Consider the following 57,671-nt stretch of genomic DNA (forward strand, 5'->3'; position numbering starts at 1 on the left):
CGTTTGGAAGCTTGCTCCTGCTCTTTCTGAGCAATTATATGTTGTTGTGTATCTAGTTGAGCTGCATAAACAGATGCCGGAAAAGTAATACCTGTCAACATCATAATAAGTAAATCTTTTGCTAAATTTTTCATACAGCTCACTCCTAAAAATATATTCTATCATTGAACAGAATTAAAATATTAATAGGATGATTTTACCACAAATTTATATTTTTGCAAAGAGTTTTAGTGTAAAATTCTAAGCATAAAACAGTATTACTGTATATATGCCTTCAGCACATCGCTCTGCTTGTCAAGGCACAGATACTTGTAGACCGGTCTGCCAACGCTGCCGCGGTGCAGATCCAGCTTCAGCAGATGCAGGGATTTCAAAAACTCCAGATATTTACGGATAGAAACGCGGGAGATTCCCACCATGCCTGCCACCTCTTCGGTAGTAAACATGCCGTCAATACCACAGATACAATCCCAAACAGTGCCTAAGGTGTTTTTATCAAGGCCCTTGGGCAAAGTTACCGCAACCTGATTTTCCTGACGCATAATAGTAGTGTCAAGGTCAGCCTGCTTAATGATGCCCTGCTCCTCAACAATCTGATAACGCTTCAGATAATTGTTCAGTGCAAGGTTAAAGCGTTCAAACTCAAAGGGCTTGATAATATAATCAACAGCGCCCAAACGCAGCGCCAGCTTAATTTTATCCTTATCGTTTGCTGCCGAAACGATGATGACATCTACATCATAACCATTCTCGCGTATTTTAGCCAAAAGCTGTAAACCATCCATAGTAGGCATAAAGACATCAAGAATGATTAAATCGTATTTGTTCTGACGCAGCAGCTTCAGTGCAGTATCTCCGTTGCCGGCAATATCACACAGCTGAAACCCCTTGATCTGGCTAAGATAGTGCTCATGTAATTGGGCAACCATCGGGTCATCTTCTACAACTAATACGTTAATCATCTTAATCCCCCTCTTTCCTGGTCGGAAGCCTTACGGTAAAGGTAGTGCCTTCACCCGGAGCAGACTCCACAGTAATGGTGCCATTAAGGTTATTGATGCTTTGCTTAACCAGATATAAGCCAAAGCCATGACCGCTTTCGCACTTGCTGCTGAAGCCACGCTGGAAGATATGCTCGCGTATCTCGTCACTCATACCGGGACCGGAATCCTCCACGACAATAACAATTTCGCGGTCAAAATCCAGAATCGAGAGATTAACGATGCGTTCACCGTCAAAATTCTTCAACGCATCAAAGGCGTTTTCAATAATATTGCCGGCAATCAGTACAATATCATGTACCGAAGGCACATCCAGCTCACTGTGCAGCTCGCTTTCCTCTGTCAGAGAGAAGTCGATATCAAGTTCACGGCTGCGGCTTATTTTACCGAGGATAAAGCCTGATAATGTAATGTCTTTCAGGCGGGTTACTACATAAGAAACCTCAGATTGTCTGTTATAGGCAATTTCCTGCGTAAAATTCTTCAGCTCGTCATATGCCTTCATATCTATCAGGCCCATAATCACATGCATTTTGTTCATAAACTCATGTGTCTGCGCTCTTAAAGCAGTAGCATAATTTTTAAAGCCTGTCAGCTGGTTAGCCATCTCTTCTACTACAGATTTTTTGCGGAAGGTAATTACGGCACCAATAATGTTCTTGTCCTCCAGTAACGGTACTGCAGTAATAATAAAGACAGTATTACCCATCTTGACACTGGCATCAACTAAAGTTTTACCTTCTTTTATAATATCATCCAACGGCACACGTTTCAAGACATCTTTAGCAGATTTTCCAAATAGTTCATGAACTCCTTCAATACCTGCTTGCTTCAAAAGCAATTGGGCCTCGGAGTTTACAAGCGTGATGCAGCCGTTGCTGTTGATATTGATAATGCCTTCACGTACAGAGTTAAGAATAACGTCGCGTTCCTGCAGCATTCTGGCGATTTCCTCCGGCTCATAGCCGAAAAGTACACGTTTAATCCTCTGCGCCAGATAAATTGCACCCCAAATGCCGACTATCAGACCAAGCAGCGTCATAGACAGCAAGAATAAAACTGCATCTATTGTAGAATTATTGACGATTTCGTCGGAATAACCGGTAACAACATAACCGATGGTTTTTTTATTGTCATCTTTAACAAAGCCAATAGCCTTATTGGGAATCGAGTAGTTTTCCTTATAGGAAATATTGTTGCGTCCCTCATATTTGTCAACCAGATTACGCGCACTATGCTCGAAGTCAGGCAGCTTGCCGGGGTTATACAACACGCGCAGATGGCGGTTCTTATCGTAAATCGCTACGCCCGCTTCATCCGAATGGTCAACATCGTTAACAAAGGCAGCCATAAAGCTGTCTACGGAATCCTCCGGCCTCTTGTTCTGCTTCTCCAGGCTCTCCCTTATTTCCGGAGAGTTACAGAGAATGTTGTTGATGCTTACGGCATTTATACTGACGCGGTCATAAATTACCCGCGCCACCTTCTGCGTCGTAAACAAAGATGTCGGCAGCAATGCGATACACACTACGAGCGTAATGAGTACTACTATTTTCTGTAAAAGTGAAAGCGTTTTTCCTGATTTGTAATTGTAATTATCTTTAGATTTTCTCCACATCAGCAGGTACCGTCAGGAACTGAATACCAGGATTTCGTTCCAGAATCCAATTCAGGGACCACTCGTTATTTACAAGAATAACAGGTCTGTCCTTTTTATCATAAACAAGCATACCGTTATCCAAGCCTTTAATGTTCTCAATCAGCTTCTTATCCTCAGCATATACCCAACGTGCAACGGAGTACGGCAGCTGGTTCATCAGCAGCTTAGAGCTGTACTCGTTAAGCAGACGGTATTCCAGAACCTCCAGCTGCAGTACGCCGACTACGCCGACGATGTAGCTTTCAAGACCTACGCCCTCCTGACGGAATACCTGAATAGCACCCTCCTGCGACAGCTGGATGATACCCTTTTCAAACTGCTTGCGTTTGAGGGAATCCTTAGGCTGTACGCGGGCAAAAATTTCCGGCGGGAATACGGGGAAGTCTTCAAATTGCAGCTTCAGGCTGCTGTCGCTCAGGGAATCACCGATACCGAAGATACCCGGATCAAAAACGCCGATAATGTCACCTGGATATGCTTTTTCCACTATTGTGCGCTCCTGAGCCAGGAACTGCTGCGGCTGTGCCAGCTTAACCATCTTACCGGATTGCTTGTGGTAAACGCTCATTCCCTTGTCAAAGACGCCGGAACAAATACGCATGAAGGAAATTCTGTCACGGTGAGCAGGATTCATATTAGCCTGGATTTTAAAAACAAAAGCAGAGAATTTTTCGTTCTCCGGTGACAATATTGTACCATCCTGCAGCATTCTTGGCTGTGGCATGGGAGACATTTCCAGAAATTTTTCCAGGAAGCTCTGTACGCCGAAGTTGGTCATAGCACTGCCGAAGAACATCGGAGTCAGCTCGCCGGTGTTAACCTTTTCCATGTCAAACTCATCGCCTGCCATGTCCAGCAGCTCAATATCGTTGCACAGGTTTTCGTACAGCTCGTCACCCAGCAGCTCTCTGATTTTGGGATCATCTAAAGAACCGGTAGTGGATTTCAGCTTTTTGGCACCATGGCTGGTGTCATCCTCGAACAGCTCAATGGTGTTTTCCAGACGGTTATATACGCCTTTATAGTGGCCGTCGATACCGATAGGCCAGTTAATCGGATATGCGCGGATGTTCAGCACCTTTTCCAGCTCGTCCATCAGGTCGAAGGGATTACGGCCGTAGCGGTCCAATTTGTTGACAAAGGTAAAGATAGGCAGACGGCGGCGGTGGCAAACCCAGAACAGCTTCTTGGTCTGCGGCTCTACGCCCTTGGCAGCGTCAATCAGCATGACAGCGCTGTCGGCAGCCATCAAAGTACGGTAGGTATCCTCGGAGAAATCCTGGTGACCGGGGGTATCCAGAATGTTTACGCGGAAACCGTCGTAATCAAATTGCAGTACGGAAGAGGTAACGGAAATACCACGCTGCTTTTCAATCTCCATCCAGTCGGATACGGCATGCTTATTGCTCTTTCTAGCCTTTACAGAGCCTGCCAGATGAATAGCTCCGCCGTAAAGCAGCAGCTTTTCGGTAAGGGTTGTTTTACCTGCGTCAGGGTGAGAAATAATAGCGAAGGTACGGCGTTTCTTAATTTTATCCATCAATTCTGTCATTATGTATATGCTCTCCTATTTCTTTAAATTTTTGGTAATTCTGGCAATTTCATCCTCATCGGAAACCAGCTCGTCTACTGCCGGATAATCGGCGTTCTGCTCCTCGTACAGCTTGTAGGCATCAAGAATTTGCATTTTGATGTAGTCGGGAACAGGGATTTCCGTCTGCAGCTCGCCGCGCATGGTTACGCGGAAGGCAACGTTCTCATAGCGTTCACCGCTGTAGGTTTCGCAGGTGAAGGAAGTACGCATAAATTCATCCTTAAAGGTGCAGTCCTTCAGGATGTGCGCCTTGCGCTCCTTATCCCAGGCTGCATAGATTTTATACAGCTCCTGCTGTGCCTCCACCGGCACGTCCTCGCCCAGGACAACGGTTTCGGTTTCATCTATCGGCGTGCAGTCCATGTTGTTGTAGACTGTGCCGTCCTCCAGCTCAAGGTCAACTGTCAGCACATAGTCAACCTCATGAAAGCTGGCTGTTTTAATCTGCCATTTCTGCTGCCAGCGGGCAATGCAGTCCGGGCAGATAAATTTGGTATCGCGAATGCTGTTATTCATGTAATTATCACGATAATACAATTTTTCTCCGGGCACAAAATGTTCGCCGCATTCGCTGCAGACGAATTCCAATGTACGAATCATCGGTCAAAACCTCCCAATATAATATGAAAAAGCCCTTACTTCGAATGCAAGGCGCTCTGCTATAACAGTAATCAATAGCCGTCATAACCGTAAGTAAGGTTATGCTCTTTAACGATGGCTTCGGCCTGATGTTTTGCAGCTTTTGCTGTCAATTACTGTTCAAATTGCTTTATTATGCTGTCAGCGGCAGTTGTATTCACCTCTGCCGCCTGACAGCTGCGCAAAATATATTTACACGTTCTATATTATAACATATCGGCTTGTTTTTCCCTAATAATTTTTCTTTAAAATGATGGTTGTTTTGAATATTCAAGCGTGTAAGTTGTAGTAAATGAAATCTGTGAGGATGAAAGCAAGCGTAAAAAAGCAGCTACCTTTTTTCGGTAACTGCTTAAAGGCCGACTTTATTATGCATGCGTTCCGCCAATTTACTTGCCTTATCTGTGAGCTTGCCTATTCTAGTTTCTTTTCGCTGAGCTCTTCTTTGCTTTTTCTCTTTCTTAAGGCGCTTTTTATACTTAGCATAATCAATACATTCAAACGGACAAGGCCATTCGGTCAATTCTTTGGATTTTTCAAGCTCTTCCTGAATATCTTTTTCCAACTGTTCCGGTGTAAGTTTACGGTATTCGGGATCAATATAATCCTTTAATATATAAACCTTCACACTCATCACCTTAATTCTATACTGATACTTGAAAAAGCTTCAATCTGTAAAAGAAATGTCCTCCGGTATATTTTCTCCCATATTTTTAATTTGCCTAAGATCCGCTCTATTGAAAAAAGCCTTTACGATAAACGTAAAGGCTATAAGTCCGACATTGGTCGGAGCGGCGGGATTCGAACCCACGACCTCTTCCACCCCAAGGAAGCGCTCTACCAAGCTGAGCCACGCCCCGAATCACAAGGAGTATTATACAGGTTTATTTGGATTTTGTCAACACTATTTTATAAATTATTTTAAACTTTTTTTACACCGTCTGTATCGAGGTCAAGAATATGGTAGCAGGCATGCTCATTATTGGCTGCAAATACATCTGCCATAGCCTTGGCAATGCGCTCACAGTCTGCCTCCGGCGAAGCATAGGCCATCACCGTAGAGCCTGCACCGCTGATAATAGCGTTATAAGCGCCTGCTTCCTTGGCAGCCGCAAAAACGTCGGGCAGGCCCGGAATCAAATGCGCACGGTACGGCTGATGCAGCTTGTCCTCCAGCGCCATGCCCAGATACTCATAATTGCCGCTCAGCAGCGCACCGACCAAAAGCGAAGCTCTGGAGGTATTATACACTGCGTCCTTGTGCGGTACAGTTTTGGGAATAGCCTGACGCGCAAGCGACGTAGGCAGCTTGCTGTCGGGAACTACGGCGATGAACTTCAACGGCTTGGCAGGCAGCAGACGCAAAGAATGCGCCTTTTCCTGCTCCATATAGCTGATGGTGAAGCCGCCGTACAGCGCCGGTGCCACATTATCGGGGTGGCCCTCGATTTCCGTAGCGATACCGAGAAGCTCGTCTTTTGTATAATGGTCATCACACAAAGCGTTGGCTGCAAACAGACCGGCAACAATGGCACTGGAGCTGCTGCCCAGACCGCGGGACATAGGAATGCGGTTGAGCATCTTTACCTTCAGACCGATGCGCTCACCGCCTGTTACGGCGTTCCACACGCGCAGAAAGCTGGCGAAAGCCAAATTACGGCCAAACGGCTTCAGATAATCTGCGCCCTCGCCCTCTACCTCCAGCTGGAAGCCCTTCTTATCGGTTATTTCATAGCTTACTTCGTTATACAAGTTGCAGGCCAGGCCGAGGGTATCAAAGCCGGGGCCGCAGTTGGCTGAGGTTGCGGGAACCTGAATAAATACTTTTTTCATGCTGCCGCCTCTTTATGCCAAATGGCTGTCTTCTACACGAATCACACAGCTGATAGCCTCTACTACCGGCAGTACGCGCAAAATTTGCAGCGCCATCTGCAGATTAGCCTCCGAAACGCTGTGGGTAATTACAACAATCTCCGCCTTATTGCTCAGAACATCGTTTGTCTGCACAACATTGCGCAGGCTCACGTTCTGTGCGCCGAAGGCTGCAGCGATGGCTGCCAGTGCGCCCGGTTTATCTGCTACCTGCAGACGGATATATGCCGGTGCGGACATCTTATCAGGCGGGCAGAGGCGTTTTTCCTCAAAGCAGGTGCAGCTGATGCGTCCGGTGGACTTGTGCTGCATATTGCGGGCAATATCAATAATATCGCCGCAGACAGAGCTTGCAGTCGGCAGACGGCCAGCGCCGAGGCCCAAGAACATTGCCTCACCGATAGCGTCACCGTTGACGAATACAGCGTTATAAACGCCGTTTACGCCTGCCAGCGGATGGGAAAGCGGAATCATCGTCGGGTTAACACGCAGGCTTACACCGTTTTCGGGATCGTTCTTGGCGATTGCCAGAAGCTTTACTGCGTAACCCAGATTAGTTGCATATTTGATATCGCAGGCCTCAATGCTTTCAATGCCTTCAACCTGTACATCGTCCAGATTGAAGCGTGTATTGAAGGCAATAGATGCCAGAATAACGATTTTACGCGCAGCATCCAGACCGCCGACATCGGCAGTAGGATCGGACTCAGCATAGCCCTTGGCCTGCGCTTCCTTCAGCACCTCATCGTAATCAAGGTGTTCGTTAGCCATCTTGGACAGCATATAGTTGGTGGTGCCGTTCACAATACCCATGATAGAGGTAATCTGATTGGCTGCCATACTGGTTTTCAAAGGTCCGATGATAGGAATACCGCCGCAAACGCTGGCTTCAAACATAAAGTCACAGTTGTGCTCATGCGCCAACGGGAACAGCTCGGAGCCGAACTTGGCCAGAACGTCCTTGTTGGCAGTAACAACATGCTTGCCGTTGGCAAAGGCTCTGGCGATAAATTCCTTAGCAGGATGCTCGCGGCCCAGCAGCTCAACGATAATATCAATATCCTTATCCTCAAGCACCTCGTCAGCGTTATCGGTGAAAACATATTTATCACCGTATTCCTGTTTCAGGCGGTCTACATTACGGTCAAGCACCTTGGTAATTCTTACCGGCTTGCCTACCTCTTTGGCTATTTTCTCTGCATTTTTCTCTAAAACCTTCAGCACGCCGCCACCGACAGTGCCGGCGCCCAACAAGCCAACATTTACAAAATCCTTCATTTTATACCCCTCCAATACCTCAATCAGTAATCGGTTATACCTGGCCTAACACTTCCAGACGTTTTACGCCGTCAATCATGCGCAGCTTGTCCAGCAATGCCTCCAAATCTACCGTCAGATGCTTGGTTTCGATAGAAATGGTGGTGTTGGCAACGCCCTGCAGAGGAATGCCCTGGTTGATGGTCATGATGCTGCCGGAATCATCGGCAACAGTATTCAGAACCTTGGACAGCACGCCGGATTTGTGCTCCAGCAGTAAGGACAAGGTAATAATTTTTTCCTTGCTTGCTTCATAAAACGGGAAAACGAAATCCTTATATTTGTAATAAGCACTGCGGCTCAGGCCCATTTTTTCAACCGCTTCGTTAATAGTTTTGATTTCGCCGCGTTTGAGGATTTCTTTAACCTTTATAGTTTTTTTAATTGCCTCGGGAAGAATTTCTTCGCGAACCAAATAGAATGTGGATTTTTCAGACATACTAGTGTCCCCTTTCTTCATACAAAGTTCTTTTAATATTATACCACTGTTCTCTTAAAAAGTACACTTGTTATTTTTGTAAATTTTGAACAAATTCAGTGCACAATATAAGTACATATACATACAAAAAAAGCTGCCGCAGGCAGGTTCCGTCACCGTAAGTAACAGAACAAGCCTGCAGCAGCTGCTGCGTAATTCTTAATTTAAATTAAGCGCGGGAAATGTAGTCGCCGGTTCTGGTATCGATAGCCAGAACGTCGCCCTCGTTGATGAACAGAGGAACTTTAACAACATAGCCGGTATCCATGGTAGCGTTCTTGCTGCCGCCGGTAGCGGTATCGCCTTTGATGCCGGGTTCGGTTTCAACTACGGTCAGTTCTACAGTGTTCGGCAGGTCAACGCCCAGTACACGGTTGTCATAAATCATGATTTTAACGTCCATGTTCTCTTTCAGGAAGTTCAGTGCGCTGCCCAGAGTTTCTTTGCTCAGCTCGGTTTGTTCGTAGGTTTCATTGTCCATGAATACATACATGCCATCGGATTCATACAGATATTGCATTTCGCGACGGTCGATGTGAGCCTTCGGCAGACGCTCGCCTGCGTTGAAGGTACGCTCAACAACAGCACCGGTGCACAGGTTACGCATTTTTGCACGTACGAAAGCAGCACCCTTACCAGGTTTTACGTGTTGGAATTCAACAACCTGCCAAGCGTCGCCATCGATGGTAACAGTTACGTTGGTTTTAAATTCGTTTGTGGAAATCATTGGAAGCCCTCCTATAAATTTAAATATTAGACAATTTCAATAAGCTGCTTTTTGACACCGTTCAAGGCTCTTGCCCCATCCTCTGTCAAAACAACAGTATCTTCTATACGTACCCCGCCTTTACCGGGAATGTATATACCGGGTTCGATAGTGAAGATCATGCCTGTCTGCAGCACCGTAGCGCCACGCTTGTTGATCATCGGCATTTCGTGGATTTCCAGGCCTACACCGTGACCTGTTCCATGCACATAATAATCGCCGTAGCCGCAGGCGGTAATGCTGTCACGCACAATAGCGTCCAGTTCTCTGCCGGTCATGCCGGCTTCGGCAGCCTTCAGGCCCTTGCGCTGTGCTTCTTCAACTATAGTATAAATTTCCTGCTGCCAGGAATTTGCCAGGCCCACTACCAGAGTACGCGTCATATCGGAATGATATCCCTTATAGACAGCGCCGAAGTCAAAGGTAATAAAATCACCGACCTCGATAACCTTATCGGATGCCATGCCATGCGGCAAAGCACTGCGTACGCCGGAAGCTACAATCGTATCAAAGGAAGTCTTTTCGCTTCCCAAGGCACGCATATAGTATTCCAAGCGGCCTGCCAGACTGCGCTCGGTACAGCCGGGCTTGATATCCTCCAGCAGATGGATAAAGGCTTCGTCAGCAATGCTGGCAGCCTTCAGCAGCATATCCAGCTCTTTTTTATCCTTAATCATGCGGATATCGCTGAAATCAATGCTCTGCATATAGGTTTCGCCCAAAAGCTCGTGCAGCACAGTATAATCATCATAGCTGTAATACGCTCCGTCAAAGCCTACTACCTGCGCTTGGGCATTCTTTGCCAAATCAGCGGCGGCAGCCCAGATGCTGTGCGCACCTGTCGGAGTATACTCCAGCACCTTGAAGAACTTCATTTCGTTTCTGGCCTGCTCTGTATAACGGCCATCCGTAATCAGCACGCCCTGTTGTCTGTCCAGATACAGCAGACTGGAATCTCCTGTAAAGCCGGTCAGATAACGGATTGTGGTAACATCCTTAATAATGACACTGTCTACCTGCAGCTTGGCCATATGCTCCCAAACTCTATTGATACGCGTCATGATATTACCCTCTTTCCATAAAACTAGTGACAGCTATGAATCACCTAAATATTTTACCACTCATTGGCAAAACTTTCAACTATTATCTTTGTTAAGGCACTTTTTTTGTTAACTTTGTAGCATAACCAGCAAAAAAGCAGGCCGTTAACACCGCCCTGCAGCGTTGTCGGCCTGCCCTTTCAAAGACATACGTTAAAAATTATTTACATTCTGCAGCAGCAATGCCTTCTGCGGTTTTGATGTTCTTGCGTACATCGTCGCAGCATTTGTGGAAGTTTGCCAGCTCCTCAGCAGTCAGAGGCAGCTCCAGCACACGCTCTGCGCCGTTTTTGCCCAGCAGTACGGGAACGCCTACAAAGACATCCTTTTCGCCGTATTCGCCGTCAAGCAGCATGGAAGCAGGCATAATGCGTTGCTCGTCGTTGAAAATGCAGCGTACCATACGTGCTGCGGTAGAGCAGATGCCGTATTCGGTGCAGTGCTTGCCGCTGTAGGTTACCCAGCCGCCGCCGATAGCGCGTTTTTGCAGCTCCGGTTTGTCAAAAGCGAATTTAGGATCCTCATTCTCCAGAGAGCTTAAGGGAATGCCGTTGAAATTTACGCAGGACCATGCAGCCATTTGGGAAGCACCGTGCTCGCCAATCATGTAAGCGCTGATGGATTGCGGAGAAACGCCAGTCTGCAGAGATAAAGCAGATACCAGACGGGAGGTATCCAGACCGGTACCGGTGCCGATTACATGGCCTTTCGGCAAACCGCTTTCGCGATAAAGGATGTTGGTGATAACATCGCAAGGATTGGTGATGTTAACAATGAAGCCTTTGAAGCCGCTGGCCATAACCTTGTGGATATAACCTTTAACCTGTGCTGCAGTAAAGGTAAGCTCATCTAAGCGGTCACCGCTGGCAACCAAATCGATATCACCGATACAGTTGACGATAGCGTCGCAGTCGCCCAGATCAGCATAAGTACCGCCGTTGATTTTTACATCATGCGGGCAATACAGAATTGCGTCGCGCAGGTCCTGTACCTCGGCAGCCAGCTTGGATTCTTTCGGGTCTACCAGCACCAGCTCGGCAGCAATGCCCTGAATAGCCAGGCTGTATGCAACATGAGCACCAACGTGACCTAAACCGATAATACCAACTTTTCTTGTTTTCATAATTAAGTTCCCCCCAAATTTTTCTTTAATATTTTATTTGTCCAAAATAGGCAGCGTAGCTGACGCATGACCCATAATAGTAATATTGTAATCCTTTTTGCCCTGCTCTGCAAGCTTTTCCTGAGCCAGCTCCCAGGCCTCCTGCAAGGATGTGCAGGGAATATGACCTGTCTTGCGGACAAAGTCGAAGTTCTCCGGACGTGTTACCAGATAAGCGGTTACATCGTTGACAATGCAGCGCGCCTTGAAGGCAACAAAGGCCGGAATAGTGAAATTAGCACGGATATCCTTTTCAAACTGCTCCATATCGTTACGGCTGAAGCAGTCCGTAAAGATAGCAGGCTCCTTAATATCCGGGCAGTCCAGAGTGAAAATCATGATGCCGCCGTGCTTAACCGCAAACTGTGCGTTCATGTGGCACTTGGTTGCCTGATACAGATTCAAATCCTTGGGATAACCGCCAGCAGAAGCAATTACTACATCAGCCAGCTGCTTGATGTGTACGCCTGCCATAGCCAGCAAATCCTTGCAGCCCTTCTGCCATGCCTCGTACCAGTGACCGGCAACAACCTCGCTGATTTCTCCGTCCGGAGTAAATACGGTGTTCACCAGAAAATCAGGATTCAGCAGCTTGCAGGATTCATACATATCCTGATGAATGGGATTGCTCTCCAGCAGACTTGCGTCACAGGCCTTGTTGCAGCCTGCGCCTTCTACCGGGGACATAGTCATGCAATGGTTTTTCATAATGCTGTCATACGCTGCTACGCCCGGCATAACAGCCTTGCGTCCGCCGCCGAAGCCGGCAAAGGGATGCAGTGTTACGGCACCGGTCAGAATAACTCTGTCGGCATTGGCAACATATTTGCTGATAGCAACATCGTTACCGAAGGAGGTTTGGCCAAGCAGTACCATATCCTCGCTCTTGCGGGAGTCATGCTGAACAATTTTCAGACGGCGCACCATATCCTCACCGCATACGGTGATATCCTCTTCATGCGTATGACCGCGGTGGGTACCGGTAGCAACAATAACGGTGATGTCCTCATCCTTAACGCCCACACTGTTCAGCTCGGCAACAATTACCGGCAGAAATTCGGACGTACCGCACAGACGAGTGATATCACTGATAACGATAGCCACAGTTTCGCCTGCATGCACAATTTCGCGCAGCGGCTTGGTGCCAATCGGGTTACGGATTGCTTCGGTAGTAGCGGCAACAACGTCCTCGCAGACGCTGGATTCATTGCCGTGTATATCATATATAACGCGCTCCTCGGGGAGCACTACCTCTTCCTGTCGTTTGCCTATAGGCAGAAAGTATTTTTTCATCGACATCCCTCCATTTGAAAAAACTAACTCTATTATACATGAAATCGGCTAAATATACAAGCTGACAGTAAAACTGTAAAGAAAATTCAGCCTTTGTCTAAAATTGTGTTATAATACTACTATATGAAAGCGAGGTTCCCATTATGAAGAAAACTCTTATCGCCTATTTCACACGCACAGGCATTACCAAAAAGCTGGCCGAGGACACCGCCAAGCAAACCGGCGCCGACCTTTTTGCTATTGAGCCGGTAAAAGAATATTCCTCCTCTTATCTTATCTGCGTAGGCCAGGCCAAGATAGAAAATCTGCAGAACGCCCGTCCTGCGATGAAGGCTAAGCCGCAGAACCTGCAGGACTATGACACCATTGTGGTGATGTTCCCTATTTGGTGGTTCACCTGCCCCAATATCATTCTTACCTTCCTGGAGGAAAACGACCTGAGCGGCAAAACAGTTATCCCTGTCTGCACCTACGGCAGCAGCGGCAAGGGCAGCAGCGAAAAGGCTATGACTAAAGTTTGTAAAAACGCAGCCTTTAAGCCCTGCATCGAAGCAACCGGCCTCAAAGACAAGGCTGTTGCGACCATTGCCGCAGCTATAAAAGAAGCATAAAAAGAATTATAAGCGTAAAATTAAGGCTTCCGCAGTTTGGCAACACCTTACTGCAGAAGCCTTTTGCTTTATAATTTTTCAGGATATGCTTACGGCTTTACGCATAAAATACGTTGCGTAAGATTTGTCAGCACGTTGATAGCATTAGCCAATGCGCTGTGCTCAAAGTGCATATCACGGTCATGCAGACGCGGCTCCAGGTCGCAGCCTATGCCCAAGCTGGCAGTTTTCAGCTGCGGACGCTCCTGCTTGAAGAAGTTGAAGTCCTCCCCTACCGTAATATTGGCAGCGGGAATCAGCCCCCCCGCTCCTAGCTCTGCGGAAATTACCTCCTGCGTCAGCGCCAACAGTGACGGGTCAGCCTCCTCCGCCGGGCAGGTACCAACAATATGACAATCCGCCTCCGCGCCGTACACCTTCGCCGTATTCACGACGATTTCCTCCACCTTGCGGCGCAGCTCCAACATTTCGGCGTTCGACGTACTGCGCAGGTCAAAGCCGATGCTTACCTTGTCGCAGATAGCGTTGAGTGAGCCCGCACCGCCCATGAAGCGGGTAGCTTTGATGCTGCCGCCTAAAAGCGGGTTGCTGTGCAGCGCGTTGATTGCATTGACGATAGCGGCACCGGCATCGATAGCATTCACGCCCAGATGCGGCTGGGAGCCATGCGCTGCCAACCCGCGGATTTCGCCCTCCATCAGGGTGCAGGCCGTCCAGTTAATCTGCGCAATAATCTGACCGCTGCGTGCCATATCCTTCGGCATCACATGGTAGCCTAACGCGTACTGCATATCATCCAGCGCGCCTGCCTCCAGCATCGCCAGCGCGCCTCTGCCGATTTCCTCCGCAGGCTGGCAAAGAATCTTCACGCGGCCGCAGGCAAGCCCCTGCTCTTTCAGCAACTTGGCTACGCCCAAAGCGATAGTCATATGCGCATCATGACCGCAGGCGTGAATAGGCTCCAGTGAACCATCCTCGTTTTTAAACAGCAGGCAGTCCATATCGGTACGCACTGCTACCGTAGGTCCCGGCTTGCCGCTGTCGAGCACAGCGGTAAGTGCGGTAGTATTGCCGATGTTTTCGGTTACTTCATAACCAAGCTTACGCAAAAAATCTGCCAGAAAGGCTGCAGTCCTAACTTCCTTGAAGGCAGGCTCAGCCAGAGCATGCAGCTTGGGCCATACCTCATTAATATGTGCTTGAATATCCATAATTAAAACCACCTTTGCATAGACAAAAGGCCAACGGCAAAGCTCCCGCAGGAGTTTTGCACGTTGACCATAAGCTCATTATTTATTATCCCAGCCTAAATATACAGAACCGGGGAATTTCTTCTCGATGAATTCAGCATTTTCCTTAGATTGATATGCTTCCTGGAAAATCTTCAGACGCGGATCGTTCAGGTCCTTTTCCTGTACGGCAACGATATTTACATACAGAGAATCCTTAGTTTCACGCAGGATAGGATCCTTAGCCGGGTCCAGGCCGGCGCTGATAGCGTAGGTAGTGTTGATAGCTGCGCAGGTCAGATCATCCAGACTGCGGGGAATTGCTGCAGCCTCCAGCTCGATAATTTCGAAATGATGCGGATTTTCGGTGATATCCTTAACGCTGGTAGTAACATCCTTCGGATTCTTAACCTTAATCAGATTATTAGCAGCAAGCAGCAGGATTGCACGACCGCCATTGGTCGGATCGTTAGGAATACCGATTTTTGCACCGTCAGGAATGGTGTCGCCGGGTTTCAATTTTTTAGAGTAAATGTTAATCGGGAACAGAGCGGTGTTGAAGGCTTTAGCCAGTTTGAAGGAAGGCTCCTTCTTCATGGTTGCCTTCAGGAAGGGCTCGTGCTGGAAGCAGTTAGCCCAGATTTCACCGGAAGCCAGTGCGGAGTTAGGAGTTACGAAATCACTGAACTCTTTAACTTCAATCTTCAGGCCTTTTTTCTCGGCAATCTTCTTTACGTTATCCATAATGATAGCATGAGGACCGGGGTTTACGCCTACGATAACCGGCTTATTCATATCTACCTTGCCGTCATCCTTAGAACCGCCGCAGCCTGCAGCTACGATAGCAAACATTGTCAGTACGCCAACAAGAGCGTATTTTAAAAACTTATTCATTTTCCATTAACCTCCCCAAGCAGTTCCTAGACTGCTAAAACAAAATACATTGCTATTATATGCTTTTGCCATAGCATAGTCAAGAAAGAAAAATGTATACTATTTTACACTTTTTAAAAGTTTTGTTATGGAAAAAAGGCTACCACAATTACTTGTGATAGCCTTAAATGTTCAGTTGCAGTCCAAACTAAACGGATTATTTAATTTGAGACATAACCTCTGCAGCGAAGTCCTCTTGTTTCTTTTCGATGCCTTCGCCCAGTTGGAAACGGGAGAATGCCAGAACTTCAGCGCCTGCAGCTTTTACCAGCTTGCCAACGGTTTGGTCCGGATCTTTAACGAACTCTTGGTCAACCAGGCATACTTCTTTGTAGTATTTGTTGATACGGCCCATAACCATCTTCTCGATGATTTTTTCCGGTTTGCCTTCGTTTTTAGCTTGCTCGGACAGAACTTCTTTCTCGTGCTCCAGCTCAGCAGCCGGTACTTGAGAGCGTTCCAGGTAGCTCGGGTTAGCAGCAGCAACATGCATTGCAACGTCTTTACCCAGTTCAGCATTGCCGCCTTTTAATTCAACAACAACGCCGATTTTGCCGCCGCCATGGATGTAAGCAGCAACAACGCCTTCCGGAGCTTCGTACAGAGCGAAACGACGAACGGAAATCTTTTCGCCGATCTTAGCAACGCTAGCGGTTACCAGAGCTTCAACGGTTTGGCCGTCCAGCTCGGAAGCCAGCAGAGCTTCTACGTCAGCCGGTTTGGTAGCTACGATATGAGCAGCAATTTTTTCAACGAGTTCTTTGAAGCCGTCGGTTTTAGCAACAAAGTCGGTTTCGCAGTTAACTTCTACGATAGCACCGATCTTGCCGTCAGCGCTAACGAAAGAGCCAACAACGCCTTCAGCAGCGATGCGGCCAGCTTTTTTAGCAGCAGCAGCCAGACCTTTTTCACGCAGGAAGTCGATTGCTTTGTCCATATCGCCTTCTACAGCGGTCAGTGCTTTTTTGCAGTCCATCATGCCTGCGCCAGTACGCTCGCGCAGTTCTTTAACTAATGCAGCAGTAATTTGAGCCATCAGTTATTCCTCCTCAAAATGTAATATATTAACGTTAGGATTATTCAGCTTCTTCGGTTGCCGGAGCTTCTTCAGCAGCAGCTTCTTCGGTTTGCATACCTTGACGGCCTTCCAGAACAGCGTCAGCCATTTTAGCGGTCAGCAGTTTTACAGCGCGGATAGCGTCGTCGTTTGCAGGGATTACATGATCGATTTCGTCCGGATCGCAGTTGGTGTCAACGGTTGCAACGATAGGAATGTTCAGTTTGTGAGCTTCCAGAACAGCGATGTGCTCTTTGCGGGGGTCAACGATGAACATAGCGCCTGGCAGTTTTTTCATGTCTTTGATACCGCCCAAGTATTTGGTCAGTTTTTCCATTTCATGTTTCAGGCCGATAACTTCTTTCTTCGGCAGCAGGTCGAAGGTGCCGTCAGCTTCCATAGCTTCCAGTTTGCGCAGACGTGCAATACGGGTTTGGATGGTTTTGAAGTTGGTCAGCATGCCGCCCAGCCAACGCTCGTTAACGAAGAACATGTTGCAGCGGGTAGCTTCTTCTTTCATAGCTTCTTGAGCTTGTTTTTTGGTACCAACGAACAGAATGTTTTCGCCTGCAGCAGCAACCTCACGGATGAAGTTGTAAGCTTCGTCAACCTTTTTTACGGTTTTTTGCAGGTCGATGATGTAGATACCGTTACGCTCGGTGAAGATGTACGGAGCCATTTTAGGGTTCCAACGACGGGTTTGGTGACCAAAGTGTACACCAGCTTCAAGTAATTGTTTCATAGAGATAATAGCCATTTTTTGTTTCCTCCTGTTTTTTCCTCCGCAGGAATGGGTTATAATTCTTCTCTACGCGGCAAAACGTAGCAACAGATGAATTTTCCTGCGTGTGTTATTTTTACACCAAAATATTTTACCATAAATTCCGCAAGCAGGCAAGAGATTTTTACTGCTTGCAGAGGGTAAATGTTAAATTTTTTACATTATAATGCGGTGCTTACAGAATATACCCCAGATACGCCGCATAGCACACCAGCATCAGCGCACCTGCCCAGCGCTGCAGTCTTTGCGTACGCAATACACACAGCAGCAAAAGGACTGCCGCACCAAGCGCTACATAGGTATCAAAATTAAAAGCAGACGCAAAGGGAATGTCGATAATCAGTGCCGACAAGCCTACTACGAAAAGAATATTGAAAATGTTGCTGCCGACGATATTACCGATGGCAATATCCGCATTGCCGCGGCGTGCCGCCGCTACAGAGGTGAACAGCTCCGGCAGCGAGGTGCCCAAAGCCACAATCGTCAGGCCGATAAAGCGCTCGCTGAGTCCCGCATAGGTTGCAATAGATGTTGCTGCGCCTACGGTTACATTACTGCCCGCAATAATCAGCGCCAAGCCGCCCACTGCACCCAACAGGCAGCGTCCCAGCGGCAAACCGGGCTCCTCCAGATCACTGTCGACATTGCTCTTCATCGCCATGGTGTACAGATACATCATATATGCGGCAAACGCTACCATGAGCACGCCGCCGTCCGCCAGACTGATGCTGCCGTCGCGTCCCTGATAAAACAGCAGTGCGGTAACAGCAATCATGAAGGGGATTTCGATGCGTACGGTAGAACGCGCTACCGCAATCGGCACAATAGAAGCCGCAAGACCTAAAATGACAAGGATGTTAAGAATATTACTGCCGACAATATTGCCAATGGTAATATCAGCATTACCCTTAACAGCCGCCGCGATACTTACCGCTGCCTCCGGCGCACTGGTACCCATCGCAACGATAGTAAGACCGATTACCAGCTGCGGAATGCCGAAGCGCATGGCAATACCTGCCGCGCCCTCTACAAACCAATCCGCACCCTTACCGAGCATCACAAAGCCTAAAGCCAATAAAACAAACTGTAAAGCTATTTCCATTTTCTTCCTCCTTGATTTGCAGCCGTCCCTAAAAACAAAAAAGCGAGACATTGCTGCAATAAAATTACAACAAAGTCTCGCTACTTAGTCACAAAGCCGGATTGCAGAAGCAATCGTACTGACGACAGAGTGAACACGCCATGCGTGCAAGCTACTCCCTTTATATGCTTAGTTTAGCTAAACGCAGGGAGTTTGTCAAGTAAAATTTAACTTCTTTTGAACAGCTTGCCGAAAAGCGGTGAAAGCAGTGATAAAAGTGCTGCCATCAGGAAGAACAGGCACAGCGGTCGTTGGAAGAAAATAGCAAAGCTGCCATCACTCATAATCAGCGAGCCGACAAAGTTCTGCTCTGCCATACCGCCGAGGATAATGCCGATGATAATCGCCGACATGGAAAAGCCCAGCTTGTTCATAAAGTAACCCAGGAAACCGCTTGCCACCATCAGATAAACATCGTTCAGCGAATTATTGTAGGAATAAGTTCCCACGAAGGTCATCATTACGATAATCGGCAGCAGAATGTGTACAGGCACGTTAACAACCTTCATAAAAAGTCTGATTAACGAAAAGCCCATGATACCCATAATCACGTTAGCTAAAAGCAGACCGATGAAGATAGCGTAAACATCAGGTGCCTTCTCCACAAAAAGCAAGGGACCGGGCTGCAGACCCTGAACCATCAGCGCACCCATCATGATTGCCGTTGCGCCGTCGCCGGGAATACCCAGCGTCAGTACCGGGATGAAGGCACCGCCGGAAACAGCGTTGTTGCCTGCCTCGGAGGCTACAATGCCCTCGGGCTCACCGTTGCCGAAGTTCTTGCTATGCTTAGACCAGCGCTTCGCCTGATCATAAGATACAAAGGAAGCGATATCGCCGCCGGTACCGGGCACACAGCCGATGAAGGTACCGATGAAGGAGGAACGCAAAAGCGTGGTAAATACTCTCTTGATATCCTCAAACGAAGGCAGCAGACGGTCCAGCATCATGTGCTGCTCCTGGCGTTCATTGTGATAATAATCCTCAATACTGCTCAACACCTGCGCAAAGGCGAATACGCCAATCAGCACAGGGATAAAGGACACACCGCCCATAAAATAGTTAGTATCCAGGGTAAAGCGGATAGCACCGCTCATACCGTCAATGCCGACTGTTGCCAGGAACAGACCGATAAGACCGCCCATAATGCCCTTGATAACACTGCCGGAGGAAACACTGGTAATAATGCTGAGGCCGAAAATAGCCAGAGCAAAATATTCCGGCTTGGAAAACTGCAGTGCAACCTTCGCCAGCTGCGGTGCCAGCAAAATCAGGCAGATGGTACTGAAAATACCGCCGAAGGTGCTGGCCAATGTAGAAAGGCCGAGAGCACGTCCGGGCTGCCCCATCTTCGTCGCCATCGGATAGCCGTCCAGAGTAGTCGCTACGGAAGCAGGCGTACCTGGAGTTTTCAACAGGATTGCCGAAATACTGCCGCCGTAAATCGCACCACAGTAAATGCCCAGCAGCATCAGAATGCCGCCGATACCATGGAACGTAAAGGCCAGCGGAAACAGCAGCGCCAGGCCCATGTTAACACTCAGGCCCGGCATACAGCCGAAGGCAATGCCCACCAGCACGCCGAAGAAAAGTCCCAGCAGATTCATGGGGACGAAAATCATATTTAATGCGCTCATTATATCAACCATCAGTATGACCTCCTACTCCATGAATACAGATTGCGGCATCTGCGTATGCAGCAGCATGCCGAAAACAAGATAAATAAACAGCAGACTAAGCACCGTTGTCAGGCCGATTACCTTATAATTGCGATAATCCATAAGACGCATAACAGCCGGAATCATAAGTGCCGCTGCCGGATAAAAGCCGAGAATGCTGATGAGCACGCAGAACAAAACAACAAGTCCCATCATTAAATAAACGCGCTTGTTGCCTGTCGAAGAAAGCTGCACCTTCACGCCATGTAAATCAGTTTTATTGATAAAGGTATAAAGCAGCAGCAAAACCGAAACAGCGCCCAGCACCGCGCCCAGCGTAAAAGGCCAGAAGCCCGGGCCGGGGCCGTTCTCCGTAAACTCCAGCGGAAAGGCTGCAGCCGCCTGCATAATCAGACCGCCGATAACCGCGCCCAGCACGCCCACTATATAATTACATACTGCCATGTTATTCATATAAATCATCCTTAAACAACTCCGCCATCAAAATTGACGTCAATTCGATGCCAGACTAAATTGAGTAATTAAATTCTTACGCCTCTTTTGGGCCAACACGCTTAGCCGCTGCCATAATCGCCAGACGACCATGCTCAAAAGTCAAACCGCCTTGGAAGAAAACATTAAACGGCTCACGGCACGGACCATCAGCGCTCAGCTCAATAGAAGCGCCCTGTACAAAGGTACCAGCAGCCATAATAATCTCATCCTGATAACCCGGCAGCGGACTCGGAACCGGCTCAACATGCGCATCAACAGGAGAATTGCCCTGAATAGCAACACAGAAATCGCACAAACGCTGCTTGCTCTCCAAGGTAATAGCCTGAATAATATCGCTGCGGCGTTCCTCCGGCAGAGGCTTAACAGCATAGCCTAGGCCCTTGAAAACAGCAGCCGCAAAAATAGCAGTCTTAACAGCCTGCACCACAATATGCGGAGCCAGGAAAAGTCCCTGATAGAACTCGCGAGCAGTGTCACCCAAGGTTGCGCCCATCTCGCCGCCCAGACCGGGAGCAGTCAGACGGTAGGAAGCGTTCTCAACCAAATCGGCACGGCCGACAATATAACCGCCGGTCGGAGCCAGGCCGCCGCCCAGATTCTTAATCAGAGAGCCTGCCATCAAGTCAGCGCCAACCTCGGTAGGCTCCTGCTTCTCGATAAACTCGCCGTAGCAGTTGTCGACAAAGCAGATAACATTCGGGTTAGCTTCCTTCGCAGCACTGCAGATACGGCCGATTTCGGCAACGTCAATAGTTTTGCGTTCGCTGCTGTAGCCGCAGGAGCGTTGAATGTGAATCATCGTAGTCTTGGAGGTAACAGCCTTCTTAACAGCCTCAAGGTCAACGTGATTACCGGTCATGGGGATTTCCTTATAGGTTACGCCTAGGTCAACCAAAGAGCCGGGAGTTTTAACCGGAGAGCCGATAATAGTCTGCATAGTGTCATAAGGAGCACCGGTTACGGCAATCAGCTCATCGCCTGCGCGCAGGTTGCCCAGCAGAGCAACTGCCAGCGCATGAGTACCGCTGACGAACTGAGAACGCACCAATGCAGCCTCGGTTTTGAACAGCTCTGCGTAAATCAGATCCAGAGTATCGCGGCCCACATCATTATAGCCATAGCCTGTAGTAGGCTTCAAGTAGTAGTCGGAAACCATGTTATTACGGAAAGCCGCAATAACCTTTTCAGTATTGCACAAAGCTGCTGCTTCCAGCTCTGCGGTATGTTTAGCAACCTCAGCTAAGGCTGCCTGCTCTAATGCATTGTAATCAACCAAAATTCTCACCTGATATTTTTATATTTTTTGGCATAGCGCCAATTAATCCTAAGCCTTGGCATCTGCAGCAAGATACTTGGCAAACTGCTGCACCTGCTCCGCGTCCAGACGCACCTTCAGCAGTGTGCCCTCTGCCAGATATTCCTGCTCCAGTACCGTGCCTGCGTCATGCAAGCGTCCTACCGCAGCGGAATCGCTGTAAGGCACGAGGAAGCTCTCCTCTACCGCCTTCAGCTTCAGGTTTTCTGCAATCAGCGCCAGCAGGCCGTCAAGATTAAGACGTCCCTTTGCGGAAATACAGATGCTGTTTTCTTCCTTGCTCAAACGCTCTGCCAGACCGGAATCCGGCGGCAGCTTATCAATTTTGTTATAAACCGTGATAATCGTCTTATCCTTGGCACCCAGCTCATCCAGAACCTGATAAACGGCTGCAGCCTGCTCCTTATACAGCTCGTGGCTGACATCAATAACGTGCAGCAGCACGTCAGACTGCACAACCTCCTCCAGCGTAGACTGGAAGGCTGCAACAAGCTGATGCGGCAGGCGTTGGATAAAGCCGACGGTATCGGTTAAAATAGCCTGCTGCTTATTCGGCAGGTCTAATTGACGCGTGGTCGGGTCCAGCGTTGCAAAAAGCTGGTCCTGCGCGTAGATATCTGAATTAGTCAGCGTATTCAAAAGCGTGGATTTGCCGGCGTTGGTGTAGCCCACAAGGCTTACCGTAGGCACACTAGCCTTCGCACGTCCGGCCCTGTGCAGAGTGCGCACACTCTTAACCTTGCCGATGCATTCCTTAATATAGGCAATGCGGTCACGGATGCGACGGCGGTCAACCTCCAGCTTAGTTTCGCCGGGACCGCGTGTACCGATGCCGCCGCCAAGACGCGACAGCGCCAGGCCCTTGCCCATAATACGCGGCAACGTATATTGCAGCTGCGCCAGCTCAACCTGCAGCTTACCTTCGTTAGTATGCGCACGTTGGGCGAAAATATCAAGGATGAGCGCCGTGCGGTCAAGCACACGCACACCCATTGACTGCTCAATATTACGCTGCTGTGCCGGCGAAAGCTCATCGTCAAAAATGCACAGGTCTACGTTCTCCTGCTGCACATAAAGCGCCAGCTCCTGCACCTTGCCGCGGCCGATAAAGAACGCCGGGTCCGGTTTGGGGCGCTTCTGCAGGAATCTTGCCACAACCTCCGCACCGGCAGTATCTGCCAGCTGCTTCAGCTCCTCCAAGGAATCCTCAGCAGTCCAGCCGCTGCTGTTGGGAACACCGTATTCCATGCCCACGATAATCGCCCGCTCCGTTCCCTGCGCCAGACTGGCACTGCCCGTCTGCTTATCAAGGATGCGCTCCACCATCGCTGCCAGATTCGGGAAGAACACGCCCTCCGCCTCCTGCAGCGTCAGCGGTCCGTAGCATTCCACCTGATATTGCTCGTTATCGTCAATACCGGTAATCATGCCGAAGCTCATCTGCGACTGGCTGATATCCGGCGAGGTAACGCCGACAGCAATCATCGCATCAAAGCGGTTATTCTTCAGCGCGGAAATATCCACACCGCTGAGCAGCGGATTGCCGTTGGGATGGGTATGCACGCAGCGCACACCGCTAAGACGGCTGGCACCGCGTCTGCCCTCTACCGGAGGCAGCTCCACACTCTGATCATTACCCACCGATACGGCAAGCACCTGCCCGTTGCGCGCAACGTAAACGCTCACCTCGCGGTTAATAAAATCAGTAACATCCGCCATACGCAAAGCCAGCTCGCTTGTCAGCAGCTGACCGCCCTCCAGACGGATATCATAAAAGGTTTTTAATTCTTCAATAACGGAATTACGGATGCCCTTCAGGTTGCCGTAAATTTCATTAGCCATGGGTATTCACCTCCAATAATTGGGGATGTATGCGTCAGCGACTAGAGGAGAATGCGTCAGATGCAAGGAATGGCGACGACGGCGTACATATTCGTACTCCTCACCCTTCGGGTATTAGCACGACCAACAGTTTTTACTGCGTTTACACTTGTAAAAACTGGGTCTTAGCGTCAGGAGCCATGACGACGCAGATGACGCATTATACTCGGTCGCCCTTTTTATTATCTTCTTGCCTTCGCAGGCTCAATATTAACCTTATAACCCTTGATAAAGTTCTTGTTCATCGCACCGATAACCTTTTCGGCTACATCCTCCGGTACCTCAACAAAGGTAAACTTATCATAGATATTAATCAGACCGATATCACGTGCCGGAATATCTGCTTCGATAGCAATGGTGCTGACAATATCCTTAACCATAATCTTCTGGCTGCGGCCGATGTTGATGAACAGGCGCACCATGCCGGGACGGCCGCCGGTGTTGCGCAGGTCCTTAGACAGAATATCCTCCTGCGGAGCCTCCAGAGCCTTAATGCCTTCCTGCATCAGCTTCAGAGCTGCTGCAGCAACCTCTTCGGCGCTGTAATCATCCAGCAGGCTTTCGGCAATCGGCATATAGTCATGGTATGCGTTCAGCTCCAGCACCGTCTGCATCTTGCTGATAATCTGGTCGCGCTGACGCTCGATAACGTTAGCAGCGGTCGGCAGCTGACGGCGTTGGATTTTAGTCTTGACGGTGCGCTCAATCAGCTTCAGCTGACGGAACTCACGCGGAGTGATGAAGGTCATAGCTACGCCGGTGTTGCCTGCACGACCGGTACGGCCGATGCGGTGAACGTAGCTTTCCGGATCCTGCGGAATATCAAAGTTGATAACGTGAGTAATATTGTCAACGTCGATACCGCGGGCAGCAACGTCGGTAGCAATCAGCACATCAACAGCGCCCTCGCGGAATTTCTTCATTACGCGGTCACGCTGGTTCTGGCTCAGGTCGCCATGCAGGCCCTCAGCCATGTAGCCACGGCTGGAAAGTGCGATAGACAGGTCGTCAACACCCTTTTTGGTACGGCAGAAGATAATCAGCTTGCCGTCGATTTCTGCGTCCAGCAGACGGCACAGGCCTTCAATCTTATCCTTGGTTTCGAAATAATATTGCTCAATCAGAGGTACAGTCAGCTCTTCCTTGGAAATGGTTACATTCTTCGGCGCCTTCATGTACTTCTTGGTCAAGCTCAGAATCGGACGGGGCATGGTTGCGGAGAACAGCAGAGTCTGGCGTTCAGCCGGCAGGCTGCGCATAATTTCTTCGATATCATCAACAAAGCCCATATCCAGCATTTCGTCGGCCTCGTCCAGTACCAGGAATTTGATATGGTCCAGACGGATAGTACCGCGGTTGATATGGTCAATCAAACGGCCCGGGGTACCAATAACAATCTGCACATTGTTGCGCAGCGCGCGGATCTGGCGTTCAATCGGCTGGCCGCCGTAAACAGGCAGCGCACGCACGCGGCGGGTGCGGCCGATTTTGCCTACTTCTTCCGCAACCTGAATAGCCAACTCACGGGTCGGAGTCATAATCAGCGCCTGAATATGCTTGAAGTCGGTAATTGCCTGCACCAGAGGAATACCGAAGGCAGCGGTCTTGCCGGTACCGGTCTGTGCCTGGCCGATAACGTCGTTACCTTCGAGCACCAGGGGAATAGTAGCGGCCTGAATCGGAGAAGGCTCTTCGAAGCCCATGTCAGTCAGGGCGGTTACAATTTTTTTGTCCAGCTCTAAGTTGCCGAACATCTCTTTTTGAATGGTCATTAATGTTTATCCTCCATATTGTTTTTTTCTTCTAATAATTTATCAATAGCCATGGAAATAGCTGTCTGAGCTATTCTCAGCTTATTTTCTGTTCTTGTCGACATAAAATGGTGCTCCTGGCAATATACCACGTCGTCAGTGGCAACGGCAATATATACCAGGCCTACCGGTTTGCCTTCGCTGGCTCCCGGTCCGGCATTGCCGGTAATGCTCACACCATAATCGCTGCCCAGCTGCTTGCGCACACCCAGCGCCATTTCACAGGCGGTTTCGCGGCTGACAGCGCCGTATTTGGCCAGCGTATCTGCCTGCACATTAAGCAGCTTCTGCTTAGCCATGTTAGTGTAGCTGACGATGCTTCCCAGCAGGTATTCGCTGCTGCCCGGAACATCCGTAACCAGGCTGCTGGCCAGACCGCCACTGCAGGATTCCGCAAAGGCAATAGTTTTACCCTGCTTCAGCAGCTCCTGCCCCAGGCATGCCGCCAGAGTGGCATCATCCACACCGTATATATAATTATCAACGCTCTTGCGTACCTTGGCTTCCATAGCGTCGAGCAGCTTAACTGCCTCCTTGTCATTGGCAGCCTTCGCCGTAAGCCTGATGAGAATTTCACCGTAGCGGGCATAAAGCGCAATCGTCGGATTTGTCTGCGCCATAATCAGCTCGTCGAGCTTAGACGCCACCATGGATTCGCCTATACCGCGCAGATGCAGAGTGCGCGACATGATAATGCCGTGCTCGCTGAAGCGCTGCAGCATTCGCGGCAGCAGCTGCTTTTCGCACACATCCGTAAGCTCGCTCGGAGGTCCGGGCAGCATAATAAAGATTTTGTCCTTATATTCCAGCCACAGTCCGGGAGCGGTACCCACATCGTTCTGCAGTACCTCGGCGCCGATGGGCACATACGCCTGCTTTTCGTTATTTTGCGAGGGGCAAAGTCCCTTCTTGGCAAAATAAGCATCTATGCGTCCCCACGTATCCAAATCGAGATAGCCTTCAGTATGACAAACCTCCATCACCATCTCCTTGGTAATATCACCGCGCGTCGGCCCCAGACCGCCGCTGGTAATGATGATATCGGCGCGCTGCATGGCCTGCTCCAGCACCGCGCGCATACGCTCCGGATTATCTCCGACCGTAGTGTGATATAAAACATCAAAGCCTATATTATTCAGCTTGCGGGATAAATACTGCACATTGGTATTCAAAATTTCACCCAGCAGCAGCTCCGTCCCGGTAGTAATGATTTCAACCTTCATCTGCTGTCACCCTCTCACCGGTTATTTTGACTATTACAGGAACGCTCTTAAACCAGCTCTGCCACCATTTCATAGGTAAAACCTTGCAGAATACGCACTCTTACCATCTGGCCTACCTCCAGCTCGGCGGCATTTTCGATAAAGATGTTGCCGTCGATATCAGGTGCCTCGTGATAGGAACGTCCTACCGCAAGAGCGGGGTTTTCTTCATCAAAGCCTTCGACGATAACGTCCAGCTCCTCATCCTCGCGCTCCTGATGGATTTCTTCGGAAATACCTGCCTGCAGCGCCATCAGCTCATGATAGCGGTTTTCCTTAACCTCAGGCTCAATCTGGGTTTCCATAGCGCCGGCTACAGTGCCCTCCTCCTGGGAATACTGGAACACGCCTGCGTTTTCAAAACGCTGCTTTTCAACAAAGTCCATCAGCTCCGCAAAATCCTCGTCGGTTTCACCGGGGAAGCCCACAATAAAGGTAGTGCGGATAGTAATTCCCGGAATACGCTCACGCAGCTTGGCCAGAAGCTCCTCTACCTGCGCGCGTGTATCGTAACGGTTCATGCTTTCCAGCAGTCTGTCGCTGGCATGCTGCAGAGGAATATCAATATACTTGCACACCTTGTCGCATTCGGCAAAGGCTGCAATCAAATCGTCCGTAAAGTTATTGGGATACAGGTACATAACGCGAATCCACTTAATGCCCTCCAGCTCGTTGAGGTCACGCAGCAGCTGCGGCAAAAGCAGCTTGCCGGTGAGGTCCTCGCCGTAGCGGGTGGTGTCCTGCGCAACTACAATCAGCTCCTTAGTGCCGTGAGCAGCAAGGCTTCTTGCCTCTGCCATAACCTCATCATAAGGGCGGCTGGTGTAGGGACCGCGCAGCTGCGGAATAATGCAGTAGGAGCAGCAGTTGTCGCAGCCCTCGGCAATTTTCAGATACGCCATGTAATCAGGCGTAGTCAGCATTCTGGGCAGAGCCTGCACATTTTTGCTTTCCAGCTTCTGCAGATGCTTCACGCGCTTGCCTGCCAGCACCTGATCGATAACCCAGCCGATATCGGTGAAGCTGTCGGTGCCGACGATAGCGTCAACCTCCGGCATGCTTTCGAAAAGCTCGTCTGCATAGCGCTGGCCGAGGCATCCTGTCATAATCAGATACTTGCAGCTGCCCTCCTCCTTATATTGCGCCATTTGTAAAATTGTGCTGATGGATTCCTCCTTCGCACTTTCGATAAAACCGCAGGTATTAACAATAATCAGTTCGGCATCTGCGGGATCGTTGGTAATATCCAGCTGCTTATCCTTGATAATACCCAGCATAACTTCAGAATCTACCAGATTTTTGGGACAGCCGAGGCTGACCATACCTATTTTCATTCTTTACCTCCAAAACCTGCTGCCCTCACTCTAGCTGTCGGGACAGCAAGCAAGAGCATAAATCACAATAATCTAATCACTATTCACTGATCACTGATGACTAATCACTAATAACTAACCACTATTTACTGAAACGAACCTTACTCAGCCACTTATTCGTCAGTCCGTCCTGCTTATCAGGCTCCAGATAGCTGCTGTTGAGCCAGATTTTATCTGCATCGGCAGCAGCCTCGTCAAAGCCACGCGGAAAGATGAACATGTAGCCTGTGGCGTTTTCCTGCGCTATCGCCTGCACCTGCTCGCTTGTCAAAAGCCATTCCATAACAGCAATACCCCGCAAATCATCGGCAGTGTTCTTAAACAGGCCTACGCAGAAAAGATTTACCGGCGTGCCTTCCTTGGGATAGACAACATAAGCGGGAAATTTATTTTCCAGATATTTAAAAACGTAGCTTTGTCTTGTTATGGCCACATCCGCATCACCCACCGCCGCCATGCGCACAGGTGTAAAGGGGAACTTGGCATATTGCCCGATAAAGCGGTTGATATCGCCTAAATACTCCAGCGATTCATCCTCGCCGAAGCGGTCTGCCAGACCTGCCAGAAAGTTTTGCGTGCTGTTGCTGTCGGATAAATTTTCCAGAGCAATGCGCAGCTGCTCTTTTCCTGCCAAATCCTGCCAGCTGCAGATATTAGTCTGGCCGACAGTACGGGCGTACTGCTGGTTGACCAGAAAAACTATCGGATCATAGAAAATACCGTACCAGCTTAAATCCGCGTCACGGAACTTCTGCGGCAGTCTGTCGCCATCGGCAAAGGCCACAGGCTTCAGGCTTCCCTGACGCTTCAGTCCGGCAAGCGTGCGCTGCTCGGCCAGCACAACGTCCGGCAGCTCCCCGCCAGGCTTCAGCTCGTAAACAGCCTTCAGCTGCAGCTTAGCCTTATTATCCTTGTTAAATGCATCCACCAGATTTTCAGTAAATTTATTATCAAGCTCGGAATACAGGATAATGGTTTTTGCCCCTGCGTTCTGTACAGGAGCAGGCTGCTCACCGCAGCCTCCCGTCAATATTCCGGCCAACATCAGCACTAAAAAGATACAACGGACCATCTCATCCCTCCGTTACTATCTGCGGCGCTTATCCTCACGCCTTTTTCCACCGGTACTGCCTGAAGCGATACTGCGGTTTGCATTACGCTTCGGTCCGCGAGATGCATCACGCTTCGCGCCACGCGCTCCGCCGCGCTGCTCCTGCTCCGTATGCAGCAGGCATTTAGGCCCGCTGCCCACAAGGTCCATACGGCCTGCCTTCTGCAGTGCCTCCAGCACCAGCTTGCGGTTACGCGGAGCACGGTACTGCATCAGCGCACGCTGCATTGCCTTATCATGCGGATTGCGGGCCACAAATACGGTTTCACCGCTTTCCGGGTCGATGCCGGAATAATACATCGCCGTCGCCGCACTGCCGGGAGTAGGAATGAAGTCCTGCACCTGCTCCGGATTGTGCTTGATGTCACGCAAAAACTCTGCCAGCTCAATAGCATTGTTCAGCGTGCAGCCCGGATGGCTGGAAATAAAATACGGCACCAGATATTGCGGCAGGCCGATTTCTTTATTTTTTTGCGCATAAAGGCGCATAAACTTCAGATAAACTTCCTTGCCGGGCTTACCCATACGCGCCAGAACCTGGGGAGCGATATGCTCAGGCGCCACCTTCAGCAGACCGCTGATGTGATAGCGGCACAGCTCATCCAAGAAATCCTGCTTTTTATCCGCCAGCATATAATCATAACGGATACCGCTGCGAATAAACACCTTCTTAACGCCCGGTAAAGCGCGCAGCTTACGCAAAAGCGCTATATAATCGCTGTGGTCGGCATCAATATTGGGGCACGGCTTGGGGAACAGGCACTGTCTGTCCTTGCACACGCCGTATTTCAGCTGCTTGGCACAGGAAGGATGGCGGAAGTTGGCTGTAGGGCCACCAACGTCATGGATATAGCCCTTGAAGCCGTCCAGCTGCGTCAGAATCTTAGCTTCGCGCAGAATAGATTCATGGCTGCGAGCCTGAATGATGCGTCCCTGATGCGCATGAATAGCGCAGAAGGAACAGCTGCCGAAGCAGCCTCTGCTGCTTACCAGGCTGAACTGAACCTCTTCGAGCGCCGCAACGCCTCCCTTGACATCATAGCTCGGATGCCACTTACGCATATAAGGCAAATCATAGATAGCGTCCATCTCCTCCATCGTCAGCGGGAAGATGTTCGGATTCTGTACGATATATTTCTTCTGTCCCTTTTGGACTACGATTTTGCCATAAAACGGGTCCTGCTCCTTGCTCTGCAGCTTGAAGGCTCTGGCAAATTCCTTGCGGTCGTCCTTGATAGCCTTCCAGTCGGGAAGCTCCACATATTCGTCATCGGGCAGAGTGTCGGACATATAGGCCGTGCCGCGGATATAATGCATATCCTCGGCGCCGGCACCGCCTGCCAGATAGTCGGCAATTTCCACTACCTGCTTTTCGCCCATGCCGTAAATCAAAAGGTCCGCGCCGCTGCTCTCCAGAATAGAGGGCATCAGCTTGTTTTCCCAGTAGTCGAAATGCACAAAACGGCGCAGGCTGGCTTCAATGCCGCCGATAATTACAGGCATATCCGGCCACAGCTGCTTGACGAGCTGCGCATAAACGGCCGTAGCATGGTCGGGACGCTGTCCCACCTCGCCGCCTGCGGTATACTTGTCGACAGCACGCTCATTCTTGGCTGCCGTATAACGGCACAGCATGGAGTCAAGGTTGCCGCCGGAAATAAGCACGCCCAATCGCGGCTTGCCCAGCTCTGCCAGATATTCTGCTTTATCCCAACGCGGCTGGCACAGCATAGCTACCTTGTAGCCCTGCGCCTCCAGTACACGGCAGATTACTGCCGGACCGAAGGAGGGGTGGTCTACATAAGCATCGCCGCTGATAAACAGAAAGTCAATCTGCTCCCAGCCACGCTCGGCAATTTCTTGAGCGGAAATTGGTAAAAACTGTTTCATTAAAAACTCCTGAACAAATTATTATTTCTTCTTATCGGCCTTCGCTTCGCCGGCAGCCTGCGGCTGCTGCGGCTCAGCCTGCTTAACCTCAGCCTGCGGCTTCGGTTCTTCTGCCTTCGGCGCAGGTGCAGCTGCAGCGGGCTGCGGCGCTTCCTCTACTGCGGCAGCAGGTGCGGCCTTGGTTTCAGCTACGGGCTGCGGTGCGGCCTCCTCTGCCTTAGCTGCGGCTGCAGGCTGTGCGGGAGCGTTGCGCAGATAGGTCTTCACGGCCACGCCATGCTCGCCCTTCAGGTCAACAGCCTCGCCGTTCACCTTAATGCGTACAACACCGATATTGCCGTACTTGACAATCAGCTTATCCTTAGCCTCGAAATGCTTGCTTTCCTTAGCATGCAGAATGCCGGCAAAAAGCTCCTTGCCGTCGGCACTCGCCTCCAGCCAGCAGTCACCCTCAGCCTCCAGGTCAACGGTAACCTTATCCAGCACTGCGGGCGCTTTAGCTTCAGGCTTAACCTGCTCGGTCTGCTTGGCCTCATCCTTAGGCATATTTTTAAAATAGTTAATCGTAGCGGGAATAGCAAAATAGCCTGCCGTGAGCACCGCTACCGCTGCTAAGCCTGCCAGGCACTGCTTCATCGGCAGCTTCGGCAAACCCGGCATTTCAAAGCGGCCTGTACCGCTGCCGATATCACGCTTATCCTTCAGCTGGATGTTGAGGCGGACCTTTTCCACCTCGCGGATACCCTTGCTGCGTACAGCCTCTGCCGCCATACCGGCAGCACTTGCTTTATATTCATTAACAAGCTCCGGACCGTTCAAGCCCAGATAATTACCGTAGTTGCGGATTATTCCCTTCAGGAAAACCTCGCCCGGAGTCTTGTCATATTCATCATTTTCTACAGCCTGCAGATAACGGCTGCGGATACTGGTAGCCTTTTCGGCATCAGCAAGAGAGATACCCTTGGCCAGTCTTGCTTCTTTCAAAATTGCGCCGACAGTCTTTTCCTTATCATCCATTTCGCCTGCACCTCCGCTTATTCACGGCGCAGGAAGCGTTCCTCTGCTTCCTTACGCGACATTATAACCTCTCGTGGCTTGCTGCCTACGGATTGACCGACAATGCCCAGCTCCTCCATGGTATCTACCAGACGCGCCGCACGCGTATAGCCTATGCGGAAGCGTCGCTGCAGCATGGAGCTTGATGCCTGCCCCATGTCCAGCACAAGGCTCAGGGCATCCTCGAAAAGCTCATCCTCTGCAGGCGCATTGGAGCCTGCATCCTCGGCATTATGGCCTTTATTATCACATTCCAGCTCCTGCTCTGTTACCTCTTCGCTGTAATTTACAGGAATGGACTGCTTGATAATGAAATCTACTATTTTATTCAGCTCATCATCGCTGACGAAGGCACCCTGCACACGCACGGGCTTGTTGTAGCCCATGGGGTAAAAGAGCATATCGCCCTTGCCCAGCAGCTTTTCGGCACCGCCCATATCAATAATGGTGCGCGAATCTGTCTGCGAGGATACGGCGAAAGCAATACGTGAAGGAATATTCGCCTTGACGATGCCTGTAATAACATCTACGGACGGACGCTGGGTGGCCAGAATCAGATGGATACCGGCAGCGCGGGCCTTCTGTGCCAAACGCAGGATGGCATCCTCCACATCAACCTTGGCTACCATCATCAGGTCGGATAACTCGTCGATGATGATTACGATATAAGGCATCTTTTCGGCGGCCTGTGCGTTATAGGTTTTGATGTCACGCACACGGCTGTCGGCAAACGCCTTATAACGGCGCTCCATTTCCGCTACCGCCCAGTGCAGCGCGCTGGCTGCCTTTTTCGGCTCGGTGACAACAGGTGTCAGCAGATGCGGAATACCGTTGTAATTAGACAATTCTACGACCTTAGGGTCGACAAGAATCAGTTTAACCTCGTCCGGGGTAGCACGGTACAAAAGACCGGCGATAATCGTATTGATACACACCGATTTACCGGAGCCTGTGGAGCCTGCTACCAGAAGGTGCGGCATTTTCGCAAGGTCGGCGGAAATAATATCACCGCTGATATCCTTGCCCAAACCAATGCACAGATGCTCCTTGGCATTGCGCACACTGCCTGCCTCCACAACCTCACGGAAGCACACGGGATCGTTCTTCGTGTTCGGCGCTTCGATGCCGATGGCGGATTTGCCGGGAATCGGCGCCTCGATACGCACACCAGGCGCAGCCAGACGCAGGGCAATATCATCCGCAAGGTTCACCACCGAGCTTACCTTCACACCTGCCGCAGGCTCCAGCTCAAAGCGGGTAACCGACGGTCCGCGTGTAACGGCAACAACTCTGGCGCGCACCTTGAAGTCTGCCAAAGTCTGCTCCAGCACCGCACATTGGTCCATGATGTCCTTCTGATAGGTGGACGGGTCGCTGGCCTTCGGCGTATCCAGAAGCTCCAGCGGTGGCAGCTGATAGCTGCTCGCGGCCTGCGCTTCAGGCTCATATGCTGCAGCGGTCTGCGGAGCAGGCGCCGCTGCGGCAATTTTATCCGCGCTGTCAAAAATCGTTACGGCCGGCTTCTCCGGTTCAGGCTCAGGCTGCGGCTCCGCCTTAGCAGGCGCTGCAAACGCTGCCGCCTGCTCCTCGCGATAGGTATTGCGGATTACGGAAGCAGGACGCTCCGGTTCGGGCTCCGGCTCATGTTCAGCAGCCGGCGGCTCCGCATCATCCAGAAAGCGGCTGTCCGGCTCGTAATCATCGTCATAATTGATAATCGGTCTTACAATGACCTCGGGTTTGGACTGCTCCCATTCGGGCAGCTGCACAGGGTCACGCTCTATTTCCTCTTTTAAAGGTGATTTTTCGTAAACACTCTTGTTTTTCGTAAAGCCCAAAATGCTTCTGAAAGCACTTTTCTTCTGCACGCCCTCGTTGAAGGCATCAAACTCGGGGCTGGTATAGTTGCTGATAACGTTATCCGCAGGAGCGGCATGCTGTTGAGGCGCGGCACTCTTGCGCTTGAACACGGTCCTGGACACAATCTCCGGACGCTTGCGCTCCTCCCTCACCTTGTCGTCGGGGCGCACCAACGTCAAATCGTCGGAGGTCAGATAATCCTGCCACAGCTCCCACCATTTGCGCAGCGGCAGCACCAGGCCCAGCAGCCACAGCCAGCCTAAGGCAAGAATAATATAAACCATTACATCACCGGCAAAGGAACGCAGCAGCTTCAGCAAAAGGCCGCCTATAAGACCGCCGCCCTCCGCTATCAGCGAAGGCTCCAGCTCAGCGCCAACAGGCACAAAAACATGATGAGCTGTGCCTGTAAGGCACAGCGTCACCAAAGTAAAAATTAATGTTCTCTTGTTAAAAACACCAAATTGTCCTCTAAGCAGCTGCCAGGACGCAGCAAAGAAAGCCAAAGGCAGCAAAAAGATACCCTTACCCAGCAGATTCTGCTCCACCAGATAAGCATAATGCATTACGCCGTCCTCAGCCGTCATAAGAAGAGCGGCTGCAAACAGCAGACCCATAAGCAGGCAGACAACGCCGACAGGGCGCGAGTAGCTTCTATTCTGTTGCTTCCTTCTTCTTTCCTTGCGCAAGATAAGACAACTCCTAAAATCGCAGCTGCCGGCAGTCATCCTTTATCAGCTGACTGCTGACAACCGTTCACAAAAAACTATTCACTAATCACTAATCACTGAAAGCTATCAGATTTCCATGATAATCGGCAGAATCATCGGACGGCGGCGGGTTCTTTCGAACAGGAAGCGTCCCAGAGAATCACGGACCGTGGACTTGATTGCCGACCATTCGGAAACATTGTTTTCCTCGCAGCGGTCCAAGGCAGCCTGCACCTTATCGCGTGCTTCATCCATCAGGTCCTCGGCCTCGCGTACATAAACAAAGCCGCGGGAAACGATATCCGGACCGGAAACCACATGGCAGGATTCCTTGTCGATGGTTACGACAACAATCATGATACCGTCCTGAGAAAGCTGACGGCGGTCGCGCAGTACAATGTTGCCTACGTCGCCGACACCAAGGCCGTCAACCAGCACCTTGCCTGCAGGCACCTTGCCGTTAATGGTAATGCTGCTCTTGGTCAGCTCGATAACGCTGCCGTTTTCACCGATAACAATGTGGTCTGCCGGCATGCCAAGGGATTTAGCCAGATTAGCATGCTTAACCAGATGACGGTATTCACCATGCACAGGCATGAAGAAACGCGGACGCACCAGATTGTGCATCATCTTGATTTCCTCCTGGCTGGCGTGGCCGGAAACGTGGACGCCGTTGCTTTTTTCATAAATAACGTCCGCACCCAGCTTGTACAGATGGTCGATAGTACGGGAAACGAGCTTTTCGTTGCCCGGAATCGGTGTAGCAGAAATAATTACTGTATCACCGGGCATAATATCAACCTTTTTATGGTCATTCATAGCCATACGGGTGAGCGCGCTCATCGGCTCGCCCTGACTGCCGGTGGTGATAATAACAACCTTTTCCGGCGTATAGTTATGAGTTTCATCAATATCAATCAAAACGCCCTCGGGAACCTTTAAGTAACCCAGCTCCTTGGCGATATTTACAACATTCACCATGCTGCGGCCGATAACTGCTACCTTACGGTCGTACTTCACAGCAGTATCAATAACCTGTTGGATACGATGTACGTTAGAGGAGAAGGTTGCTACTATAATACGGTGCTTAGCATAGCGGAACTCCTCGTCAAAGGTCTGGCCAACCATTTTTTCGCTGGGAGTGAAGCCCGGGCGCTCGGCGTTGGTGCTGTCTGCCAGCAGGCACAGCACACCGCGGTCGCCGTATTCGGCAAATTTATTGAATTCCATAACCTGTCCGTCGACAGGAGTGTGGTCGATTTTGAAGTCACCGGTGTGGATAATAACACCGATAGGAGTAATAATCGCGATAGCAACAGCGTCCGGAATGCTGTGGTTTACGCGGATGAAATCAAGCTTGAAGGCACCGGCGTTAATCTTGTCACCGGGTTTTACTACGTGCAGGTTTTCGTTGCCTACACCGTTTTCCTTCAAGCGGCCTTGTAAAATACCCAGAGTAAGTGCGGTACCATAAACGGGACAATCAATTTGTTTCATAACATAGGGCAGCGCACCGATATGGTCCTCGTGACCATGTGTCAGAAAGATACCCTTAATTTTATCTTTATTCTCAACCAAATATGTAATATCGGGAATAACCAAGTCAATGCCGAGCATATCGTCTTCAGGGAACATCAGTCCTGCATCAATCAGGATCATGTCATCCCCGTAACGGAATACCGTCATATTTTTACCAATTTCGCCCAAACCACCCAGCGGGATAATTTGGACCTTATGTTGAAATTTACCCAAAAAAAATACACCTCCATTTTTTATTTTACATTCTTCCGTACAAATGTAGAAATTGAATTTGATACTGTGTCCGCACACATACTCTCTACTTTATTATACACTAAATATGGGCTATTGACAAATAGTGATACATATTTTTTGTGAAAAGTTTGTTGCCAAACGGATGATTTTTTGGCAGAGGTAAAGCGCATGCAAAAAAGCGGCTGAAGGCAATGCACTCCCCTGCACCCTTGACATTCCCTTGTATTTCAAGTAAACTTAAACTAAGTTCTTCAAAACCGCAAGTAAGCTTATGCCTCCGGCTCATTTACCTGCGGACAATTAAATAAGCAGTATATCCTGCAGATGCATCTTTTCTGCAGAAGCTTAAGCAAGGCCATTTATTTTTATCTGGTACATTCTAAGAGTAGTACAAACTGACGATTTTTTATCGTCAGGGTACTGCTCTTTTTTGTTTTTCAGGCGCTTTGCAACTGCTTATGTATTTTTTACTTTATCTGTGTTAAAAGGTTATCGCTGAGCTTATAAATTTATCTCTCGCTTATGTAGAGAAACTGAAGGAAGATCAAACTGAGCAGTCCTGCAAATAATCTTGTCGCTGTTATGAAAAAGGCGTTCTACCGCAGTTGGGTAGAACGCTTTTATTCTTTTATGTTCGCCGTGAGCTTCACTTCTTCTTGCGGTCAAAATTATAAAGCCCATATAATCCGCCAGTGATTAAATTAAGAAAGCTATTAGCATAGAGGCCAATTAGTGTCTTTCTCTCGCTTCCACGTAATTATACAAAAGAACGGACCTATAATGTAGCTGCTTTTTTGCCAGTATGGATCAAAAAACATGACAACAAACATAAAGAGGTAGATACATCCTAAAAATTTAGCATATTTTTTACGCGTCATAAAACTACTCCTTCAAATCGTCAATTTCTTCCTTACCTTCAGGCTCCAGCTGGCAGTATTTATTTCTTTATGTTTTTGGTTTCCTGCTCCAATTCCAACAGGTCAAACTCATCGGCTTGCGCTGCCTCGAATGCTTTGCGACGTGCATCAAATTCTTCGTAAATTTTACGGGCGTGTATCTGGGCTTGTTCCATGGTGACTTTTCCGTGAGATTGAAGCACGGGGACGCCATGATCTAAAAGCAGTTTATCTACACTGGCGCGCCAGAAGTCAAGCGTTAAGTCTTTACGCATTTTTACATGCAATTCAGCACTTTCAAGGAAGATAGTTACTAAACGGTTAAGAACATCTATTTCGTCAGATGTGAGGTAATTTTTGGCGACTATAACATCAGCTTTGCGTACGATTGAACCACTCCATGAGGTCAAGGCCATATTGGGAGCATCTGCATTTGCACGTGTAGCTATAATTTCAGCAGCAGTTTTTCTTGTGACGCCAAAAAGCAGTTTGTTTTGTGTGTCTGCAAAGAATAAGTTCGTTGCTTTTTCGGTAACCTTGTAGTCGCTGGATAGAGCGAATAAGTCACGCAGCTTCTGATAAAAACGTTTTTCGCTGGCGCGAATGTCGCGAATCTGTTCCAGCAATTCGTCGAAATAATCCGGACGGCCATCCGGGTTTTTCAGGCGGTCCTTGTCAATGATAAAGCCTTTCTGCAGATATTCCTTTAAGGTATTGTTTGCCCATTGGCGGAATTGCGTGCCACGTGGGGAGCGAACACGGAAACCAACAGCAAGGATAACGTCAAGACTATAATATGAAACAAGATAATTTTTCCCATCTGCTGCAGTTGTTCGGATTTTCCGAACAACTGAATTTTCATCTAATTCGTCTTCAGAAAAGATATTTTTTATATGCTCGCTAATACTGGATTTACTGCTGTTAAATAAATCAACCATCTGCGCCTGCGTTAACCATACAGTGCCGTTATCGGCGTAAAGTTTAATTTCAGCTTTGCCATCTGCAGTGTTGTAAATAATAATGTCTGCCATGTATTCATTCCTCACTTTCAAAATCTATTATCCTAAACTCTCCACGTCTTCTTCCGCCTTGCGTTGGAGCTTGGCCAGCTTAACATCAATCAAATCGTCAATTTCTTCCTTGCCGTCAGGAGGCAGCTGGCGGTATTTTTTTATGTATGTTTCTTCTTGCTGGGTGAGGGAGAGAGATGGTGGCGTGGGAGCGTCTTCCCAGCCCATAAGGTAAGCAGGTTTTACTCCTAGAGCTTTAGCAAAAGCAACTATTTTTGATTGGGTTATATCGTTTTCACCAGATTCTATCTTTGCTATTGTAGAACGTAATTTATAACCTAATCTTTTTGCGAGCTCTTCTTGAGACATATTTAATTCTTCTCGCCTTGCTCTGATTCTATCGTACAATGTCATGAGCAACACTCTCCTGTCTTTAATATAAGGTTATAGCAGCATAATTGTTCCATATGATCAACAAAAAATTGCCTAATAAGCAAAAATGTTGATAAAAAAGAACGAAGAGATTATAACGAATCTGTGATTAAAAATCAACAAAAGAGGTGACAAATAATCACGGGCAGTATTACATGTGAATTAGCCGTCACTAAAGCGAGAATATCGAAAGGAGCTATAGCGAATGCTCTTGGGATATCTCGCATGAGTTTAACGCGAAAAATCAACAATGTTACTGAATTTAAAGCCAGCGAAATTTCGCTGCTTAAAACTATTTTGCATCTTGATGACAAAGAGCGCGGTTTGAGTACCATCAGAAATTACATCACTCTCAAACAGCTGCTTTGAATTTATTGATAGTACCCATGTTTGAGTACCATCAGAAATTACATCACTCTCAAACTAGTGCGACTACTAGCAGACTACAACATAAGTTTGAGTACCATCAGAAATTACATCACTCTCAAACTCTAGTAATTCTTCAAACATATTATCACCTGTTTGAGTACCATCAGAAATTACATCACTCTCAAACTTTTGATAACGAAAATGCCGTTCTCGTGCTGTTTGAGTACCATCAGAAATTACATCACTCTCAAACTTTCAAGCAACTTCTCCTTTAACCCCAATGGTTTGAGTACCATCAGAAATTACATCACTCTCAAACCTTCTTGTTGTTCACTATCGTAATCTTCTAGTTTGAGTACCATCAGAAATTACATCACTCTCAAACAAATTTCTGTGCTAAGTGCCAAGAATCAAGGTTTGAGTACCATCAGAAATTACATCACTCTCAAACCTGATAGCCGCGTTGTGCATCAAGTTACTCGTTTGAGTACCATCAGAAATTACATCACTCTCAAACCTTCTAGCAGATTCGTTTGCTCTTTGAATTGTTTGAGTACCATCAGAAATTACATCACTCTCAAACCGATGATTCCCCAAGCTAATATTCGCCGCTGTTTGAGTACCATCAGAAATTACATCACTCTCAAACCGATGATTCCACAAGCCAACATCCGCCGTAGTTTGAGTACCATCAGAAATTACATCACTCTCAAACACCCTTCCGCTTGCGTGCTGACAAGCTTATGTTTGAGTACCATCAGAAATTACATCACTCTCAAACTTTTTATAGCGCGTATCGGGAATAACTATTGTTTGAGTACCATCAGAAATTACATCACTCTCAAACTTAGCTACTATTCTAATTTTACAAATTGTAGTTTGAGTACCATCAGAAATTACATCACTCTCAAACTAGCGGTCTAATCGCACGTTTTTCAGTGATGTTTGAGTACCATCAGAAATTACATCACTCTCAAACGAAACACCTCGCTTTAACCTAACAAGGAAAGTTTGAGTACCATCAGAAATTACATCACTCTCAAACCTTCCTAATCCTGAAGCAGCAGCCTCAATAGTTTGAGTACCATCAGAAATTACATCACTCTCAAACAAGCTCTATAACGCTGCTAAAAAAGAATTCGTTTGAGTACCATCAGAAATTACATCACTCTCAAACGTGCTTGTGTTGTAAATGCTGATACTATTGGTTTGAGTACCATCAGAAATTACATCACTCTCAAACCCGGTGGTTCTCCTTATAAGTTAAATATGAGTTTGAGTACCATCAGAAATTACATCACTCTCAAACTCTCTTTGATTAAGTAAATCATCTAACATAGTTTGAGTACCATCAGAAATTACATCACTCTCAAACATGCAAAGGATATTACTTACGAGCAAATTAGTTTGAGTACCATCAGAAATTACATCACTCTCAAACCTCAAATTAAGAGATTGTCCACGAATGAAACTATCATCACCATAGCGTAATTTCCTCAGGTCCCTATAAAGACATTATAAATCACTCAAAATTCTTTGTCAAAATCATTTCACAACACATAAATCACCATCAACTATACAAACAACTTCTTCTGCAAGCTCCTGCTCAACACTGTTTTCCAAAAGAAGCAGATGCATTTTCCTGTAAAACGCTTCTTTATAAAAATTCTTCAGCTCATCATTTGTCAAATAAGTCTTCAAATTTACGAAAGCCAAGATCTTTACTTTTTGAAACTTGCTGCAGACATCCATAAAATATACCAGACCTTCCAGAAAATTTTCCTCCCCGTCTTCAAATTCCAACTCTAATGCTTTAAATAAGCTCTGCAGATTAAAATCGTCTTGAAACTTCAAGGCATAATCAACCTGATTAAGCAAGCCATAAGTATACTCTGCTATCTGACCTTTCACTCTACAGGTATTCAAATAATTTTCTTCATTTATTCCCAGCTTACCAAGCTCATTATATAAGCCGGTTAATGCTTTGCGTGAATTTATCTCCAAAGCAAACGGATTTACAACAAGGCAGACATCCTTATCAATTTTTAAAATTTTATTATTGTCAGATAAAACAAACCTACCTTCTCCACCGTCAATCTGCTTAGCAAGCTCTTGAATCATTCTTCGGAAAAGCTCCTTATGCTCCATCACTAAAACATTAACTCTGTTTTCTTGAAAAATAAGCTGCTGCTCCAACTCCGTATAAACCAGCTTCATAATATTACCAATCTTTCATCACTGTTCAAAACATCATTATGCGCTTGTCCAACCAAAACCTCCATACGCGAAAACTGTCGTTCCGTAACTGTAAGCAACTGCACCAATCCTTCTTGCGGCAAATTCAGCTTGACCTTCTTGATGATTGCATCTGCAGCTATCGCGTTAAGCGCAATTTTGCAATACACAGATTCCTGCATCATCATAAACCCATTCTTTAACAGATACTTACGAAAAATCCTATAAGAACGCTTATTCTCAAGCGTAGTAACAGGCAAATCAAAAAGAACTAATATTCTCATAAATCTATAGCTCATAATACATCATACAAAGCTGTTCCACTTGATTACGCTCACATCATTACTGTTCAACGCGTCAAAAACACTCTTGCAATAAAGCTTAATAGCATAATTAAGAGTAACCTGCTTTTCATTGTTTATAACATTTTTATTTAGTACTTCTAAAATCTCATGCTTCTGCTCTTTATCAAAGCAATGCAGCTTTTCTTTTACCAGCATATCATATACCTGATAATCAACAAAAGGCCGCAGCGGCTCCATAATATCCGAGCCCAAATTGAATGCATTGAAAATATTATCATGAATCAGTCCAAGCTGTGTAAGATAACCATTGGCAGTTATCTCCCTGTTGCATGCAGCTAATAAAACCATATAACCATAATTCAATGCTGCATTAACAGCAATATCATCCGCTCTGGTGAATCCCAATCCAAAAATAGAGTTAAAATAAACTTTTGCGGCATGCCCTTCCCGATTACTGGCATCCAAATATTGAAGCTGTGTCGCATATTCATCCAGCATAGAAGCTGTATCAAGCCCCAGTTTTTTCAACAAGGCAGATTGCATCTTAATTTTGGTATATATAATTGCAGTACCAACATCGCCTTTGGTGCTTTCGCTCCAAGCTATCTGTTGCTTTATTTTAGCACTGACATCATGCGCTCCATAATACGGAATAAGCTCAGCTGAAGGATTTCTTTTGCTGTCACAAAAAATCACCTTTATCTTTCTATCCATCATTTCCGCAAGCAAAGCCGCTGTCAACGAAACCTGCGTTGTTTCAATAAGCAGTACTGAAATTTCATCAAGATGGACCTTGGTGGTCCGCTCTCCGCGAACCACCATATAGCCCAATTGTAAATCCAGCTTTGCCCGTGTACTTATAACAATTACACGCCAGCTCATAGCTTCATCAAATCCACTTCCTGTTCAAAAACACCTGTCGGTGACTGGTTAATCAGAATGCATTGTTTAACATTGGAGATATTGGTATTCCATGTTACCTTTCCTACGTTCTTACCTGCTCCAAGAAGTTGTAAATCAGCTGTCGCACTTAAACACTTAAACAGATTTAAAATTTCTTTCAAAACGTGAATTTGTTTTGATACAAATAAGCCTTTAAAATTCTCTCTACGTTTTTCCAAGGTTGCAGATTGAGAAGCAGGTCTCTTTTTATACAAATTATTAGCAGACTTTGCAAGCAGTATATCATAAATCCGCATATTGTTTTCTTTACCGATTCCCCATGTCTTTTCATAAAAATCTAACCTTTTTCTTGCTTTTTGCTTTTTCTCTTCATCAGCATTCTTATCAGCAATAATCTCGTCATTGACCGCCAAATTATTCTCATATTTAAATGCCTTTTTCAAGTAAGCAATACTATATTCATCTATACATAATTGACTAGCAACATAAAATTGAAGTTGTTTTAGTTGTCTCCCAGAAATATGCATAGGAAAGCCATTTATCTTAAACAAACTATATTTTTTGATTTTAGGAATCTTAATCTCAGGCTCGCACAGCTGTACAACATCAGTTAGATAATTTTGCACAGCTTTTTCTCCTTGTTTTGCATAAACCAAAGGGATTCCTTCTATTGATAACTGAACAGCTCCCTTTTTTCCTTCTGATTTAACTAAAGCAAAATATGCTGTAGTCAAGGAATCATACCCGCCATACTTCTCTACAGATAAACCCGCTTTCAAAGGCAACTGTCCACTCTTGGCTTTAAGCGGTTGCTGTTTAAATAATTCTCCTTTGCCTTCTACCGGTTGTCTGGTAAAGAGAATATTGTTCTTAAGCATAGTCTTGGTAACAGTTGTAATCGTACCGTCTTTACCACCAATCCAAGCAATCTCACTATCACGTTTAATGCTAAATTTATAAAAAATCTCCGGTTTCAGGCTATAACGTCTGTTATCTTGATTTTTGGTAATAAAACTTAAAGGGTTAGCGGTAAATTTCACATGATAGCAATTACCGACCACAATATTCAGATAAGCATCCTTTGCATGATGCAAATCGTTAACCTCACGGCATTTAATAAATTTAAACTGATGACGGAAATCAGATACATTGCCGGCCTTAACATATACAATCTCACTATGCTTATACGCTGTCTTTAAAATCGTAGCAACAGCTTTTGTCGACTGTCTTGTCTCCACAAGCTGTCTGCTGATAAAGCCGGCCAGCTCTTCGTCTCTCAGCTGTGTACTGCGTGTCAGACGTTCATATTTTCTTTCATCAATGAATCCCTTATCATACAGCAGCTTCCAGAAGCTATGCATTTTGGTGCGAATTGCTGCATCAAGCGGATAAATATCTGTTTTGGCGGCATTAACCTCCTTTTTAACAAGTACCCTGTTGCTAAGGCTGTCATCCTTTGTTTTGGAACGCGGATAGATATGATCAATGTCATACAGATTATCATCATACAAAGAAGCCAGTTCTATTGTTTCGCCCGTATACATGCAGCGTCCCATCTGTGTATAGTAAAGATAGAGCTTATCACTGCGCAAATCATCTTCTTTTTTGGAACTCAGCTGAATTTTAAATGCGTTGAGCTCATCTGTATGAGGCATAAAATCAATGTTTTCTTCCTTGCATTGTTTATATAAGTCCTGTAACTTTTTCAGACGGCTATCAGTACGCTTGCTTTCTTCCTTGCTTCTGGCCATCTCAATAAAAATACGCTTTGGCTCGTGGCCCGTAATTTTCTTGATTTCTTCCAATATCGTCAGCGTCTGCCAGATAGAACGCTTAACTGAAGGATAAACATAAAGCTCTTCAACGTCTTTGTATGTCAGTTTACTATTACTGTTTTGCCTGCCACTATTAAACTCTTTAATCTTACCAATAAAATCATAAGAACAATAGCTGCTCAAAAGCTCCATGAAATTTTTATTTGTATGACGCAAAGCACTGATAATAGTGACAAGTTCACCAAAACCCTTATCCTCATAAGCAATAGCACTGCTATTCAATAACGTTGCAGACAGTCTGCCCCAATCCTTATATTTAAGCTTTTTGATAGCTTTGATTTTATCATCGGAAATCTGCGGATAAGTATTTCTGATTTTTGTTGCCAACATCTTTTTCTCGTCGCAGAATAAGGTTATCCATCTGATAATATTCTCAATTTCATCTCTATGCAGTTGAATATAATCTTCACCGAAAATTCTTCTAAAATCATTATATGATTTCATCGAAGCATTAATCTTATCATCAATGCCTCCGATATTTTGGAAAGAAATATTTTCCTGTCTAAAAAATCTTTCTAATGTTTTCTTGGTAACCTTTGATGTCTTAGCAAGAAAAAGCTGTTTAAAGATCTTTTCCAGCACATCAACAGGCAAGCGTTCGCCGTCAACAGTAATATTGTTAATAGCATTACGCACCATAAACTCCGAATACAATAATGATTCCTTAGGAAGTACGTCTTCACCAACAAGATACGTGCATTTTGCTGTCATATTGGTTATAAACTTTTCTGCACTCTCTTCCAAATTTACAATTTCAGTAAAATTCCAAGGATAAATTTTTTCATTCTTACGTACAACCCAACATCTGCCCTGTTCTTTGGACATACGTGTACCCGCAAGCGGACCTACATAATACGGTATTCTGAACTTAACAATCTGTTCAATTTTTTCACGCACAGAAAGACCGTTATTATCAGTCTCACCTAAAAACGGTAAATAGCCCTCAGCATTATCAAGAATGCATTTTAATTCCGCTAAATGCACCTGGATGGGAATGATGCCATTATCCTTAGTTGTTTGTTTAGGAAAAGCAAATCCATTGGCAATGCGAAACAGTAAACGTTCCTCCTCTGTTTTGGCACCATCAATACTCGTAATTTCCTGCATTATTTTTTTGTATTCTGCAATACCGTCAAGCTGCTTCTTTAGATCCTTACAAAAATCAAGCTGATTACGTCCTTTGATTCCTTTAGCATATTTCTCATAAGAAATATCTCCATCCTGCCTGAAAATCTTATTATATAAAGGCTTACCTTTAATCATGGATTTCAAAACAGCCAAATCACGTTTATGTTCTTCATAAACCTGCACCTTGCACTCAGAAAGCAGATGTTGTTCACCTTCATCTTTTTTGCCTGCATCAAGATGCAATATTTTTGCCAGCAAACTCCAATCATAAATAGCTTTGAAACGGAGTAACCCTTCGTAACGCTCTCCTAATGCTGCTGTAAGCACAGGTTCAAGTTCATCCAAATCATCATCCTGAAAGCTTACTGATTTCTTTTCGCATTCATCTAATTCTTCATCCAAAAATAACTCAGCTAACTTAGCTTTACCACCACTAAAAAGCTGTATAATAGCTTTCTGCTGTTTTGTCTGTGCCGGTAATAAACTCTGCATCGCTTTCTGCTTAATGGTACGTCCTAAGTTTACATCGCACAAAACTTTAGCCAATTCATCTATATTTTGACATGACCAATCTTCAATTCCCATCTCATCCCGGACATAATTCTCAACCTCACTGAAAACCGCATTAAAATCGTTTACTTTGGAGGCATCAAGATTATCAAACAAAAAATGTCCACGATGCTTAGCAATGTGCTGTACAGCGAGATAGAGCAAGCGTACATCAAAAGGTCCTTTCTGGGTTGCCAGAGCATAACGCAAATGGTACATAGTAGGATATTGTTGATAAAACTCCTTATCTGTATAATTTTTATCAACAAATAAATTACATACTGCCTTCTCGCGCTTATCATCTAATTGCAAACGGCTATCCTCTAAACGCATAAAGAAACCGGGATCAACCTTAGCGATTTCCTCCGCAAATAATTCCTGCAACATTTTAAGGCGCCAGGTAGTTCTGTCAATTCTGCGTCTGCCAGAGCGAAAAACTCTCGTAGAGGCGGCAGTATTGGCAGAATCAAAAAGTCTGATTCCCCATAACGCTTTGCCATTAAATTTTAAAATATTATAATTTGTATCCGTAACAGCCCAGCCAACAGATGCATCCCCCATATCTAAGCCGATATAATAATCACAATTCTTTAATTTTTGCATATTGACAAACCTCCACAGATGAAATATACTATGAGTAACTTCTTGAGTACCATCAGAAGTTACATCACGAGTTCAAAAAACATGATTTATTCAAATCGTCTTCTTCGGAAGACCCCACAGTGTGTGGACCTAAAGCTTGCTTCGGCAGGCTTTTTTGTTTATTTTAAAAAATTTTCATGTACAGTACACTAAATCATTTCTACAGCAATTTTAAAAATCCTTTATTTCTAAAAAATCTGCTGATAATTCGGTGTTACTTTTTATTTTAAGGCTTTGCTATAACATATTATAGCATATGCAAATGACAGCTTTTGTCTATCTTGCCAACTTTATTTGCAAGTTCAGTAAAATTTTTAGGTTTAAAATTCAATAAAAAGTTGTACATTACTTCGTCCTAGCCTTTACAAACTGCTAATGCCAGTCATCCTTTCCATGTGTGAAACGGAAGCAGAAGTGCAGGAGCAGATTATGCTACTGACAATAAAATTGAACAACAATCTTTCATGTTTTATGTGATAACTTAATGGTAAGCAAAGGTAGTCTCTATGTCTATCTTTTTAAATTGAATTTACGCAACTTATTATACGTCATCTCAGCTTTATGTCCACTTTATAGCGCCACTTCTTTTTCTTACTTCAATGCAACACTGCACCTACGCCACACAAGTCGGCGAGGTGTTTTTTTACATACAAAAAGTCCTGCGCAGCATCTGAAATGCACGCAGGACTATGAAGCTTGTTATGAAATTTTCGGCTTACAGGTCGTCGCCATCTTGCTGAATCGCACCCTTAACCTTGTTCATGCGCTGCCATACATAGGCAACAGCAACAAGCGCAACACCGATACCGTCGGTAAATACGCCGGGGATAATCATGCAGATACCGCCAACGAGGAACAGAATACGCTGCGGAATGTTCAGCAGATTGTTGCAGAAACCAATCATCGCCATGGAAGCACCCCACATACCTACAATCGCGGTGAAGGCGCTGTAGCAGATGGTGAACGGAGTTGCGTTGATCATCAGCAGCTCAGGTGCCAGTACGAAGATGTACGGTACGATGAACGCAGCAATCGCCAGCTTAGCAGCAATAACGCCGGTACGCATCGGGTTAGCACCGGCAATACCAGCACCGGCATAAGCAGCCAAGGCAACAGGCGGTGTAACGTCGGCAACGATACCGAAGTAGAACGCGAACATGTGCGCTGCCAGCACCGGTACATTCATCTGCACCAGAGCAGGCGCTGCAATAGTAGAAGTAATTACATAGTTAGCAGTTGTCGGCACGCCCATGCCAAGAATCAGAGAAGTGATCATGGTGAAGAACATTGCCGGCAGCAGATTACCGCCTGCCAAGTCCAGCAGAGCAGTTGCAATCTTCAGGCCAACGCCGGTTTTGGTAACAACGCCGATGATGATACCTGCGGTTGCACAGGCAATCAGTACGCCAAGCACGCCCTTGGAGCCGTCAATCAAACCTTGGACGATTTGCTTGAAGCCAATGCGGGTGGATTTACGCAGGCAGGCGCAAACGATGGTCAGCACGATGGCTGCCAAAGCAGCACGCATAGGAGTATAACCGCTTACGAGCAGGTAAACGATAACGATTAACGGAATAGCCAGATGGCCTTTTTCCATGAACAGCTCCTTGAACTTCGGCAGCTGGTCACGCGGAGTGCCCTTCAGACCGAACTTTTTAGCTTCGTAGTGAACGCCCAGCCATACGCCGATGTAGTACAACATTGCCGGGATAACGGCAGCCTTAACAACATCAAAGTACGGAACGCCTACAAATTCTGCCATCAGGAAGGCTGCAGCGCCCATAACAGGAGGCATCAGCTGACCGCCGGTAGAAGCAGCAGCCTCAACAGCGCCTGCAAACGCCGGACGATAGCCAAGCTTTTTCATCATCGGGATGGTGAAAGCGCCGGTGCCGGCAACGTTACCAACGGAGCTGCCGGAAACAGTACCCATGAGGCCGGAGGACAGTACGGCAACCTTCGCCGGTCCGCCTGCTGCCCAGCCTGCGATTGCGTTGGCAATATCAATGAAGAATTTGCCCAGGCCGGTGGTTTCCAAGTAAGCACCAAAGAGGATGAACAGATAAATAAAGGTAGAAGATACACCCATAGGCGTACCGAAAATACCCTCGGTAGTGAAGAACAGGTGGTCAAACATTTCCTGCACGCCAACGCCGCGATGCGCCAGAATACCGGGAACGTAAGGACCTAAGAAGGCATACAGCATAAAGCAGAAGGCAACGATAATCATTGGCCAGCCTACTACGCGGCGCGCTGCTTCAAAAACCATAATCGTACCGATAAGGCCGACGATGAAGTCGGTTTCTGTGTTCATGCCGGCACGCAGCACCAGCTCCTGATAGTTCACAACCAGATACATGGCAGTACCTGCGCTGAGCAGTGCCAGGAAGGCATCAAAGGGATGCATCTTGCTGCGGGACCAGGAATGTCTGGACGGATACAGCAGGAAAATCAATAAAAAGCCGAAGGCTAAGTGAATAGCGCGCTGCAGATGCGCGTCCAGCACACCGAAGGTGGCTGTATATAATTGGAAAAGTGCAAACAGAATACAGATTGCGGAAATAATTTTACCCCACACACCTGTAAGCTCACGCTTGTCTGATTCCTTGTCAAATTTTTGCAATACCTCTTCTGCTGAAAGCTCTCTTACTTTCTTTTCTTTTTCAGACATGGGTATCAGCTCCTCTCATTTAATATAATAAAACCTAAAAGTACCGTTCCAGCCAGTACTGATATCGATACATGGCCTTCACCGTTACCGCAGTCCCCTGCCCGTACAGAGCAATCAGATCGTAGCTGTCGCCGCTGTGGACAATGTGCGGCATTGCCTGCTCGGATATACGCAGGGCAACCTCCTTATAGGGGCGGTTCATCTCCATATCAAACTTACCGTCGGCGGTCTGCGTCAGCTTGCCGTCGGCAGCGGAATACGGATAGCCCCATCCCAGCGAGGAAAAGCGGGTGTGCGTCATGGTCATGTTATTTGCGCCGTTAACCCTGAAATAATCATTCCAGGCAGTTTTTTCCACCGAATGCGTCAGGCTGATGTACCATTCATCACCTGCCGCTGTGGCAAAAGCAACAGCTCCCGAAGTTCCCTCAGGTATAATCGCCACCACCAGGCGCGTACTATACCACCCCAAAAGCATTAAAACAACGCTTACAATAATTACTAAATTCTTTACTGGGAAAAAAGACCGGCCACCGGCAAACGCCGGTTTCCGGTCTTTGAAGTTCGGCATCATTTAAAATCCTTATTTTTCGTTAAAGAATTTTTCAGCACCCGGGTTCAGCTTAATGGACATGCCGTCTTTAGCAGTATCTTTGCTGATAGCATTTGCTGCGGAGTGAGCGGATTTCATACGGTCAAGGTTGCCGTACAGAGCTTTAGCAATTGCATAAGCGGTGTTTTCGTCCATCTTGTCGGTTACTGCCAGCATGCATTTTACTGCTACTGCGGTAACGTCAGCATCCTGCTTCGGATAAGTACCGGCTTTGATAACCAGCTTGGTGTAGAACGGATATTTTTTGATCAGAGCGTCAGCCTTGTCAGCATCAACCGGAACCAGTACAACGTCGTTCTGAGTTGCGATATCCTGAATAGCAGCGGTCGGATGGCCTGCGGTTACGAAAGCAGCATCAACGTTACCGTCCTTCAGAGCACTTGCAGCTTCACCGAAGGACAGGTATTGAACCTTAATATCATCATATTTAATGCCATATGCTTCCATGATCTGGCGAGCGTTAGCTTCGGTACCGGAGCCTGCAGCACCTACAGCGATGCGTTTGCCTTTGAAATCAGCAACAGATTTGATACCGGATTTTTTCAGGGTAACAATCTGTACGGTTTCCGGATACAGAGTTGCAAGACCTTGCAGGCCGGCAACCTGTTTGCCTTTGAACATTTCAGTGCCGTTGGCAGCATAGTAAGCAATATCGTTTTGAATAAAAGCAATTTCAACCTTGCCTTGGCTGAGCAGGTTTACGTTTGCTACGGAAGCGCCGGTAGATTGTGCGGAAGCATTGGTACCAGGAATATTTTTATTCAAGATATCAGCCAAAGCACCGCCTAACGGGAAGTAGGTACCGGAGGTACCGCCGGTAGCAATGTTAATAAATTTTTGTGCAGCAGGTTTTTTATCATCTTTCTTATCTCCACCGCCGCAGCCGGCAATCATAGTAGCCATAACCATGATACCAAGTAAAAAAGCCAAGAGTTTTTTCATAAGAGTTCCCCTCCTTTAATATACATATGTGCTAAGATAACAAAATTGACGCAGCAACATATTGTTATTCTTCTTATTCGTCAACATTGTGTAAATTCCTGCTAAAAAATTCATAAAAACGTCATGTATACAGAATACATTGGCATAAAAATGCAGATTCTATGAAAAATTCTTGCTATTTTGTGATTATTAATACAGCTTTTCTGCATAATTTGCTGTGGAATCATTTCATTATAGATTCATTTTGCTTATTTCCGTAATCTATGTTACAATAATAGCGTTATGTTTATTGCTTTTTCTGATAAAGCGAGAGTCATCAAAAACATCTTTTTAAGGAGTGAATAATATGAGTTCCGGAGCTTATTCTTTAAGACTCGCTCGTACCCTGTACGAAAATGTTTATCATGCTATGCTGTACAATGAAAACCAACAGCCTATCGGTGATTTGGAAATTATTCCGAACATCCCTCTCGACCGCAGCCAGGTTCCCGAGGATGCACCGGAAGTACCGGCTTATCTGCTGGTAATCGTAAAAGACGCTGACATCAACAAGGACAACCTGATTGATTTCGAAGAGCGCGCTTCCTATGCTCTGCTGAAACGCTTCTCCACCGAGGTTATCAACTTCCAGCACTGCAAATTCTACTATCCGTCCCCTGCCTTCATTTTTGAACAGCCGGACGCAGTAAACGGTGGCACTGAGCCCATGCCGCTGCAATAATTTAAACCGAAAAACTCCGCTCCCTGCTGCCTGTGCAGTAAGGAACGGAGTTTTTTTGTGCCCAAACCTTTGTAATTAAGCCTCCGCAGCTGCCTTGGCAACCGCTTCGGACATACTCTTGACGTATTCGTAAACATGCTCGGGAGAAGCCTCGCCGTATTGAGCCACGATTTTTTCAATCGCACTGCCTACAATAGCGCCGTCACTGGCCTTGGCCATCTTGTACGCCTGCTCGGGAGCAGCGATACCGAAGCCTACAGCCACCGGAATATCTGTAGCCTTGCGCACCTCTGCGACAATGCCGTCGATATCGGTAGTGATGTTGCTGCGCACACCGGTAACGCCTAAGGAAGAAACTACATATACATAGCCTTGGGCAATAGCGGCTATTTTCTGGATGCGGTCCTTGGAGGTAGGCGCAATCAGCGGCACCAGGGCAACGTTATGCGGTTCGCTGAACGGACGCATCTCCTCGCGCTCCTCGTACGGTATATCCGGTATGATGACGCCGTCTACACCTGTTTCTTCGCAGCGGGTGAAGAATTTTTCCGCACCGTAGGCATAAATCGGGTTAGCATAGGTCAAAAATACCAGCGGTACCTGTGTTTCCTCGCGAAGCTCCGCTACGAGATCAAAAATTTTATCGGTAGTAGTGCCTGCCGCCAACGCACGCATATCCGCTTGTTGGATAACCTCGCCCTCAGCCACGGGGTCGGAGAAGGGAATGCCGAACTCAATTAAGCCTGCACCGCCCTTAATCATAGCTCTCACCAGCTCCTTGGTTGTAGCAAGATTGGGATCGCCAGCGGTCACAAAGCCGATAAATACCTTTTTCTTTTCGTCAAATGCCTTTTGTATTCTATTCATGTAAATCAACTCCCATATAACGTGCGATTGCGGCAACGTCCTTATCACCGCGGCCGGAAATATTTATAACCATAATCTTGTCCTTCGGCAGAGTGGGTGCCAGCTTCATAGCGTAGGCTACGGCATGCGCACTTTCGATTGCGGGGATAATGCCTTCTGTTTTGGAAAGATAGTTGAAGGCGTCAACTGCCTCCTTATCGGTAGCAGGAACATATTCCGCACGGCCGATGTCGTGCAGATAAGCATGCTCGGGGCCGATGCCGGGGTAATCAAGACCGGCGGAGATGGAATAAACCGGAGCAATCTGGCCGTATTCATCCTGCAGAAAGTAGCTCTTCATGCCGTGGAAGATGCCCAGCTTGCCGTTAGCCATGGTTGCGGCGTTCTTGGGATTGTCTACGCCCAGGCCTGCAGCCTCTACGCCGATTAAGCGCACGTCCTTGTCCTCGATGAAGTCATAGAACATGCCCATAGCGTTGGAGCCGCCGCCTACGCAGGCCACCAGCACATCGGGCAGGCGTCCTTCCTTTTCCAGCATCTGCGCCTTGATTTCCTCGCCGATGATCTTCTGGAAGTCACGCACAATTTCCGGATACGGATGCGGGCCCATAACGCTGCCCAGTACATAGTAGGTATCCTCAACACGTTCGGTCCATACACGCAGCGCTTCGTTTACTGCATCCTTCAGGGTACCGGTGCCGCTGCTTACAGGCACAACCTTCGCACCCAAAAGCTCCATGCGGAACACGTTGAGCGCCTGACGCTCGCAGTCCTCCTTGCCCATGTAAACAACGCATTCCATGTTCATCAGCGCCGCTGCGGTAGCAGTCGCAACGCCGTGCTGGCCTGCGCCGGTTTCGGCAATAACACGCTTTTTGCCCATCTTCTGCGCCAGCAGAATCTGTCCTAATACGTTGTTGATTTTGTGGGCGCCGGTGTGGTTCAAATCCTCGCGCTTCAGATAAATCTTGCAGCCACCCAAGTCCTTAGTCATCTTCTCTGCGTAATACAGCAGGGACGGTCTGTTGGCATATTCGCGGTACAGGCGCGCCAGCTCCGCCTTGAATTCGGGATCGTTTTTAAATTTTTCATAGGCAGCCTCTAATTCCAGCACTGCGTTCATCAAAGTTTCCGGCATGTATTGACCGCCGTGAATACCATATCTACCTTTTGTCATCGTTATCTCCCCTTACCTCCGCTATAAATGCGGCAATTTTTTCCGGGTCCTTCAACCCTTCTGTTTCTACGCCTCCGCTTACATCTACGGCAAAGGCGTTACTGTTTTTCAATACATCTGCAACATTTGCTGCCTCAAGACCGCCTGCGATAAAATACGGCTTCTTGATTTTTTCATCTGCCACCAGCGCTAAATCAAAACGCTTACCGGTGCCGCCGTACTGCCCATTGGTATAGGTATCAAAGAGCAGGTAATCGCAGGGATAAGCTTGCAGATTTTCAAAGGAGCCTGCGTCCTTCACGCGGACTGCTTTGATAATCGGCAGCTCCGTCTGCAGCCGCAGCCTTTCGCAATAGGCCACATCCTCGTCACCGTGCAGCTGGATGATGTCTATCGTCCTGCTTTCGGCCAAGCGTATAATTTTATCTATCTCGGCGTTGACGAAAACGCCGACTGCCTTAATCTGCGGGTTAAGCATTGCCTTCAGCTGTGCTGCCTGCTGCTCCGTCACCTCGCGTTTGGTCTTGGCAAAAACGAAGCCTATATAATCCGGCAGCAGCCTGTTGACGCACTCTATATCCTGTGCACGCTTCAGGCCGCAGATTTTAACCTTTACCTTACGCATCACGCATCTCCTTCAGCATTGCCGCCGCATCCGCACTGCGCATCAATGCTTCGCCCACCAGCACCGCCTGCACACCTGCCTGCTTCAGCGCCTGCGTATCGGCCGCGCATTGAATGCCGCTTTCCGCTACAAAAATCTTGCTTGCGGGAATCGCATCCCTCAGGCGCAGGCTGTTTACCGGGTTCACGCTGAAATCCTTGAGATTGCGGTTGTTCACGCCGATGATTTCCGCTCCTGCCGCCAGTGCCATCTGCACCTCGCCTGCGGTGTGCGCCTCTACCAATGCGCTCAGCCCCAGCTCCTGCGCCTGCGCCAGGTATTCACCCAGCTGCGCTGCACTCAGCAGGCTGCAGATAAGCAGAACAGCGTCGGCTCCGATGCATTTGGCCTCGTAAATCTGGTATTCATCCAGCGTAAAATCCTTCCGCAGAAGCGGCAGCTCCACTCTTTGGCGAACCGCCTGCAGGTAAGCATCGCTGCCCTGGAAGAACTTCGGCTCCGTCAGGCAGGAGATGGCTGCTGCGCCGCCTGCCTCGTACTCCGCAGCCTTGCGCAGGTAGATGTCCGTAAAATCGGGAGCAATGATGCCCTTCGAGGGGGATGCCTTCTTCAGCTCGGCGATTACACTCAGGCCGGGGGCAGCAAGCGCTGCCCTGAAATCCTTGCCATGCGGTCTGCCCTCTGCCTCATCACGCACCGCGTAAAGGCTTTTGTGCGCTTTGAGCGCCCGCACACGCTCTTTGGTATATTCCGCAATCTCATCTAAAATCATAATCTAACCTCTTTAATCAGCTTATTTATTGCTCAGCTCAATCAGCTTTTCCAATGTCTGCAGCGCCTTGCCGCTGTCAATCAGCTCTGCCGCCAGCTTCACGCCATCCGCAAAGCTTGCAGCCTTGCCGCCGATATACAGGCTGGCGCCGGCATTCAGCAAAACTGCATTGCGTTTCGGTCCCTGCGCTCCTGCCAGAATGTCGCGCGTAATCTGAGCGTTTTCCTCCGGCAGACCGCCTACCAGATCAGCCTTGGTGCAGCGCTCCAGGCCGAAGTCCTCAGGCTTGATCACGTAATTTTTCATCCAGCCGTCCTTGAACTCGCAAACGGTAGTCGGTGCGCTCAGCGAAATCTCATCCAGTCTGTCCTGACCGTAAACCACCATGCCACGCTTAACTCCCAGGTTCATCAATACCTGCGCCAACGGCTGAACCAGATACTCGTCATACACACCCAAGAGCTGCATCTTCGGGCTGCCGGGGTTCGTCAGAGGTCCGAGGATGTTGAATACGGTGCGGATGCCCAGCTCCTTGCGGATAGGTCCTACATATTTCATCGAGGTGTGGTATTTCTGTGCGAAGAAGAAGCACATGCCTGCTTCCTTTAACAGCTCTACGCATTTTTCCGGGTCCTGCTGAATGTTCACGCCCAACGCCTCCAGGCAATCCGCGGTGCCACATTTGGAGGAAGCGGCGCGGTTGCCGTGCTTAGCAACCTTCATGCCACCTGCCGCAGCAACCAGAGCGGAGGTTGTGGAAATATTGAAGCTGTTGGAGCCGTCACCGCCGGTGCCGACGATTTCAAAGATGTCCATGCCCGTTTCGCATTTCAGTGCGTGGTCACGCATCGCAGCGGCGCAGCCGGCGATTTCATCGGTAGTCTCCGCCGTAGTGCTCTTGGTAGAAAGCGCTGCCAGAAAGGCTGCATTCTGCGTTGCACTTGTTTCACCGCTCATAATCTCGTTGATTACGTCATATGCTTCGTTATAGGTTAAGTCCTCTTTGCCGACGATTTTTACAATAGCTTCTTTAATCATTTTAATTCCTCCCATAGTTTACACTAACATTCTACGAGAAGGCCTATCACAGATTTGTTATACAAAAAAGCCTGTCCTGAAGCTGCTTAGCTTTTCTAAGCAATTCCAAGGACAGGCTGTAAATACTTATACCTGCGGTACCACCTTGTTTCGTCGCCATTGCGACGCGCTCTCGCAGAGTGCCATCACACTCCTCACCCTTAACGCCGGTGTTGCGTTGCCGAATACTCTCGCCGAAGCGATTTGACAGCACCCTCAACGGTCCATTTATCAGCCTGCATCTCTATCCGGCTTCCACCTGCCCGAACTCTCTGTAAGCGCATCTGCTGACTTGATCTCCGTCTCAACGGTTTGTGGTCTTTTTTGAAGTTGTGCCTAGTTTACCACCACGGATATCTTTCGTCAACACCTTTGTACAAAATCTTGCAGATTTTTTTATTTATCCGTGATTTTGTAAAGCAGGTTACAGATTTGTAACAAAAACGCCCTGCGTACTACCGTCAGTAATACGCAAAGCGTTTAGTTCACTTACTGATATACTTTCTGCTTCGCCCTACGCCGATAGGCGCAAGCCTGCCTGCATCACACAGCTCCTGCAAAAGCATATAGGCCTTAGTTGTTTTCACCTGCAAGGCATCCTCAACCTCCTTGCGGGTAACATAGCCCTGCATAGCAGCCAGCTGCATTACTTTGTCCTTTTCATTCATAAAGCCGTAGCATTCCTGCGTTTCGCTGACGCCCAGCTCCTTGGCCTGCACCTCATTAACATTGGGCAAAACAACCTTAAAGCCACCGTAAACCGCAATAAATTCCAGCCTTGCCGCAGTATCCAGATAGCTCTGCTGAATTTTTTCAATCCCCGTACCAAAGCTTTCAATTAAACGCAAGCGGTAGAACACGGCAGCCAGCGCAGGATTGCGCGTCTGCGATACGCCAATAAAAATTGTTTCCATTTTTAAGCCCGTAACGAGTCCTCCCAAAGAAATAAACTCAATGCGGTCATCATAAATATTAACCAACGTGCTGCCGCTGAAGCTGTAATCACGGTGTACAAGACAATTCAGCAGCACCTCGCGCACAGCCTCAGGCGG

At 47.7% G+C, this 57,671-nt stretch carries 46 protein-coding genes, 1 tRNA gene and 1 CRISPR repeat array (1 of these 48 running past the window's edge); of the genes, 2 read left to right on the forward strand and 45 right to left on the reverse strand.

The features are described from left to right. Positions 1-257: 257 nt before the first annotated feature. The 13 genes from Q0612_RS05470 to larA form a co-directional block, all read right to left on the reverse strand. Positions 258-962 carry a response regulator gene (locus tag Q0612_RS05470; RefSeq protein ID WP_277256810.1) on the reverse strand — a complete coding sequence of 235 codons (705 nt, stop codon included), beginning with the start codon at positions 960-962 and terminating at the stop codon, positions 258-260. A gap of 1 nt (position 963) precedes the next feature. After that, a complete protein-coding gene (locus Q0612_RS05475) occupies positions 964-2,619 on the reverse strand; it encodes a sensor histidine kinase (protein ID WP_298881823.1) in 1,656 nt (551 codons plus the stop codon). After that, positions 2,603-4,213, reverse strand: coding sequence for a peptide chain release factor 3 (locus tag Q0612_RS05480; RefSeq protein WP_293392983.1), 1,611 nt, complete (start codon positions 4,211-4,213; stop codon positions 2,603-2,605). Before Q0612_RS05480 ends, Q0612_RS05475 begins: the two co-directional genes overlap by 17 nt. Before the next feature lie 15 nt (positions 4,214-4,228). Next, positions 4,229-4,855, reverse strand: coding sequence for a hypothetical protein (locus tag Q0612_RS05485; protein ID WP_210684468.1), 627 nt, complete (start codon positions 4,853-4,855; stop codon positions 4,229-4,231). A 391-nt stretch (positions 4,856-5,246) separates the two neighbouring features. Further along, positions 5,247-5,522 carry a hypothetical protein gene (locus Q0612_RS05490; RefSeq protein ID WP_298881829.1) on the reverse strand — a complete coding sequence of 92 codons (276 nt, stop codon included), beginning with the start codon at positions 5,520-5,522 and terminating at the stop codon, positions 5,247-5,249. Positions 5,523-5,677: 155 nt separating this feature from the next. Continuing rightward, positions 5,678-5,754 (reverse strand) — tRNA-Pro (locus Q0612_RS05495). A 61-nt stretch (positions 5,755-5,815) separates the two neighbouring features. After that, a complete protein-coding gene (gene thrB / locus Q0612_RS05500; RefSeq protein ID WP_298881832.1) occupies positions 5,816-6,727 on the reverse strand; it encodes a homoserine kinase in 912 nt (303 codons plus the stop codon). A 12-nt stretch (positions 6,728-6,739) separates the two neighbouring features. After that, complete coding sequence (locus Q0612_RS05505) at positions 6,740-8,044, reverse strand: homoserine dehydrogenase (protein ID WP_298881835.1); 1,305 nt, start codon at positions 8,042-8,044, stop codon at positions 6,740-6,742. Positions 8,045-8,078: 34 nt separating this feature from the next. Beyond that, a complete protein-coding gene (locus Q0612_RS05510; RefSeq protein WP_040564968.1) occupies positions 8,079-8,522 on the reverse strand; it encodes an ACT domain-containing protein in 444 nt (147 codons plus the stop codon). A 208-nt stretch (positions 8,523-8,730) separates the two neighbouring features. Next, a complete protein-coding gene (efp, locus tag Q0612_RS05515) occupies positions 8,731-9,288 on the reverse strand; it encodes an elongation factor P (RefSeq protein ID WP_009145091.1) in 558 nt (185 codons plus the stop codon). 26 nt (positions 9,289-9,314) lie between these two features. Further along, positions 9,315-10,388, reverse strand: coding sequence for an aminopeptidase P family protein (locus Q0612_RS05520; protein ID WP_298881841.1), 1,074 nt, complete (start codon positions 10,386-10,388; stop codon positions 9,315-9,317). A 199-nt stretch (positions 10,389-10,587) separates the two neighbouring features. Beyond that, positions 10,588-11,550 carry an L-lactate dehydrogenase gene (locus Q0612_RS05525; RefSeq protein WP_298881844.1) on the reverse strand — a complete coding sequence of 321 codons (963 nt, stop codon included), beginning with the start codon at positions 11,548-11,550 and terminating at the stop codon, positions 10,588-10,590. 33 nt (positions 11,551-11,583) lie between these two features. Beyond that, positions 11,584-12,882: a nickel-dependent lactate racemase gene (larA, locus tag Q0612_RS05530; protein WP_298881847.1), complete on the reverse strand. Its 1,299-nt coding sequence runs from the start codon at positions 12,880-12,882 to the stop codon at positions 11,584-11,586. Between the two features lie 143 nt (positions 12,883-13,025). On the opposite strand from larA, the gene Q0612_RS05535 reads away from it, so the two are divergent. After that, positions 13,026-13,493 (forward strand): flavodoxin, encoded by a 468-nt coding sequence (locus tag Q0612_RS05535; protein ID WP_298881850.1) that lies wholly within the window; start codon positions 13,026-13,028, stop codon positions 13,491-13,493. 89 nt (positions 13,494-13,582) lie between these two features. Here the strand turns inward: Q0612_RS05535 and Q0612_RS05540 are convergent, their stop codons facing one another. From Q0612_RS05540 to Q0612_RS05665, 26 genes are all read right to left on the reverse strand, one after another. Then, positions 13,583-14,704: an amidohydrolase gene (locus Q0612_RS05540; RefSeq protein WP_298881853.1), complete on the reverse strand. Its 1,122-nt coding sequence runs from the start codon at positions 14,702-14,704 to the stop codon at positions 13,583-13,585. Between the two features lie 78 nt (positions 14,705-14,782). Then, entirely contained in the window at positions 14,783-15,616 is an 834-nt protein-coding gene (locus Q0612_RS05545; protein ID WP_298881855.1) for a MetQ/NlpA family ABC transporter substrate-binding protein, read from the reverse strand. Between the two features lie 196 nt (positions 15,617-15,812). Beyond that, positions 15,813-16,691, reverse strand: coding sequence for a translation elongation factor Ts (tsf, locus tag Q0612_RS05550; protein ID WP_009145084.1), 879 nt, complete (start codon positions 16,689-16,691; stop codon positions 15,813-15,815). A 40-nt stretch (positions 16,692-16,731) separates the two neighbouring features. After that, positions 16,732-17,469: a 30S ribosomal protein S2 gene (rpsB, locus tag Q0612_RS05555; RefSeq protein WP_021721143.1), complete on the reverse strand. Its 738-nt coding sequence runs from the start codon at positions 17,467-17,469 to the stop codon at positions 16,732-16,734. Positions 17,470-17,668: 199 nt separating this feature from the next. Continuing rightward, positions 17,669-18,595: a calcium/sodium antiporter gene (locus Q0612_RS05560; protein WP_298881858.1), complete on the reverse strand. Its 927-nt coding sequence runs from the start codon at positions 18,593-18,595 to the stop codon at positions 17,669-17,671. Positions 18,596-18,801: 206 nt separating this feature from the next. After that, on the reverse strand, positions 18,802-20,283 hold the full coding sequence (locus Q0612_RS05565; protein ID WP_298881861.1) for a tripartite tricarboxylate transporter permease: 1,482 nt from the start codon (positions 20,281-20,283) through the stop codon (positions 18,802-18,804). A gap of 12 nt (positions 20,284-20,295) precedes the next feature. Beyond that, positions 20,296-20,775, reverse strand: a complete 480-nt coding sequence (locus Q0612_RS05570; protein ID WP_298881863.1) for a tripartite tricarboxylate transporter TctB family protein — start codon at positions 20,773-20,775, stop codon at positions 20,296-20,298. A 67-nt stretch (positions 20,776-20,842) separates the two neighbouring features. Beyond that, the gene (locus Q0612_RS05575; protein WP_367181696.1) at positions 20,843-22,084 is read right to left on the reverse strand and encodes an aminotransferase class I/II-fold pyridoxal phosphate-dependent enzyme; all 1,242 of its coding nucleotides are present in this window, start codon (positions 22,082-22,084) and stop codon (positions 20,843-20,845) included. Positions 22,085-22,132: 48 nt separating this feature from the next. Then, positions 22,133-23,965: a GTPase HflX gene (gene hflX / locus Q0612_RS05580; RefSeq protein WP_298881868.1), complete on the reverse strand. Its 1,833-nt coding sequence runs from the start codon at positions 23,963-23,965 to the stop codon at positions 22,133-22,135. A gap of 221 nt (positions 23,966-24,186) precedes the next feature. Further along, positions 24,187-25,776, reverse strand: a complete 1,590-nt coding sequence (locus tag Q0612_RS05585; RefSeq protein WP_298881871.1) for a DEAD/DEAH box helicase — start codon at positions 25,774-25,776, stop codon at positions 24,187-24,189. Further along, complete coding sequence (locus tag Q0612_RS05590; protein ID WP_298881874.1) at positions 25,776-27,038, reverse strand: competence/damage-inducible protein A; 1,263 nt, start codon at positions 27,036-27,038, stop codon at positions 25,776-25,778. Before Q0612_RS05590 ends, Q0612_RS05585 begins: the two co-directional genes overlap by 1 nt. Positions 27,039-27,085: 47 nt before the next feature. After that, entirely contained in the window at positions 27,086-28,411 is a 1,326-nt protein-coding gene (gene rimO / locus Q0612_RS05595; protein WP_298881877.1) for a 30S ribosomal protein S12 methylthiotransferase RimO, read from the reverse strand. 121 nt (positions 28,412-28,532) lie between these two features. Next, positions 28,533-29,522, reverse strand: coding sequence for an ABC transporter substrate-binding protein (locus Q0612_RS05600; protein WP_298881880.1), 990 nt, complete (start codon positions 29,520-29,522; stop codon positions 28,533-28,535). A gap of 15 nt (positions 29,523-29,537) precedes the next feature. Beyond that, on the reverse strand, positions 29,538-31,451 hold the full coding sequence (locus Q0612_RS05605) for a YgiQ family radical SAM protein (protein ID WP_298881883.1): 1,914 nt from the start codon (positions 31,449-31,451) through the stop codon (positions 29,538-29,540). A 21-nt stretch (positions 31,452-31,472) separates the two neighbouring features. After that, positions 31,473-32,468 carry a helix-turn-helix domain-containing protein gene (locus Q0612_RS05610; protein WP_298881886.1) on the reverse strand — a complete coding sequence of 332 codons (996 nt, stop codon included), beginning with the start codon at positions 32,466-32,468 and terminating at the stop codon, positions 31,473-31,475. Positions 32,469-32,485: 17 nt separating this feature from the next. Continuing rightward, complete coding sequence (locus Q0612_RS05615; protein WP_298881889.1) at positions 32,486-35,056, reverse strand: DNA translocase FtsK; 2,571 nt, start codon at positions 35,054-35,056, stop codon at positions 32,486-32,488. A gap of 108 nt (positions 35,057-35,164) precedes the next feature. After that, positions 35,165-36,829 carry a ribonuclease J gene (locus Q0612_RS05620; protein ID WP_298881892.1) on the reverse strand — a complete coding sequence of 555 codons (1,665 nt, stop codon included), beginning with the start codon at positions 36,827-36,829 and terminating at the stop codon, positions 35,165-35,167. A gap of 958 nt (positions 36,830-37,787) precedes the next feature. Further along, positions 37,788-38,777, reverse strand: a complete 990-nt coding sequence (locus Q0612_RS05625) for a virulence RhuM family protein (RefSeq protein WP_298881895.1) — start codon at positions 38,775-38,777, stop codon at positions 37,788-37,790. A gap of 27 nt (positions 38,778-38,804) precedes the next feature. Beyond that, entirely contained in the window at positions 38,805-39,170 is a 366-nt protein-coding gene (locus tag Q0612_RS05630) for a helix-turn-helix domain-containing protein (RefSeq protein WP_298881898.1), read from the reverse strand. A gap of 340 nt (positions 39,171-39,510) precedes the next feature. Then, positions 39,511-40,998: direct repeats of the CRISPR family, unit length 36 nt; unit sequence GTTTGAGTACCATCAGAAATTACATCACTCTCAAAC. Between the two features lie 104 nt (positions 40,999-41,102). Further along, positions 41,103-41,774: a type II-A CRISPR-associated protein Csn2 gene (csn2, locus tag Q0612_RS05635; protein ID WP_298881901.1), complete on the reverse strand. Its 672-nt coding sequence runs from the start codon at positions 41,772-41,774 to the stop codon at positions 41,103-41,105. Continuing rightward, on the reverse strand, positions 41,771-42,076 hold the full coding sequence (gene cas2, locus Q0612_RS05640) for a CRISPR-associated endonuclease Cas2 (RefSeq protein ID WP_298881903.1): 306 nt from the start codon (positions 42,074-42,076) through the stop codon (positions 41,771-41,773). Before cas2 ends, csn2 begins: the two co-directional genes overlap by 4 nt. Before the next feature lie 21 nt (positions 42,077-42,097). Continuing rightward, positions 42,098-42,979: a type II CRISPR-associated endonuclease Cas1 gene (cas1, locus tag Q0612_RS05645; protein WP_298881908.1), complete on the reverse strand. Its 882-nt coding sequence runs from the start codon at positions 42,977-42,979 to the stop codon at positions 42,098-42,100. Beyond that, positions 42,976-47,115, reverse strand: coding sequence for a type II CRISPR RNA-guided endonuclease Cas9 (gene cas9, locus Q0612_RS05650; protein WP_298881911.1), 4,140 nt, complete (start codon positions 47,113-47,115; stop codon positions 42,976-42,978). The genes cas1 and cas9 overlap by 4 nt, the downstream gene beginning before the upstream one ends. Positions 47,116-47,869: 754 nt before the next feature. Beyond that, a complete protein-coding gene (locus Q0612_RS05655) occupies positions 47,870-49,825 on the reverse strand; it encodes a TRAP transporter permease (RefSeq protein ID WP_298881914.1) in 1,956 nt (651 codons plus the stop codon). A 34-nt stretch (positions 49,826-49,859) separates the two neighbouring features. Then, complete coding sequence (locus tag Q0612_RS05660; RefSeq protein WP_298881917.1) at positions 49,860-50,297, reverse strand: DUF1850 domain-containing protein; 438 nt, start codon at positions 50,295-50,297, stop codon at positions 49,860-49,862. 111 nt (positions 50,298-50,408) lie between these two features. Next, a complete protein-coding gene (locus Q0612_RS05665) occupies positions 50,409-51,380 on the reverse strand; it encodes a TAXI family TRAP transporter solute-binding subunit (protein ID WP_021719550.1) in 972 nt (323 codons plus the stop codon). A 346-nt stretch (positions 51,381-51,726) separates the two neighbouring features. Between Q0612_RS05665 and Q0612_RS05670 the strand changes: the two genes are divergently transcribed. Continuing rightward, positions 51,727-52,101 carry a hypothetical protein gene (locus Q0612_RS05670; protein ID WP_021719551.1) on the forward strand — a complete coding sequence of 125 codons (375 nt, stop codon included), beginning with the start codon at positions 51,727-51,729 and terminating at the stop codon, positions 52,099-52,101. Positions 52,102-52,176: 75 nt separating this feature from the next. On the opposite strand, the gene trpA is transcribed toward Q0612_RS05670, so the two are convergent. From trpA to Q0612_RS05700, 6 genes are all read right to left on the reverse strand, one after another. Continuing rightward, positions 52,177-52,968, reverse strand: a complete 792-nt coding sequence (gene trpA, locus Q0612_RS05675; RefSeq protein ID WP_298881921.1) for a tryptophan synthase subunit alpha — start codon at positions 52,966-52,968, stop codon at positions 52,177-52,179. Then, positions 52,961-54,145, reverse strand: a complete 1,185-nt coding sequence (trpB, locus tag Q0612_RS05680; RefSeq protein WP_009145719.1) for a tryptophan synthase subunit beta — start codon at positions 54,143-54,145, stop codon at positions 52,961-52,963. The genes trpA and trpB overlap by 8 nt, the downstream gene beginning before the upstream one ends. Then, positions 54,132-54,770, reverse strand: a complete 639-nt coding sequence (locus tag Q0612_RS05685) for a phosphoribosylanthranilate isomerase (protein WP_298881926.1) — start codon at positions 54,768-54,770, stop codon at positions 54,132-54,134. The genes trpB and Q0612_RS05685 overlap by 14 nt, the downstream gene beginning before the upstream one ends. Then, on the reverse strand, positions 54,763-55,542 hold the full coding sequence (gene trpC / locus Q0612_RS05690; RefSeq protein WP_298881927.1) for an indole-3-glycerol phosphate synthase TrpC: 780 nt from the start codon (positions 55,540-55,542) through the stop codon (positions 54,763-54,765). The genes Q0612_RS05685 and trpC overlap by 8 nt, the downstream gene beginning before the upstream one ends. A 21-nt stretch (positions 55,543-55,563) precedes the next feature. Then, positions 55,564-56,580 (reverse strand): anthranilate phosphoribosyltransferase, encoded by a 1,017-nt coding sequence (gene trpD / locus Q0612_RS05695; RefSeq protein ID WP_298881928.1) that lies wholly within the window; start codon positions 56,578-56,580, stop codon positions 55,564-55,566. A 524-nt stretch (positions 56,581-57,104) separates the two neighbouring features. Continuing rightward, positions 57,105-57,671: the 3' portion of an RNA-binding domain-containing protein gene (locus tag Q0612_RS05700; protein ID WP_298881929.1), read on the reverse strand. The gene runs 765 nt beyond the window's last position; 567 of the gene's 1,332 nt are visible here — the last part of the coding sequence; its start codon lies off the right edge, out of view — the gene reads right to left on this strand; it ends in the stop codon at positions 57,105-57,107.

The organism is uncultured Phascolarctobacterium sp., from assembly GCF_937920985.1.
Lineage (GTDB): Bacteria > Bacillota > Negativicutes > Acidaminococcales > Acidaminococcaceae > Phascolarctobacterium_A.

Bases quoted from the DNA above. Each gene is read 5' to 3' on its own strand.
- Q0612_RS05470 (WP_277256810.1), bottom strand. From the start codon at position 962: ATGATTAACGTATTAGTTGTAGAAGATGACCCGATGGTTGCCCAATTA.
- Q0612_RS05655 (WP_298881914.1), bottom strand. From the start codon at position 49,825: ATGTCTGAAAAAGAAAAGAAAGTAAGAGAGCTTTCAGCAGAAGAGGTA.
- Q0612_RS05560 (WP_298881858.1), bottom strand. From the start codon at position 18,595: ATGGAAATAGCTTTACAGTTTGTTTTATTGGCTTTAGGCTTTGTGATG.
- Q0612_RS05570 (WP_298881863.1), bottom strand. From the start codon at position 20,775: ATGATTTATATGAATAACATGGCAGTATGTAATTATATAGTGGGCGTG.
- cas1 (WP_298881908.1), bottom strand. From the start codon at position 42,979: ATGAGCTGGCGTGTAATTGTTATAAGTACACGGGCAAAGCTGGATTTA.
- Q0612_RS05510 (WP_040564968.1), bottom strand. From the start codon at position 8,522: ATGTCTGAAAAATCCACATTCTATTTGGTTCGCGAAGAAATTCTTCCC.
- trpC (WP_298881927.1), bottom strand. From the start codon at position 55,542: ATGATTTTAGATGAGATTGCGGAATATACCAAAGAGCGTGTGCGGGCG.
- cas9 (WP_298881911.1), bottom strand. From the start codon at position 47,115: ATGCAAAAATTAAAGAATTGTGATTATTATATCGGCTTAGATATGGGG.
- rimO (WP_298881877.1), bottom strand. From the start codon at position 28,411: ATGAAAATAGGTATGGTCAGCCTCGGCTGTCCCAAAAATCTGGTAGAT.
- Q0612_RS05590 (WP_298881874.1), bottom strand. From the start codon at position 27,038: ATGAAGGTTGAAATCATTACTACCGGGACGGAGCTGCTGCTGGGTGAA.
- Q0612_RS05625 (WP_298881895.1), bottom strand. From the start codon at position 38,777: ATGGCAGACATTATTATTTACAACACTGCAGATGGCAAAGCTGAAATT.
- thrB (WP_298881832.1), bottom strand. From the start codon at position 6,727: ATGAAAAAAGTATTTATTCAGGTTCCCGCAACCTCAGCCAACTGCGGC.
- Q0612_RS05630 (WP_298881898.1), bottom strand. From the start codon at position 39,170: ATGACATTGTACGATAGAATCAGAGCAAGGCGAGAAGAATTAAATATG.
- Q0612_RS05685 (WP_298881926.1), bottom strand. From the start codon at position 54,770: ATGCGTAAGGTAAAGGTTAAAATCTGCGGCCTGAAGCGTGCACAGGAT.
- Q0612_RS05525 (WP_298881844.1), bottom strand. From the start codon at position 11,550: ATGAAAACAAGAAAAGTTGGTATTATCGGTTTAGGTCACGTTGGTGCT.
- Q0612_RS05605 (WP_298881883.1), bottom strand. From the start codon at position 31,451: ATGAAACAGTTTTTACCAATTTCCGCTCAAGAAATTGCCGAGCGTGGC.
- hflX (WP_298881868.1), bottom strand. From the start codon at position 23,965: ATGGCTAATGAAATTTACGGCAACCTGAAGGGCATCCGTAATTCCGTT.
- Q0612_RS05485 (WP_210684468.1), bottom strand. From the start codon at position 4,855: ATGATTCGTACATTGGAATTCGTCTGCAGCGAATGCGGCGAACATTTT.
- trpB (WP_009145719.1), bottom strand. From the start codon at position 54,145: ATGACAAAAGGTAGATATGGTATTCACGGCGGTCAATACATGCCGGAA.
- trpD (WP_298881928.1), bottom strand. From the start codon at position 56,580: ATGATTAAAGAAGCTATTGTAAAAATCGTCGGCAAAGAGGACTTAACC.
- Q0612_RS05540 (WP_298881853.1), bottom strand. From the start codon at position 14,704: ATGGATATTCAAGCACATATTAATGAGGTATGGCCCAAGCTGCATGCT.
- Q0612_RS05475 (WP_298881823.1), bottom strand. From the start codon at position 2,619: ATGTGGAGAAAATCTAAAGATAATTACAATTACAAATCAGGAAAAACG.
- Q0612_RS05565 (WP_298881861.1), bottom strand. From the start codon at position 20,283: ATGGTTGATATAATGAGCGCATTAAATATGATTTTCGTCCCCATGAAT.
- Q0612_RS05505 (WP_298881835.1), bottom strand. From the start codon at position 8,044: ATGAAGGATTTTGTAAATGTTGGCTTGTTGGGCGCCGGCACTGTCGGT.
- larA (WP_298881847.1), bottom strand. From the start codon at position 12,882: ATGAAAAAATACTTTCTGCCTATAGGCAAACGACAGGAAGAGGTAGTG.
- cas2 (WP_298881903.1), bottom strand. From the start codon at position 42,076: ATGAGAATATTAGTTCTTTTTGATTTGCCTGTTACTACGCTTGAGAAT.
- Q0612_RS05585 (WP_298881871.1), bottom strand. From the start codon at position 25,776: ATGACCATTCAAAAAGAGATGTTCGGCAACTTAGAGCTGGACAAAAAA.
- rpsB (WP_021721143.1), bottom strand. From the start codon at position 17,469: ATGGCTATTATCTCTATGAAACAATTACTTGAAGCTGGTGTACACTTT.
- Q0612_RS05480 (WP_293392983.1), bottom strand. From the start codon at position 4,213: ATGACAGAATTGATGGATAAAATTAAGAAACGCCGTACCTTCGCTATT.
- csn2 (WP_298881901.1), bottom strand. From the start codon at position 41,774: ATGAAGCTGGTTTATACGGAGTTGGAGCAGCAGCTTATTTTTCAAGAA.
- Q0612_RS05520 (WP_298881841.1), bottom strand. From the start codon at position 10,388: ATGACGCGTATCAATAGAGTTTGGGAGCATATGGCCAAGCTGCAGGTA.
- Q0612_RS05670 (WP_021719551.1), top strand. From the start codon at position 51,727: ATGAGTTCCGGAGCTTATTCTTTAAGACTCGCTCGTACCCTGTACGAA.
- Q0612_RS05545 (WP_298881855.1), bottom strand. From the start codon at position 15,616: ATGAATAAGTTTTTAAAATACGCTCTTGTTGGCGTACTGACAATGTTT.
- tsf (WP_009145084.1), bottom strand. From the start codon at position 16,691: ATGGCTCAAATTACTGCTGCATTAGTTAAAGAACTGCGCGAGCGTACT.
- Q0612_RS05535 (WP_298881850.1), top strand. From the start codon at position 13,026: ATGAAGAAAACTCTTATCGCCTATTTCACACGCACAGGCATTACCAAA.
- Q0612_RS05610 (WP_298881886.1), bottom strand. From the start codon at position 32,468: ATGGATGATAAGGAAAAGACTGTCGGCGCAATTTTGAAAGAAGCAAGA.
- Q0612_RS05665 (WP_021719550.1), bottom strand. From the start codon at position 51,380: ATGAAAAAACTCTTGGCTTTTTTACTTGGTATCATGGTTATGGCTACT.
- efp (WP_009145091.1), bottom strand. From the start codon at position 9,288: ATGATTTCCACAAACGAATTTAAAACCAACGTAACTGTTACCATCGAT.
- trpA (WP_298881921.1), bottom strand. From the start codon at position 52,968: ATGAATAGAATACAAAAGGCATTTGACGAAAAGAAAAAGGTATTTATC.
- Q0612_RS05600 (WP_298881880.1), bottom strand. From the start codon at position 29,522: ATGGTCCGTTGTATCTTTTTAGTGCTGATGTTGGCCGGAATATTGACG.